The following is a 40,711-nucleotide window of genomic DNA, read 5'->3' as shown; positions in this document are numbered from 1 at the left end:
GCATTTTTTGTTTGCATATGCTAAAATAAGATAAACAGGACTTTTGCCCTTATTTTCAGCCGCACTGCGGCGGATTGGAGAATTATATGAAATACATCGTTTTACTTTGCGACGGCATGGCAGATTACCCTCTGCCCGAGCTTGACGGCGGCACTCCCATGAGTCGCTCCGTTACACCCAATACCGATATGCTTGCTGCAAAATCTACTGTGGGTCTTGTACGCACCGTTGCCGACGGTCTTAAGCCCGGCTCAGATGTTGCAAACCTTTCCGTTCTGGGCTATGACCCTGCTGTTTGCTACACAGGCCGTTCCCCTCTGGAGGCAGGTTCCATCGGCATTGATATGTCCGCTGATGACGTTTCCTTCCGCTGCAATCTTGTTACCGTTTCCGATGAGCCTAACTTCGAGGACAAGACCCTCGTTGACTACTGCGCAGGCGATATCTCAACAGCAGAAGCAAAGGTTCTCGTTGACTATCTTGCAGAGCATTTCAACAACGAGGAATTTGACCTTTACAGCGGCGTAAGCTACCGTCACTGCCTTATCTGGCACGGCGGAACTACCGACCTTGCTCCTCTCACACCTCCTCACGACATCACAGGCAGAGTTGTAAGAGACTATGTTCCCAAGCACCCCAATGCCGCAAAGCTCTATGATATGATGAAGAAGAGCGTTGAGCTTCTCAAAGACCACCCCATCAACAAGGACAGAATCGCAAGAGGTCTTAACCCCGCAAACTGCGTATGGTTCTGGGGCGAGGGCAGACGTGCCGAGCTGGAGAACTTCACCAAGAAGACAGGTCTCAAGGGCACAATGATCTCCGCAGTTGACCTTTTAAAGGGCATTGCAAAGTTCGGCGGCATGGATATTGCCGAGGTCGAGGGCGCAACAGGCTACATAGACACCAACTTCAAGGGCAAGGCTCAGGCAGCTCTTGACGCTCTTGCAAACGGCAGTGATTTTGTTTATGTTCACATGGAAGCTCCCGATGAGTGCGGTCACAGACACGAGATCGAGAACAAGGTAAAGTCCCTTGAAATAATCGACAAGGACGTTCTGGGCTATATGCTCCCCGAGCTTGATAAGAAGTATGACGATTACAAGATAATGATACTTCCCGACCACCCCACACCTCTTGCTCTGAGAACTCACGTTTCCGACCCCGTTCCTTTCCTCATCTACAAGAAGAGCGCACCTGTAAAGGGCGTAGCCTCTTTCAACGAGGAGTCTGCAAAGGAAACAGGACTTTTCATCGAAAAGGGTCCCTCTCTTATTGATTACTTCATCAATCTTTGATTTAAAAACATCAAAAGGTCATCTCCGAGCATAGTGAGATGACCTTTTTTATACGGTGATGATATGAGATATTTTATAAGTGAAGCTGAACGCAGAAGCTCCCGAAGCACCCTTTATTTTGAGCTTCAGAAAGGGCATTATCACAACAAATGCTGGCTTGATGATTCTGTCTGTATCCATGCGGATATATGGGACAGCCTCAGCCTGACAGAGCTTTTTACAAAAGCCCTGCCGAATTTCTCTTATTACGGTCTTACAGAGGTCAGCCCCGACGAGTTTAAAAAGCTTAAAGAGCTGTCGAAAGGCTCGGTGCAGTGGGAGAATGTCATTTCTCAGCTGTCCCCATGGGCAGAGGAGTGCTTTGAAAATAACACGGTTTTCACAATATGCGGAATATAAAACAACCCCGAAAGTTTCGTGCTTTCGGGGGCGTTTTTGTTATGCTTTTCTGACAGGTCTTACATATTTCCAGAAGCGCTTGCAGTCGTGATAGAAGTAGAATATCCTGCCGGGAGCCGTGTCAAGGCAGTAGCCCGTGGACCGGTAGTCAAACTCTTTCATAGCTTTTTCGATGTGCTGCTCCACAATGGCATTTTCCGTCTCAAAATCAAAGGGACCGTGCTCGAAAACTATGTACTCTCCCTCAGGAATATCCGAAAGTATCATCTGCTCGGGCACAGGGCCGTTATAATCCGCAGGCAGACGCACGCCGTAGCATTCCGCAAGGGGAATGCCCCAGCTGCATATCCTGCCCTCAGGGGTGTTCAGGAATGCCATGAGCTGACCGCTTCCGCTGTTGTCTTCGTCGCCGCCCACATCGTCAAGCTTGCCCTTTATGCTGTTCAGCAGGCCACATATCGTATCGAAGTCCTGACCCTTGATAAGGCTCTGCTTCTGCCAGAAATCCCAGTAGCCGATGCTTTCGTAGTTCCTGATATGCAGGAATTTGTGTGCGGGGATAGTTACAAAATAGGTCTTTACCGTTCCGTCTGAATATGGCATATCATTTTCTCCGTTTTCTGTAAGATAGCAGTCAAATGGGCGTATAATTGTACGCAGCACAACGGGAACAGGCTTTCTGCGGTACTGGCTGGGCGTGATGCCGTAGGCTTCCCTAAAAGCACGGGTGAACGCTTCATGAGAGGAAAAGCCGTAGTTCAGCGCAATTTCAAGTATGCCGCAGTCAGTGTTACGCAGGTCGATGAGCGAAAAAGCAAGCTTCCTGTACCGCAGATAATCCTTGAACTTCATGCCCGATATTTCACTGAATTTCCTTGAAAAGTAAAATTCCGAATACCCAAGCCTGTCTGCCAGATGTTTCAGTGTCAGGGCTTCATCGTCCTTGTTTTTTATGCAGATGTCTATTTCATCAACAATGGTCTGCATATTTTTATGCCACTCGTACATTTTACCGTCCTTCATTCCTGTGACTTTTTTACAGCTGCTGTAATCTTATTATATCGGAGAAAGCTGTATTTTGCTTGATTTCAGTTGCTCAGTTTATGGATTTGGGCGCTCTGTCGGGGCGCATGGTCAGGGAGAGACGCTTTCTTTTCAGGTCAACGTCCAGTACCCATACCTTTACCACATCGCCGACCTTTACCGCTTCAAGAGGGTGCTTGATAAATCTGTTGCATATCTGGGAGATGTGAACGAGACCGTCCTCATGAACGCCGCAGTCAACAAAGCAGCCGAAGTCGATAACGTTTCGCACCGTGCCCATAAGCTCCATGCCTGGTTTCAGGTCTTTAAGCTCCATAACATCGCCGCTTCTCAGCAGGGGAGGGGGAAGCTCGTCACGGGGGTCACGTCCCGGCTTTGCCAGCTCCTTGATGATGTCACGGAGAGTGGGCACGCCTATGCCTATTTTCTCGGATATCTTGTCAAGACCCTGCTTCCGGGCAGCCTCGGCAACGGTATTCATTTTCTCGCTGCCGATGTCAGCCAGAGTAAAGCCGCATATTTCAAGCAGCTTCTTTGCCGCACCGTAGCTTTCGGGGTGAACGGAGGTGTTGTCCAGAGGATTTTTGCCGCCCATTACCCGCAGGAAGCCTGCACACTGCTCAAATGCCTTTGCACCGAGTTTGGGGACTTTCATCAGCTGCTTGCGGTCGGTGAACTCGCCGTTTTCCTCACGGTATGTGACTATGTTCTTGGCAACTGTAGCGTTTATGCCCGAAATGTAGGTCATAAGTGAGCGTGAAGCTGTGTTCAGGTCAACGCCTACGGAGTTAACGCAATCCTCCACAACGCCGCCCAGCGCTTCATCAAGCCGTGCCTTGGGCATATCGTGCTGATACTGACCAACGCCGATGGACTTGGGGTCTATCTTTACAAGCTCCGCCAGAGGATCCTGCAAGCGCCTTGCAATGGAGACCGCACTTCTCAGCGATACATCGTAATCTGGAAATTCCTCCGCTGCCAGTTTTGATGCGGAGTAAACGGAAGCTCCCGCCTCGGATACCACCATGTAGGAAACCTTGCGGTCAAGCCCCTTGATTATCTCGGAAACTATCTGCTCGGACTCTCTCGAAGCCGTGCCGTTGCCGATGGCGATAACGGAAACGTTGTACTTGTTTATAAGCTCCGTGATCTTCTTCTTGCCCTGCTCCACTTTGAACTTTTCATTTGTGGTGATATATGCCACGCCTGTGTCAAGCACCTTGCCCGTGCTGTCAACTACAGCCAGCTTGCAGCCTGTCCTGAAACCGGGGTCAACGCCCAGTGCTATCTCGCCCTTTACTGGAGGCTGCATAAGGAGCTGACGGAGGTTTGATGAAAACACCTTTATAGCCGATTCGCTTGCCTTGTCGGTAAGCTCCGCACGTATCTCACGCTCAACGGAGGGGTATATCAGACGTTTCAGGCTGTCAAGGCAGGCAGCCTCCACAAGCTTTCCGCATGGGCTGCCGTTCTTTACATATGTGCCGAGGATAATTTTTTCAGCGTCGCCTTCAGGGAGCACGATGCTGACTTTCAGCTTTTCCTCACGCTCGCCACGGTCAATGGCAAGCACTCTGTGACCTGCTATTTTGCTCACAGGCTCGGAGTATTCGTAGTAATTCCTGTAAGTGCCTTCAGGGTCTTTTTCCTCGCTGCCTGATACGGAAACTGAGCCACGGACGTTGAAAAGTGTTCTCAGGCGCTTTCTCAGGTCAGCGTCATCTGAAAATGTTTCCGCAATAATGTCGCAGGCACCTGCAATAGCATCGTCGGCAGATGATACGCCCTTTTCCTCGCTGATGTATTTCTCAGCTTCGGCAGAGGGTTCGGCCTTTGTGTTCTGAGCCATGATAAGCTCCGCCAAAGGCTCCAGACCCTTTTCCTTTGCAATGGAAGCCCTTGTGCGGCGCTTCTGCTTGTAGGGGCGGTAAATGTCCTCCAGCTCAACCAGAGCCGCCGCATTGGAGATAGCCTCCGCCAGCTCAGGGGTCATCTTGCCCTGCTCGGTGATGGAGTTTGTTATCTCTTCCCTGCGCTTGTCCAGATTTCTCAGATATGTAAGGCGCTCGGAAATAAGCCTGATAGTCTGGTCATCGAGAGTGCCGTGATATTCCTTTCTGTATCGTGCGATAAAGGGAACGGTGCAGCCGCTGTCCAGAAAGTTTATGATGTTGTCTATGTATTCCTGCTTTACGTTAAATTCGTTGTGAAGCTGTACGTTTATCTCCAATTTGTTACCTCCAAATCAAATTCCCGACAGGTCAAAATCGGGAGTGTATTCCTCCTTGGCAGAGGAACGTTCCTGCATAAATCCGTCAAATCCCAGCTCTGCCGCCACCTGAGCCACCTTTTCATATTCATAGGTGGATATGCGCCTGTTTATTTCCTTGTGTTCGCAGCTTTTGTAAAACGGCGTGTACTGGCTCATCAGACTGAGCAGATAGCTGTTCTTCGGGTACATTTCGGCAATGGTGCGCAGTATCTTTTCGGAATCCTTTCTGTGGGAGGGCAGCACCATGTGGCGGATAATAACACCGCTTTTCATCAGTCCGTTTTCGTCATAAACAGGTTTGCCCGCAATTTCTATCATTTTGCCGATGGCCGCCGAAGCATATGAAAAATAATCCTTTGCAGCAGAGTATTTTTCCGATATCTCACTGTCATAATACTTGAAGTCGGGCATGAAGATATCCACATACCCTCTCAGCATTTCTATAGTTTCGGGCAGCTCATAGCCTCCGCTGTTGTATGCCACGGGAATATTCAGCCTGCCCTTGCATAGATCCAGAGCCTCGATGACCTGGGGAACATAATGGGTGGCGCTTACCAGATTTATGTTGTGCGCACCCTTGTCCTGAAGCTCCAGAAATATCTCGGCAAGACGGTTTACCGGAATTTCTTTGCCGAAATTTTCGGCGGATATCCTGTAATTCTGGCAGAAGCAGCATTTAAGGCTGCAGCCCGAAAAGAACACCGTGCCCGAACCTCTTGTGCCCGAAATGCACGGCTCCTCCCACATATGCAGATACGCTTTTGCAAGCCTCGGGAGAACTCCGCCGCCACAGAATCCCACAGTTTTTGTCCTGTCGGCTCCGCAGCGGCGGGGGCAAAGCTCGCAGCTTTTTAAAATATCATTCATAGCGGTGTGCGATAACATCTGTGAGGACGATATCATGAGTGAGATATTCCTCCTTCACCTCAAACTCTTCCGAGTAATCGGTTGACAGATATTTCTTATTGTCGTCCGCAAAAACGGTCACTATAGTGCTGTCCTTTCCAAGCTTCTCCTGCGCAAGGATACAGCCCAGCATATTTGCGCCCGAGGAAATTCCTACGCCAATGCCAAAATTGCGTGAGAGCATCTGAGCCATTATGATAGAGTCTATGTCGTCCACGGAAACAACAGCGTCAGTCTCGTCAAGCTTCAGTATATCGGGGATAAATTCATCGGAAATGCCCTGGATACGGTGCTTGCCGACCCTGTAGCCTGTGGAAAGAGTGGGGGAGTTAAGGGGTTCCAGAGGGAATACCTTGCAGTCGGCATTGTCTTTCCTGAGCCGTCTGCCGATGCCCATTACAGTTCCGCCTGTGCCCACACCTGCCACGATCCCGTCCGCTTTAAGTCCCATAGCCGCCAGCTGACGGGATATTTCCTCACCTGTGTAGAGATAATGGGTTTCGGTGTTGTCCTCATTGGAGAACTGACGGGGGAGAAATACTCCGCCGCCCTCCGCAAGCTTTTCCGTCATGGCGATAGAGCCTAAGAAGCCGCCCTCCTCACGGGATACCAGCCGAACCTCCGCACCGAAGCTCTTCATCAGATTTATGCGCTCGGCGCTCATCCAGTCGGGCATATAAATGACTACCTTGTGACCAAGATAGCTGCCCATAGCGGAAAAGGCAATGCCTGTGTTTCCGCTGGTGGCTTCCGCAATTATGTCGTCAGGGGCGATCTCACCCTTTTCATAAGCTTTCTTCATGATGTGAAAAGCAACTCTGTCCTTGATGCTTCCCGAAAGATTAAAGTATTCGGCTTTGGCAAAAATGCGCCTCGGCTCGCCCTTGTAGGTGAAATGGATCTCCAGCAGGGGAGTCTTGCCGATCATTCCCGATATTTTGTCAAAACGGCTTTCATAGACTGTGTTCATATAGTAAAGACCTCACAAATCACAATACAATTACATTCTGTCAAATGCCTGCTTGATGTCGGCGATGATGTCGTCAACATTTTCAAGGCCTACAGAGAAGCGGATAAGTCCGCCGTCGATGCCTGCTGCCACAAGCTGCTCATCGCTGAGCTGACGGTGTGTTGCAGAAGCGGGGTGAAGAACGCAGGTGCGGATATCGGCAACGTGTACCTCGTTGGAAGCAAGCTCCAGATTATCCATGAACTTTACAGCCTCGCTTCTTCCACCCTTGATGGAGAAGGAGATTACACCGCTGGTTCCGTTGGGGAGATACTTCTTGGCACGGTCGTGGTACTTATCTGTTTCAAGACCGGGGTAGGAAACGGATATCACCTTGTCGCAGCTCTGGAAGAACTTAGCCACCTTCATTGCGTTGGAGCAGTAAACGGGCATACGTACAGCCAGTGTTTCAAGTCCCAGATTGAGCAGGAAAGATGAGTGAGCAGCAGGATAGCAGCCAAAGTCTCTCATGAGCTGCATTCTTGCCTTTGTGATGTAGGGCACAGGGTACTGCTTGGTGTAAACAGTACCGTGATAGCTCTCGTCAGGCTCGGAGAGACAAGGGAATTTGCCGTTGTCCCAGTTGAACTTGCCGCTGTCAACAATAACGCCGCCTACCTGAACAGCGTGGCCGTCCATATATTTTGAGGTGGAGTGAATAACGATATCAGCGCCCCATTCGATAGGTCTGCAAAGAACGGGAGTTGCAAAGGTGTTGTCAACGATAAGGGGAACATTGTGCGCATGAGCGGCCTTTGCCCACAGCTCAATGTCAAATACGGTGAGAGCGGGGTTTGCGATAGTCTCGCCGAAAACACACTTGGTGTTGGGCTTGAAAGCGGCATTCAGCTCTTCTTCGGTGGCATTTACATCTACCCAGATGCACTCAATGCCCATTTTTTTGAGGGTGAAGCCGAAAAGGTTGATAGTTCCGCCGTAAATGGAAGAGGAAGCAATGAAGCTGTCTCCTGCCTCGCAGATGTTCAGGATAGACAGCAGGGAAGCCGCCTGACCGCTGGAGGTGCACATTGCAGCTGCGCCGCCTTCAAGAGCAGCTATCTTCTTTTCAACAGCATCGGTGGTGGGGTTCTCAAAGCGGGAGTAGATAAGGCTCAGTGTGGGATCGTCAAAAACGTCCGCAACAGAGTTGGTGGAATCATATACATATGTAGTGCTCTGAACGATAGGCATAACTCTGGGTTCGCCGTTCTTGGGGGTGTAGCCTGCGTGCAGGCATTTGGTTTCAAGCTTTGCGTCTTTTTTCATTTCTTTCAAGGTAGTGACCTCCTGTATAATATAATGCCGTCCCTGCGGTATTTTGTGATAGACATATCTTTAATAGTATATCATATTTTGGGGGATTAGTCAATGATGAGAGATCTATTATTTTTATATTTGGCTTATCATTATATGCAGTTATGAAGTAAGGCTTTATCAAAAAACAACCTCCATTGATATAATACAACTACGGCATGGAAGCTGTAGAAATAAAATCAATGGAGGTCAATCAAATGAGCGTTAAATGCTCAGGTGTATAATGTGAAAATTGCAGGCGGAATACGGAGTTTTGGCAAAAAATCATTTTATTTGCGTGTCGATTTTGATAAGCACTTCAACAAATCTCTGCATACATTCGATACTGCCTGTGGAAACACGCACCCAGCCTTTTAGTATGCCTTTGGAATAGTCTCTTATAAGTATTCCATGCTCTTTGGCGGCTGAAACAATATCGGTTGATGGCTTGTTGGGCATAAATAAAACATAATTTCCTTCTTTGGAAATAACCTTATATCCGAGTTCGCTCAGCTTTGATGTAAGGTATTCACGCCCTGTTTTTTCAATCTCCTGAAGCTTTTCTATCATGTCCTGACGTTTGATAAGCTCTTCCGCAAAGAGAATAGCAACATTGCTCACATTGAATGTTGATTCTGCGTTTTCTATGTAATGAATAAGCTGTTTATTGCCGGAAACATATCCGATCCTGAGTCCTGCACAGGAAAACAGCTTTGAAAAAGTTCTTAACACCAGAAGATTGTCATATTCATTTATGAGTGGCATAAAAGTATTTGGATAGAAATAATGATAGGCTTCATCAACAACTGTTACAGCGCCGACAGATGCTGCCTTTTCGATTATTGCCCTTGCGTCAGCGTCATTCCAGCAAGCACCTATTGGGCTGTTGGGGTTGAGCAGTATTACCAACCCTGTGTTCTCTGTTATCAGATCTAAAGCCTTGTCAACAGATAAACTGTAATCCTCATTGTATTCAGCCATGACATGACCCATTCCGAACATTTTTGAATATACATCGTACATTTCAAATGTCGGAGTAACGGTAAGCAGTTCTTTTCCCTGTTCACCGAAACACTGGAAAATCAACCGCATAGCTTCATCCGAGCCGCAGGTTATGGAGATACACTCAGCGGGAATATTATTATGTTCTGATAACAGCTTTGCTAATCTGTCCTTTTCAGGGTATGAAGCAATAAATTCAGGTGTGATTTTCTTTTTTATTTCTTCCACAAAGTCTGCGGGAAGTCCCTCAGGATTTTCGTTCATATCAAGGCGAAGATAATCCTTGCGTTCATCGTGGAATTTAACTCTATAAAGATTTTTTATATTTTCATTAACATAGTACATAAATACAACTTACCTTTCCAGAATGGTGTACCATCTGTCCGTCTCACTGAAGCTTGCTTCGTTGTTAAGGTGGGGCAGATAGTCCTGCTTAACGATCCTGAACCCTGCGTTCTTAAAGACCTCATAGTAAGCGTTATATTCTGAAGGGGTGCGGTATATAACGTCATAAGTGGTTTTGAGCGCATCTGAGGGACATTCGTCAAGGGTAAGTCTGGTTTCAACAGCAACGGTTTCTGTCAGATACATTATGCAGTGCTCATCGAGAAGGTCGATAAGTCCCGCTATGCAGTCTTTCAGATCAGCATCATTTATGTACATACAAACTCCGCCGATGACTACACGGTCAAATTTCCTTTGAAGCTTTTCGCTGCTTCGCCTGCACGCTTCCTGAAAAGAAACGTTTATGAAATCATAGTCGGCATTTTCAAAAGAACATCTCTGCTGAGCGATCTTTATCATTTCGCCCGAAAAGTCCGTTCCGAGATAATAGCCTGACTCGGGGATAATGGATTCAGCCCATCTTCCTATTCCGCATCCGATATCCAGTACAGAAGAGCTTTTATTAACTTTGAGCTGAGGAAGGATAAAGGTCTTCTCAAAAGTGTTCCAATCTACTGCGTGCTGCGGGTCCTGATCTCCGAGAAGCACAGCTACATAAGGGCTGGACATATTGCCGATGTTCTTGGCTCTTTGGTCATAAAAGTTTTTGGTGTTGTCCGTGTCGATATCGTGCTTTTCTTCATATATTCTGTGGCTGCTCATTTGGCATAGTTCCTTTCGATTTTATGTAAGACAGTATTCTTTCGTAATCATCAAAATAATCTATCTCTGACCAGAATCTGCCATCTACATCTATAGTGTGAATGTCGGTATTGTCGGTGAAGGAATACAGTACATTTTCCCACCAGAGTGAGTGCTGACCGCTGTCCACAAGTGACCTCATTCTGTCAACGAAATCTGCACAGAAGGATTTTTTTATCTTGCAGATGCCCACGTATTCACAGGTCCTTTTCTCTAAAGGAAGATCCTTTCCGTACTCTATAATGCAGCCATTGCCTGTGGTAGCGAAAAAGTAGTCGCCGACCTCGGTTCTGGTTTTGTCTATTACCATTACAGCGTCGTAATTGCTGCTCAGTACAAGATCAAGAATCTCTCTTGAAAAGTAAACATCGGCATTGAGAATGATCGTGTCATCATTTATTTGCTCAGCGGCAAACCAAAGACTTGCTATGCTGTTTGTTATATCATAAAATGGGTTTACGTAGTATGTAACATCTAAGCCTTCAAGAGCAGCATATATGTGTTCTTTCTGATAACCTACACAAACGACGCATTCTATGCCTACACTTTGCAAAAGAACGACTGTTCTTCTGATAAGAGGTGTTCCGTCAATGGGCAGGGTGGATTTGGGGATGTTTTCGACCATTCTTGATATTCTTGTTCCACGGCCGGCAGCCAGTAAGATTGCTTTCAAGATCTATCACTCCAATTTTTTATTATGTGTGCTTTAAGCTGTCATTTTAAGCAGAAGCATTATGTTATATTTTATTATACTACATCTATACATAAATAGTCAATATATAAGGAAGCAGATTTGTTATGACACACTAAAAAATTTTTTTATCCAAGAAAGTGGCTTCAATACGTGATTTTTCGTCCCTCAGAAAAATAATTTGAGAAAATTCGAAAAAAATTGCAAAAAACGCTTGACAAACCTGAAAGCATCTGCTATAATATAAAAGTCGCTGAGAGATACGACAGAAAACAACAAGAAAACCAGTATGGAGAAGTCGCCTAGCCCGGTTTATGGCGCACGACTGGAACTCGTGTATGCGTTAATAGCGCATCGAGGGTTCGAATCCCTCCTTCTCCGCCAATGGCTCCTGCAAGATTATTGCAGGAGCTTTTGTTTTGTATGATATCCGCAGAACTGTTATGATAATAGTCCTGCGGATTTTTTTGCCTTTGCAAATTTTAAAAAGAAATGTAATGTTTTGAAATTTATTGCCAAAAACGCTTGCAATCAAAACTACACCGTGTTATAATATGAATAAAAACACAACTGTTGCTTTGATAAATGTGTATATTATGACGTAATAAACTGCGTAACTACAGCTTTTGCCTGATATATGCGTTGACAAACAACTAAAAATTATCAAGAGGCGATGTTATTGGAGTACATAGCACATAAGGCAGATGACGGCAGGGAGCAGTCAGTAAAAAATCATCTTGAAGATGTTGCGAAGCTGGCCGAAAAATATGCCGCAGGATTTCTCGGTTCAGCCGCTTATACAGGAGGGCTTACGCACGACATCGGAAAATATACGTTGGCTTTCCAGAAGCGGATAAACGGCGGCGCAAGAACTGAGCACGCCGTGCAGGGCGCAGTGGAATGCGGAAAGTTATTCGGCGGCAATATTCTCATCGCACTTCTGCAATACTGCATTGTGGGTCATCATTCGGGGCTTCCGGACGGCGGTGCAAGTGCGGACGGACCTGATTCACCCACTTTGCAAGGACGGCTCAGCCGTGCAAAAAAGCTTGAAAGCGGTGAGGCGTATAAAAATGAGATAACAATTTCCGCCCCTGATGATTCACAGATCATCGCCTGCATGAATGAGATTATGCACAGTTCCCTGAGTGACAAAGAGAAAAATCGTGAGTACATGGAGTTATATGCTTTTATGACCAGATATGTTTTCTCGTGCCTTACCGATGCGGATTTCATTGATACCGAGACTTTCTGCGATATGCAGGCAGAACGAGGCATGACAGGCGATTTTGAGAAGGCTCTCAGACGCCTTGACGCTCATATGTCAGGCTTTAAGGCGGATACCAAGGTCAGGACCGCCAGAAGAGAGCTGCAGCATCAGGCGTATGAGCTGGCGCAAAACGGTTCATCTGTCGAGCTGCTGAATATGCCCACAGGCAGCGGAAAAACACTGTGCAGTCTTAAAATTGCCCTTGAAAAGGCTGTTAAAGACGGCAAAAAGCGCATTATATATGTAATACCTTACACAAGCATAATCGAGCAGACGGCAGAAGAATTTGAGAAAATTCTGGGTGACAGCGTTGAGATACTCCAGCACCATTCCAACTTTTCCTTTGACGTTGATAAGGACAACAAAAACGATAAATATGATGAAAATGATCTCACTGTCTTGAAAATGAAGCATACCGCCGAAAATTGGGACGCCAAGCTTATAATCACTACCAGCGTCCAGTTTTTTCAGTCATTGTATCATTATAAGGGCAGCAGACTGAGAAAGCTCCATAACCTGGCAGACAGCGTGATAATATTCGATGAGATCCATCTGCTGCCGATAAAATATCTTCAGCCATGTATCCGTGCAGTGGGGTACATCACAAAGTATCTGAGAAGCACGGCTATATTTCTGTCAGCGACAATGCCCGATTATACGGTGCTTTTCGGCAGATACCTTGGAAACGATTTTACTCAGCTTATTACAGACAAGACCCATTTTGCGGATTTTAAAAAGTGTCAATATATAGACCTTGGCAAAACATCTTTTGAAAATGTGGTAATGAAGGCCTCCGAAAGTATGAGCAGCCTTATAATAGTAAACACAAGGGCAGAGGCTCAGCAGCTGTATAAAATGCTGAGCGGCGTAAAGTACCATCTTTCGACATATATGATACCCGAGCACCGTTCTGCGGTCATTAAAAAGATACGTCAGCACCTTAAAGATATTGCGGATAACGTGACCGATGAGAAGCTGACGGTAGTTTCCACATCGCTTGTTGAAGCAGGCGTTGACTTCGATTTTCAGACAGTTTTCCGTGAGCTTGCAGGGCTTGACAGCATTTTGCAGGCAGGCGGACGATGCAACCGTGAGGGCAGCCGCTCCGATGGCTGCGTTTATATTTTTGATGCAGATGACACACCCCATAAAAATGATGGCGATTTTGACACACGCAGGAATATAACTAAAAAACTGCTTGAAAAATTTAACGACATTACAGCACCTGAGTGTATAGAAACTTATTTTTCAAGGCTTTTTGAAGATTATGATGAGCTTATCCAAAAGAACAGCATTTATGAATGCAGCACCGGTAAGAGCCTTATGTCAATACCTTTCCGAAAATATGCCGAAAGTTTTCAGCTGATAAATGATGATGACAGCATTGCGGTAGTGGTCGAGTATGACGAAAATGCTTCCAAGCTTATCGCCAGACTGAGAGCGGGCGATATGAAAGTCAAGCGTAAGCTGCAGCATTACAGTGTTCCTGTGAAAAAATTTTATTTTAATGAGCTGATGAAAAGCGGACTTATAAGCGAGTGCAATGGCGTGTGCCTGCTTACAAACAAAAATTATTATACTGATGAAATGGGTCTTGACATAAATACTGATCTGGATGCACAGAACATTGTATGATAATAAACAGAGACCCTGCGGACTACGCAGCAGCCCGCAGGGTCTCCTCTCTACCGTTTGTGTGATAGAATGCTTATACATTTCTACTCACTGCACAAAGTACAGACTATGTTTATTATAATATAAATGTCCAAAAAAAACAATGTAAATTTACTATTGGTTTTTACATATTGACGTTATATAATTTAATCAAGGTCATCAATATAATAAAATGCTTATACGAGACTAACACGAAAAGGAGCAATCTAAATTGAGTTTCGGAATCAAAATAATAGTTGAAGGCGATTATGCCTGCTTTACCGATCCTGCTTCAAAGGTGGAGAGAGTGAGCTACAAAGTTCCCACGCCCGGAGCGGTGGAGGCTATTCTTAAATGCGTTTATTGGAAACCTGCAATACGCTATGTGGTTGATGAATTGGTCGTGTTCAACCCCATAACATACGTAAATATCCGCAGGAATGAGCTGAAAGAGAAGGTATCCTATCAGGCGGTAAAGCAGCAGATGAACGGCAGGGGAGACCCGATAATGTATGCCTCCGAACAGAGGACGCAAAGGTCGGCAATGGTGCTGAGAAACGTGAAATACGGCATATCGGCGCATTTTGAGCTGACAGGGCTTAAATCCGACCATGCGGACGAGGGCGAGGAGAAGCATTACAACATTCTTCTGCGCAGGCTGAGGAACGGTCAGTGCTTCAGGCAGCCGGTGCTTGGCAACAGGGAGTTTTCTGTCAGAAGGATAGAGCTTGTTGACAGCTTCGACTATTCTCAGGTATCGGACGAGCTTATGGGTGATGAGGATCTGGGCATCATGCTCTATAAGATGAATTTCAGGGACGGCGGCAAGCCGCTGAACGGTAACTGGGACAAGCCTGTTTTCAGTGATGCGGCTGATGCGGTTTACTATCACCCTCATATTGTGAACGGTGTTATTGATGTGAAGAAGTACAGGGAGGAGGGACTTAAATGCTGATAAGGTCACTGTGCGATTATTATGATATTCAATCTGCACGTGGCGAAGCTGCCTCGGACATTATGTCCGAGCAGCCCGTCCATTGGATGGTAATGCTTACTTCCGACGGCAGGGTGGCCGACATTATAGATAAGCGTATTGAAGAATCTGTTCCTCAGAAGAACGGCAAGGTCAAAATTGTTAAAAAGCCTATTGTGGTTTCTCTGCCCAAAAGGACACAGAAAACGGGAATTGACGCAAATATTATCGAGCACAGACCGCTGTATATTTTCGGACTTAATTATGATGCAAAAATCGGTCTTACGCCCGATGACAAGACCGGTAAGGCAAGAAAATCCCATGAAGCATTTGTAAAGAAAAATCTTGAGTTTTTTGACGGCATTGACTCGGAGATCGCAAGAGCATATGTTAATTTTATAAAGAACTGGGTCCCCGAGAATGAAACGGAAAATGAGCAGCTGAAAAAGCTGGGCAAGGAATATCAGGGAAGCTACTATATTTTTGCTCTTGACGGCAGTCCTGAATGTAAGCTCCATAAAGATAAAGCTGTGCTTGCCAAGTATGAAAAGCTTATGGCAAAGGCTGCGGCAGAGACTGCCGAAAGCAATGACGGCATTATGATGTGCCCCATAGAAGGTGAGAGGCTTCGTGCCGCAAGAATACACGACAAAATAAAGGGCATAAAGGGAGGCAACTCCGTAGGTGCAGTGCTTGTAAATTTCAACAGCTCAGCGTTTGAGTCATACGGCAAGAGCCAGTCAATGAACAGCGGCATTTCCGAAAAGGCAATGAAAAAATACACATCGTCTCTCAATAAGCTGCTTGCCGACCCCATGCACCATATATATTCCGATGATATGACAGTCGTTTTCTTTGCGATGAAGCATGATGATAAGGCTGAATGCGATTTGTTTAACGGCTACTTGAACAGCAGTAATGGAGTTACCGAAGATTCGACAAAAGCCGATGTCAAGGCAGTGTCGGAAAATATTTATTATAAGGGACAGTCGGGAAATGCTCAGGCACTTGACAAAGATGTTGATAACGGAGTTGATTTTTTTGTTGCAGGCTTTACGCCAAACAGCTCACGCATCTGCCAGAAATTTATGGTAAGGAACAAATTCGGAAAAATAATCGACAACGTAAAGCAGCATCAGCAGGATATGGCTATTTGCGGTTCAAACGGCGAGATACCTTTGTGGAGAATAAACAATGAGCTGGTTTCGCCCAAGGCGTCAGCACGTAAGAAAAAGGATAACGATGAATCCGGAGCAGCTAAAGGGTCTGATCTTCCGATATCGCCCACGTTGCAGTCAGATATGTTTCAGGCAATTCTCAACGGAACAAATTACCCATATACTCTGCTTGAAACTGTTGTGCGCAGGGTTTGCACCGACAGTGATACCGATAGCAATAATAAAATTAAAATAAATGAAGTCCGTGCAGGGCTTATCAAGGCATTTATAAACAGAAAAGCAAGAATTAACGGAGATAAGGAGGAGATCACCGTGGCACTTAATCCAGAAAACAAAAATCCGGCATATCTTTGCGGCAGGCTTTTTGCCGTGCTTGAAAAGATACAGCTGGAAGCTGCAGATGTAAAGCTCAACCGTACTATTAAGGACGCATATTTTTCATCGGCATCGTCAAGGCCTGCGCTTATTTTTCCAAGGCTTATTGACCTTTCAAAATTTCATTTGAGTAAGCTCAGCGAGGGAAGAGCAATATATTTTTCAAAACTTATCGACGAGATAATGGATAATATCGAAGATAATTTGCCGGCAAATCTTTCGCTTATTGATAAGGGCAATTTTCAGGTAGGTTATTTTCATCAGAATTCTTATTTTTTTACCAAAAAGGATAAAAATGAAGAACCCGAAACAGTAAATGAATAATAAAGGAGAACGAAAACTATGGAAGCTATCAAGAACCGCTATGAATTTGTAATGTATTTTGACGTAGAAAACGGCAACCCCAACGGCGACCCCGATGCGGGCAATACACCCAGGATCGACCCCGAAACCAATTTAGGCATCGTCACCGATGTTTGCATCAAGAGAAAGATAAGAAACTTTGTGGAGCTTACCATGAACGGTAAGGAAGGCTACAACATTCTTATCAAGGGTGACCGTTCCCTCAACTCCAAATTCACCGAAGCTTATGAAAAGCTTGGAATGCCTACAGGCAAGAACGCCGATAAGCCTGCCGATGCCGAAAAGAGGGCGCAGGAATATATCTGCAAGAATTACTATGATGTCAGAACATTCGGCGCAGTAATGAGCACAGGCGATGATCCCTGCGGAATAGTAAGGGGACCTGTTCAGATAAACTTTGCCCGCAGTATAGATCCCGTGCTTATTCAGGATATCACTATTACAAGACAGGCAAAGACGACTGAAGAGCGCCAGAACAAGTCAGGCAATTCTGAGATCGGCAGGAAGAGCATAATCCCATATGCTCTCTACCGTGCCGAAGGTTATGTTTCCGCAATGCTGGCGCAGAATGTGACACAGTTCAGCGAGGAGGATCTGGAGCTGCTCTGGACTGCCATTATCAATATGTTTGAAAACGACAGAAGCTCCGCAAGAGGAAAAATGTGCCTGAGAAAGCTTTATGTTTTCAAGCATGAAAGCGCTCTCGGCAATGCCCCTGCAGCTGTCCTTTTTGATAAGATAACCGCAGAAAGCAAGTGCGACGGAGCACCCAGAAAGTTTTCCGACTATGAGATAAGTGTTGACAGAACAATGCCCTCAGGCGTTGAGCTTATCGAGAAGATATGAGCGAAGAGCAGACCATAAACATCAGGGCAATACAGCATTATATGTATTGCCCGAGAAGGTTTGCTCTGCTTGAGCTTAACTGCGACTGGGCTGAAAATGCCTTTGTGGTAAAAGTAAACCTTATGCACGAGAACGTTCACGGCGGAGACCATAAGTTTTCCAATGACAGAATGCTTGTAAGAAGCTCTGTTGCGGTGTATAACGATGAGTACGATATTTTCGGCGTTACGGACTGCATGGAGTTTGTGAAAAGCAGGAACGGAGTGAGCATTGACGGAAGTGATGACAAGTACAAGGTGCGCATAGTGGAATACAAGCCGAAGCCGCCTAAGGGAGCGGATTTTCATGACAGTGATGCCATACAGGTATTTGCTCAGAAGATATGCGCCGACAGTATGTGGAAATGCGACAGCGAAGCATATATCTATTACTCCGAAACAAGACGGCGTGTAAAGCTTCCATTTGATACGGAGTATGAAAAGTGGGATAAAATGCTTAAAGAATATCTTTTGGGAATGAAAAAGATACTTGCTGACGGCGTTATTCCCCAAAAGGCAAGAGGCGTAAAATGTTCGGGCTGTTCGCTGTACGATGTGTGCTTCCCGAAAACGGTGCACTATAATGTCCGAGATGAAATAATGAGCGGGATAAAGGGGGAGATGTCATAAGAAAGCTGCTTAATTCACTGTACGTGCTTGATGAAACGGCATATCTTTCACTTGATGGCGAGAATATCGTCTGCCGTACAGATGAAAGTGAAAAATTCAGGATACCGTTTTCAAATGTTGAGGATATCTATTGCTTCAGCTACCGTGGCTGTTCTCCTGCACTTATGGGCAAGTGTGTGGAATATAAGATACCGCTGAATTTCATCTCTCCGCAGGGCGAGTTCCTTGCAAGAGTAGAGGGCGAGGTCAAGGGCAATGTCTATCTGCGCAAGGCCCAGTTTGATATGTTTGCCGACCCGCCTGCACTGCTTATGCAGAACACAGTGGCAGCAAAGCTTGCAAACACCCGATATGTCATAAAGCGTTCGCTTAGGGATAATCCGCAGATAGACGATGACGGCGCAGTATCCCGCTGTATTGCATATCTTGAAAGCAGTATCGACAGCGCATATGAAACCGATGACAGAGATGCTCTCATGGGCATAGAGGGCAGTGCCGCCAAAGCATATTTTGATATTTTTGACAGGCTGATACTCAGGCAGAAGGAAGATTTTGTCATGACTTCCCGAACAAAGCGTCCGCCTCTTGACAGGGTAAATGCAATGCTGTCGTATCTTTATACCATAGCGACCTGTACATGCGCATCAGCATTGGCAGCGGTGGGACTTGACAGCTATGCGGGATTTTATCATGCTCTTCGTCCCGGACGCAACAGCCTTGCCTGTGATATGGTCGAGGAGATAAGATGTATAATCGAACGCCTGGTGCTGACAATGATAAATCTCAAAATGGTAAATGCAGATGATTTTGAAGTACAGCCCGGGGGAGCGGTCTATCTCAGTAAGGACGGCAAACGCAAGGTCATAACCCAGTGGCAGGAAAAGAAGCGCACCGTGATAGTTCACACATATCTAAAGGAAAAGATACCCGTGGGACTTATTCCCTATGCACAGAGCACTTTGCTCGCAAAGTATATACGAGGCGAGATAGATGAGTATCCGTGCTTTCTGATGAAATGAGGCGGTCATAATGATGACACTTGTGTGCTATGATGTCTGCACCGAGGACAGAGGCGGAAAAACAAGGCTCCGCAAGGTGGCAAAGGAATGCCGGAACTATGGGCAGCGTGTCCAGAATTCAGTTTTTGAGATCGACGTGGACTATGGCACTTTCCTTAAAGTCAAGGATAAACTCTTGAAGATAATCGACGAAAATAAAGACAGCCTGCGGATATATTATCTTGGCAACAACTGGGAGCGCCACATTGAGCATTTCGGCATCAAGGAGACATATAATCCCGAGGGTGTCCTGATAGTTTAGCGAACCCTCAATGTTCTGAAATTTCCGTGCACTTCGCAGAAAAAACACTGTGTAAATGCCAATATATAGCAAATAATTGATTGACATCTTTTGAACAGAGACACAATAGTCCCCCATGTAGTGCGTGTGACCCTTTTTATGTCTATATGTAGGGTCACACCCTCACGGGTGTGTGAGTTGAAATTGAAGAGCTGTAACAAGGGCATTGCCGCCCTCTGGTCACACCCTCACGGGTGTGTGAGTTGAAATTTCCGAATTGTTTGCAAAGTGCTTGAAGTCTATAGTCACACCCTCACGGGTGTGTGAGTTGAAATCATTAACAGTTATTTGTTTTTCGGGTTTTGAAAGTCACACCCTCACGGGTGTGTGAGTTGAAATTTGGACAGTGACAGGCTTGCCAATAATTTTGACGTCACACCCTCACGGGTGTGTGAGTTGAAATTCCTCAACCCAGTCAAAAACAATCTTTTTACCTGTCACACCCTCACGGGTGTGTGAGTTGAAATATTACTGTAATATAATAATATCATTTTTTATATAGTCACACCCTCACGGGTGTGTGAGTTGAAATCTAAAGATGAAAAGGCTAAAAAGTATGATTTGGTCACACCCTCACGGGTGTGTGAGTTGAAATTTACAAGATTTACCTCAGCAATATTTCTGATAGTCACACCCTCACGGGTGTGTGAGTTGAAATTTTTGGAACAGCAGAAGTTAGATCAGAAATTATAGTCACACCCTCACGGGTGTGTGAGTTGAAATGGGTTGCCGATTATAAAACAGCTGCTGAAAATTCCGGTCACACCCTCACGGGTGTGTGAGTTGAAATGTGCAGGTGTTGTTGCAGCAGGTCTTACGATTTTCGTCACACCCTCACGGGTGTGTGAGTTGAAATAACATATTCAAAGTATCATCAAAATAATGAGGAGGTCACACCCTCACGGGTGTGTGAGTTGAAATAGAACGCAATATTTTTAACGTCAGCAGGCGGCGGAAGTCACACCCTCACGGGTGTGTGAGTTGAAATTTGCCCTGCTGAAAAATTCACGGAAGCTCCATAGGGTCACACCCTCACGGGTGTGTGAGTTGAAATACAGGGCGCATTCCGGACAGGGTAGAGTTTGTGGCGTCACACCCTCACGGGTGTGTGAGTTGAAATACGGTATAACCAGCACATTTATTATAACTTATCTGGTCACACCCTCACGGGTGTGTGAGTTGAAATTGTGGAGTTCGGGAACAAGGAGATATTTCATTGAAGTCACACCCTCACGGGTGTGTGAGTTGAAATCCAGATATGCAGGCTTTAAACTTTTAGCTATGGCAAGTCACACCCTCACGGGTGTGTGAGTTGAAATTTGATAGAATAGATGTCAACGGAAATTATTCTCCGTCACACCCTCACGGGTGTGTGAGTTGAAATAGGAAGCTATCCGCAAGGGATATATTCAGAGAAGTCACACCCTCACGGGTGTGTGAGTTGAAATCTGATATCTATGTATCAAATTTTGATTATGACAGGTCACACCCTCACGGGTGTGTGAGTTGAAATGAACAATATAATCAGTTACACCATAACCGTCACTGTCACACCCTCACGGGTGTGTGAGTTGAAATCTAATAACATGATTTAATTCCTCCAAATAATTATTGTCACACCCTCACGGGTGTGTGAGTTGAAATCATTGTTCATTTGACCCTCATAATAATTTGTAAGAAGTCACACCCTCACGGGTGTGTGAGTTGAAATCCTGCAGCGGTGTCCCTTTCCTCCGATATCGTGTGGTCACACCCTCACGGGTGTGTGAGTTGAAATCTTGATAGCACGGACGCATTCGGTCATGCGTTCGTCACACCCTCACGGGTGTGTGAGTTGAAATTTGCATACTTTGGCACGTCTCCCCAGGAGTTCGTCACACCCTCACGGGTGTGTGAGTTGAAATTCCCCAAGTTACGGAATGTGTCCGTAAATAGTCAGGTCACACCCTCACGGGTGTGTGAGTTGAAATTCCTGCCGCTTCTGCTCCTGCCGATATTCTTCAAGTCACACCCTCACGGGTGTGTGAGTTGAAATTGGGAGGATTTCCGTCAGCTCCGCAAAATACCCGTCACACCCTCACGGGTGTGTGAGTTGAAATGGTGTGCGATCTCGCCCCGAGCAGTCTTTAGCATGGTCACACCCTTACGGGTGTGTGAGTTGAAATAAGGTTGACAGGTATTTCGGACTGGAAAAATATGTCACACCCTCACGGGTGTGTGAGTTGAAATTTCATCAGTTCACCCTTTTCCTTCGCAAGTGGATGGTCACACCCTCACGGGTATGTACTGAAAATTATGACAATTTCCAGATAGCTGATTTGCACCCATTACGCCCAAAATACAAAGCTAAAGCCAATCACAATCATATCTTAATAAATAAAAACAGCGCAGAAACCCTCGCTTCTGCGCCGAACATTATTCCCTAAAAATATTAAGCAAAGCCGAAAACAGCAGATAATAAATACAGTCTGAAAGAACCGTGCAGATAATACCCGCAGCTATCATTTTAGCCGTGCCGAACAGCGGCTCCTTGATGTGACTTACCTGCGGAGCCTTGCTCTTGGCGAACAACAGGGCAGTCGCCGCAATATGCGCCGCAATGCCGATAATCAGCAGCCAAACAGCGTCGTATCTGAAAATAGAATACAGAAAAATGCAGCCTACCATAAACACAATGTTGATGATAAGATGTATGCCTGCGGAAATGTCACGCCTTGTTATTTTGCTGCAAAGAAGATTCGATGGAAAGGTTATGACCGCCGCCAAGACCGCCAGCAGCAGATTGCTTCCTACAAGTGATGCAAAGAAAAGCGAGTAGAATTCCATTGGAAAGATATTCCACAGTATCAGCCACAGCACTACAGCGGCTGCGGAGCATATTGCGGCGATTTTTTTGCGCTTAGGCGTGAAAAATGGCTCTCGGATTGTTTTGGCTTTTTCGGACATGGCTTTATGTGCGGTCAGACAGACTGACCCACGCTCCTTTCAAATAAAATAAACAGCTTTTCATGCGTTTCCCATAAAGATGTATTACAATGATTATACGATTTTCACGCTCTTTTGTCAAGCGGATAAAATGGCCCTGTACCGTATGAGAACCGCCCCTGCCTTGACATTCGCAGATAAAAGTGGTAAGATATATCCATATTATATATGTATGAAAGGGTGTTCATATGGATTTTTCAAAGCTGAATTTCGGCGTGGACGGCGACAGCATCACAGCAGGGGAGCAGTGGTCGTATCACGTATATAAAGAGCTGGGAATGGCTTCACATCACAATGTTGCCGTAGGCAGCTCCGTTTGGTACAAGCGCACTATCGCGTACAGCGGCGGAAGCGTTACCACTCAGGATTATACTTCTCCCGATTTTGCTGGCATCAGCGACGGCTGGGAGGAAACTGACGACCCTGTTGAGCTTCAGAAGAGAGCCAACAACTGCGCTGTCGTTCATACCCAGCGCTTTATTGAAGAGGTAAAGAGCGGAAAGGCTCCCGTGCCCGATGTGTTCGCTTTTGCAATGGGCACAAATGACGCTGAGGACTGCCTTGGCTGCCCCGATAAGGCTCTGGAGGGCAAGACCCTTGAAGGCAATGAAAGCGTTGACCTTTTCACCGAGGCAGGCGCAGCAAGATGGTGCATACAGCGCATTATGGAGGAGTTCCCACTCTGCCGTGTGTTCGTGCTCACACCTATCCAGACTGCAACACCCGAGCATAACAAAAAGATCGAAAAGACTATCGAGGTGCTCCGCAAGGTAGCGGGCGGAATGAGCGCACAGGTCATCGACTGCTTCCACAACAGCGGTATCTGCGAGAAGTTCGAGGTGATCGGCGGCACAGGAAAATATCTCCGTGACGGACTTCACCCCGATGTTCCCGGCCAGACCCTCGAGGGAATGTATGCCGCCAAGGAGATACGCAACAATATGTTCAACTGATGTGAATGTCAGGGGTTTGTTCTGATGTTGTAGAACTCTCTTTCACGCATGGCGTAAATGGCGTTTCTGCGGCGTTCTCTGCGCTTCTGTGCAGCTTTTTCCTCAGCCTTTGCGGAAGCTCTTGCAAGTCCTGCGGAGAAGATGAGCACGCCCATGAAAGCACCGTAAAGCGCAATAAAATATGTCATTGCAGTGGGGTCGCTGGCGGCTGACAGTCTGGTGAACCTTATTGTCACAAGAGCGTCGGCGGCAACGCAGAGGGCTGCGGCAGCGGGATATTCTCTGATTATTGACATTATTTTTTTCATATTATCATATCCTCTCTTTGATTTGAATAAGCTTTTCTGCTGTTCATCATATTTACATTATAGCACACGATCTGGTCGGAAAATCGGACAGCAAATCAGACATTTTGACATCGGATATATAGAATGTACTATGAAAACGTTTGAGAAAGTTAGCTTTGCTGTTCAAATGTTAAAAATATGATAAATCGCAAAAATCCTATTGGCAATACCGAAAAAATGTGGTATAATGAGTTGAATGTGAAAATTGAGGCGGGCATTCAGCCACGCCGTTTTCAGACAAAATAAATTATGAGGTGATCACAATGAACGAAATGGAACTTTACTCACTCTGGTGCGAAAAGGCTGTTGATGACCCTGACCTTCAGACTGAACTTAAGTCTATCGCAGGTGACAGCGACGCTATCAAGGACAGATTTTACCGTGATCTGGAATTCGGTACAGGCGGTCTCCGTGGTGTTATCGGTGCAGGTTCATACAGAATGAACGTTTATACAGTAAGAAGAGCAACTCAGGGTCTTGCAGACTATGTTAACAAGGCTTTCACATCTCCCTCTGTTGCAATTTCCTACGACAGCCGTATCAAGTCCGGCGTTTTCGCTAAGGAAGCAGCATCAGTTCTGGCTGCAAACGGCATCAAGGTACATATCTATACCGAGCTTATGCCCACTCCCATGCTTTCCTACGCAGTAAGAAACCTGAAGTGCAGCGCAGGTATCATGATCACAGCTTCCCATAACCCTGCCAAGTACAACGGCTACAAGGTTTACGGTTCCGACGGCTGCCAGCTCACACTTGATGCAGCTGAGATCGTGCTCAAGAATATCGAAAGCGTTCCCATGTTTGACGGCGCAAAGACCATCTCCTATGATGACGGCGTTGCAGACGGCAGAATAAACTACATTCCTCAGTCCGTTATCGACAGCTATCTTGACGAGGTATCCAAGCAGGGTATCCACACCGATCTGGTTAAGTCCAGCGGACTCAAGGTAGTTTACACTCCTCTTAACGGCACAGGAAACAAGCCTGTAAGAGCTATCCTCAAGAAGATAGGCGTTGAGGACGTTACCGTAGTTCCCGAGCAGGAATATCCCGACGGAAACTTCCCCACCTGCCCCTTCCCCAACCCCGAGATCAAGGAAGCACTTGCAAAGGGTCTGGAGCTTTGCAACGTTGTAAAGCCTGACCTTCTCCTCGCTACCGACCCCGACTGCGACAGAGTTGGTATCGCAGTTCCTTCCGATAACGGCTATGAGCTGTTCACCGGTAACGAAGTAGGCGCAATGCTTCTCGAATACATCTGCTCAGAGAGAACAAAGATGGGCACAATGCCTGCCGATCCCGTTGCAGTAAAGACCATCGTTACAACCGATATCGCAGCTAAGATCGCTAAGGAATACGGCGTTAAGCTTATCGAAGTTCTTACAGGCTTCAAGTTCATCGGCGAGCAGATCGGCTTCCTGGAGGATAAGGGTCAGGAAGACAGATACATCTTCGGCTTCGAGGAGAGCTACGGCTATCTGGCAGGCTCCTATGTAAGAGACAAGGACGCTGTTGTTGCTTCCATGCTCATCTGCGAAATGGCTGCATTCTACCGCACCAAGGGCATTTCCCTCATTCAGGCAAGAGAGAATATGTACAAGAAGTACGGAGTATATATTCACAGCCAGTCCTCTTTCGTTTGCGAGGGTGTGACCGGTATGGAGAGAATGAAGGAGATCATGTCCGACCTCAGAACCAACACTCCCAAGACTATCGGCGGTCTTACCGTAACACGCTTCGAGGATTACCTTGCAAGCACCTCTGTTGATACCGCAACAGGCGCAAAGACAATGCTTACACTTCCCAAGTCCGATGTGCTCACATTCAAGCTCACCGACGGCGCAAGCGTTATCATTCGTCCCTCCGGCACAGAGCCTAAGATCAAGGCTTACTACACCACCACAGGCACTACCAAGGCAGAAGCTGCTGCTCTTGAAAAGACCATTTCCGATGATTTTGCAAAGATCCTCGGTTTCTGATTGACACAATAACTGACAGATATACAAACACCGTCGGCAGGCAATGTCGGCGGTGTTATTTTTTATGTTCGGAGATGATCTATTGAATAAAGATCCGGCAAAAAGAGCAGTTATCTATGTTATGGGACTGTTTATAATGACATTGGGTGTATCCATATCCGTAAAATCCAATCTTGGCGTATCTCCCGTAAGCTCAATACCATACACAATGACCTGCGTGTGGGGGACAGAGATGGGCAGAGCCACCATAATATTTCACATTGCACTGGTGCTGTTGCAGATAGCAGTGCTGCGCAGAAAATTTAAGCCTATAAATCTTCTTCAGGTATCGGTGGGAGTAATGTTCGGCGCATTCACCACGTTCTGCAATCACCTGATGACCTTTCTTCCCACCCCTGAGAATATCGTGATCCGTCTGAGCATGATGCTGGTCAGCACCCTGCTCATAGCGATAGGAATTTTCTTCTATGTTCCTGCAAATATAATGCCGTTGGCAGGCGAGGGCGCAATGCTCGCCATATCCCGGGCATCGGGCATAGAATTTTCCACCGTAAAGGTGATATTTGATATATCAATGGTCATCATATCCTTTGCGGTCTGCATGATATTTATTGGCAGCCTGGGAAGCGTAGGCGCAGGAACCATAATCGCCGCAGTGCTTGTGGGACTTGAACTGAAGCTTATAACAAAGCTTTTCGGCAGGTACCGTGACAAGCTTCTGCCGCAGAGCTGATAATACATATGCGCAAAAAAAAGCTCCCCCGAGAAATTTTCTCGGGGGAGCTTTGGATTATTATGTCATCAGCTGTCCTTTTCAGGTGCGATAGTCGTAAGCGAAAGCTTCTCGCCGTCACTGTCAACCTTGATAGTAGTAAAGGGGTCAAGGTCGTTTGCGATCATAGTGCGGGCGATAAGAGTTTCAAGCTTGCTCTGGATATATCTCTTAAGGGGACGTGCGCCGTAAATGGGGTCATAGCCCTCCTTAGCGATAAATTCCTTAGCTTCGTCAGTGACTTCAAGCTCAAGCTGCTTGTCCTCCAGACGCTTTCTCAGACCGTCCAGCATAAGGTCGATGATAGGATATATCTCCTTCTTGGAAAGGGGCTTGTAGAATACTATCTCGTCCAGACGGTTCAGGAACTCGGGACGGAAGTGAGTTTTCAGAAGCTTATCAACCTGAGCTCTTGCCTCGGGAGTTATCTCGTTGTTCTCGTCAATACCTTCAAGGATATACTCGGAGCCAAGGTTGGAGGTCAGTATGATTATGGTGTTCTTGAAATCTACCGTTCTGCCCTGAGAGTCGGTGATACGGCCGTCATCAAGTACCTGGAGCAGAATGTTGAATACATCGGGGTGAGCCTTCTCGACCTCATCGAAGAGGACTACGGAGTAAGGCTTGCGGCGAACAGCCTCAGTCAGCTGACCGCCCTCCTCATAACCAACATATCCCGGAGGCGCTCCGATAAGACGGCTCACGGAGTGTTTCTCCATGTACTCGGTCATGTCGATACGGACAATGTTCTTTTCATCGTCAAACAGTGCCTGTGCCAGAGCCTTTGCAAGCTCGGTCTTACCAACACCTGTAGGACCCATGAAGAGGAAGGAACCGATAGGACGGTTGGGGTCCTGTATTCCCGCTCTTGAACGGAGTATTGCCTCGCTGACCTTTTGAACAGCCTCGTCCTGACCGATAACTCTCTTGTGGAGAACCTCGTCCAGATGCAGCAGCTTCTCACGCTCGCCCTCCATAAGCTTGGATACGGGTATGCCTGTCCATCTGCCAACGATCTTGGCGATCTCTTCATCTGTTACCTTGTCACGGAGCAGAGTATGCTTCTCATAGTCATCAGCAGCAGCCTCAGCCTCTTCCAGCTCTTTTTTCAGAGCAGGGAGCTTGCCGTACTTCAGCTCAGCAGCCTTGTTAAGGTCGTAGCTGCGCTCAGCTTTGGCAATGTCGGCGTTGGTGTGCTCAATGTCCTCACGGAGCTTCTGGAGACGGGAGATAGAGTTTTTCTCGTTTTCCCAGCGTGTTTTCATGGAGTTAAACTCGTCACGCAGCTCGGAAAGCTCTTTTCTTACCTCTGCCAGCTTCTCCTGAGATATCTTGTCCTCTTCCTTTTTGAGGGCAGTCTCGGCGATCTCCTTCTGCATGATCTTTCTTGCGATATCATCAAGCTCGGTAGGCATGGAGTTCATTTCCGTGCGGATGGTAGCGCAGGCTTCATCAACAAGGTCGATAGCCTTATCGGGGAGAAATCTGTCGGTAATGTAACGGTTTGAAAGAACAGCGGCGGTGATAAGTGCGCTGTCCTGAATTTTTACGCCGTGGAACACCTCGTAACGCTCTTTAAGTCCACGGAGGATAGAAATGGTATCCTCAACGGTAGGCTCATCAACACGCACGGGCTGGAAACGTCTTTCAAGCGCAGGATCCTTTTCGATGTACTGACGGTACTCGTTAAGAGTGGTCGCACCGATGCAGTGAAGCTCGCCTCTTGCAAGCATAGGCTTTAAGAGGTTGCCTGCGTCCATAGCGCCGTCGGTCTTGCCGGCGCCGACAATGGTGTGCAGCTCATCAATGAAGAGGATTATCTTGCCTTCGGACTTTTTAACTTCGTTCAGAACGGCTTTCAGACGCTCCTCAAATTCGCCCCTGAACTTAGCGCCCGAAATAAGAGCACCCATATCAAGGGAGAAGAGCTTTCTGTCCTTTAAGTTGTCGGGAACATCTCCACGGACGATACGCTGTGCCAGACCCTCTGCAATGGCAGTTTTACCGACACCGGGTTCACCGATAAGAACGGGGTTGTTCTTGGACTTACGGGACAGGATACGGATAGTGTTTCTTATCTCGCTGTCACGGCCGATAACAGGGTCAAGCTTGTTCTGACGGGCAAGCTCCACAAGGTCCTGACCGTACTTTTTAAGCACATCATAGGTGTCCTCGGGAGTATCGGTGGTAACACGCTGGTTGCCTCTTACCTCCTGAAGAGCCTTCAGGAAGCTGTCCTTGTCAATGGCAAAGTCTTTGAATATCTGTTTGATGTCCTTGTCAGCGTTGTCAAAGTAGGAGAGCATAACGTGCTCTACGGATACAAATTCATCGCCCATGTTCTTGGCAATGGTTTCGGAGGCATTGAGCAGTCTGTCAAGGGACTGGGAGATATAAACGGTGTTCATATCACGTCCGCTGCCCGTTACCTTGGGTATATTTGCCATAACACGCTCAAGGCTGCCTGCAATAACGGTTGCGTCCTTGCCCAGCTTTTTCATCAGCTGAGGGATAAGACCGTTTTCCTGAGTCATCAGCGCATAAAGCAGATGAGGCTGGTCAACGTTGGTGTTCTGGTACTCAATAGCGGTATCCTGTGCAGCCTGAATGGCTTCTATAGTCTTTTTGGTAAGTTTCTGCATATTCATAAAATTCATCTTCCTTTCAGACGGTGAGTTATATTTTCAAGTGGGGGAGTGCTTCGGTCAGCTACCTGTTGCGGCTCATGACCTCATAAAGAATATTCATATGTGACCGCTCCTTTGTACGGATATTTTGCGGGAAATTTGTATTTTAACGCCGAAAATTTCGGCACCAAAATGCTTGACAATCAAATGAAAATGTGCTATAGTTTATTTTGTAGCTTTTTTGATGAAAGGATGTGTCGTGATGCCCGCCGATAAAAACGGATTTAAAACTATTGCCGAAAACCGAAAGGCAAGGCACGATTACTTTGTCATCGAAAGCTATGAAGCCGGTATCGAGCTTGTGGGAACTGAGGTCAAGGCCATCCGCCAGGGCGGCGTTAATCTCAAGGACTCATGGTGTACTATTGAAGACGGCGAGCTGTGGGTGAAGGGAATGCACATATCTCCCTACGAACACGGCAACATTTTCAATCGTGACCCCATGCGTGTCAGAAGGCTGCTGCTCCATAAGAAGGAGATCAACAAGCTTTTCGGTACTATCAAGCAGGAGGGGCTTACTCTCATTCCTATCTCTCTTTACTTCAAGGGTTCAAGGGTCAAGATGCAGGTCGGTCTTTGCAAGGGCAAGAAGCTTCACGATAAGCGTGATGCAATGGCTGCCGAGGCTGCCAAGCGTGATATTGACAGAGCCATCAAGGAGAGAAACAGGTAAAACGTCCGCTTCATAACCTGGGGATGTAAAGGTTTCGACGGGGATCATGAAGCATGATAAGCGAGCAGAGGACTGTGCTGATCTCTATAACCCGCACACGTTTTAAAATTAGACGACAACGATAATTTTGCTTTAGCAGCTGCGTAAGCGCTGCTCGTCTGCCCGGAAAGTACCGTGGTTCCGGCTCAGGCGTCGATTAACGGTGAACGTCATTCGGGAGTGCCTGCGCCCGTCTGATGTATCGCAGGCTACTGAGTTCAGCTGTGTGTCTGTTCACGGCTGACCGAGGGAATGTAAATAACAGACTACGCTCGTAGAAAGTCGTGTGGATCGGTTTTCGGACACGGGTTCGATTCCCGTCATCTCCACCAGATATCCGTCTGTAAGGATTTCCTTGCAGGCGGTTTTCTTTTTTCTGACTTTTTACAAGTATCAGTATAACTGCTTATTGTGACAATATAATGTTAGATTTGTGACAAATAAGTAAATTTTAGCACTCCGTGTGCGAGAGTGCTAATTTCCTGCTTTTCCTCTTTTATGAGTTTATTTTACCATATTATATGTGCAGATGTCTATAGATTTCGGAAGTTTTAATTTGATTTTAATGAAATAAAATTCCCCTTACTGATATGGTTGATACATAGATCAGTAAGGGGGATATGTATGTGTTTATTGTGGATAGGGGAGACGGCTGTGGAAAGCTACCATTTATATTTACAGTCATCACACTCATAGCTTTTGCCGAAGCTGCTGCTGAAAACGCCGGCTAACAAGAAGTACAACCGAAGCAAAAGACACTATGGACGCTTATCTTGCAACATGCGTTGCCGGCAACAAGGCAGTTTCCGAAGAAGGATATCAAAAATATATTAGTTCTACCTATATTGACTATGCTCACAACAATACCAACGTTCAAAAGATATTTGACCGCTATATTGAGCTTAAGGGTAAAATAGACGATGCGCAGGCAGTTCTGGAAGAATCAAAAAATAATCTGGGACTGTTTAAGCCGTCTCTCGATAACAATGCTTACGAACAGGCTAAGAAGGCTGTAGAAGATAATAAAAAAACCGTTGAGAGTGCCCAGAAAGCATATCGTGAGTTCGATAATTCTATACGGACCGTAAATACCGGCATAGCAGATTTTGCGCAAAAACAAACACTCGGTGCCAAGTCCGGTAAAATCTATGAACATCAGGCTCGTGCTACCGCTGCCGCCAAAACAGTAGAAGCAGCAGCTATGACAGCTGCAAATATTGCTCTATCGTTTGGAATCAGCTTGATTGTTCAGGCGGCTGTCCTTTCACCAATCTCCACCCGCCGCATAATATAAAAAAGCGGAAAATCACAGGAGCAGCGGCCCTGTGATACTCCGCCGAATACATTACCGAAAGGAGAGGGAAGATGAACGAAAACGACAAATGCAGCACCGACGGACTGACCATACCCCGGGGACGTTTTCCTCAGGATACACCTCTTGCCATGGCATATGTGCCCTATCAGGAGTGGGAGGACACCTACGCCGAGAATGTAGCTCTGGCAAAGGGCACCATATTCCCGTCGCTTGATATGCCTTTTCTTGGAAAGGAGGGCGTAGCACAGTATGGAAAATAAACGCCGTCAGCTTATGTACGCCATTCAGATGTACGACTTTTATCTGTATGAGCTCCAGCTGTACCTCGACACTCACCCCACCTGCCGCAACGGACTTTTTGCGTTCAGACGATACAAGGAACTGCGTGAAAAGGCAGTACGGTCATATAATGAGCTGTTCGGACCTCTGACACCTATCCAGTCAGGCTGCGAAAATGTCTTTGAATGGGCAAAGGGCCCCTGGCCGTGGGAAAAGGAGGCTAACTGATATGTGGATATATGAAAAAAAGCTCCAGTATCCCGTTAACATCAAAAATCCGAATCCTGCTCTGGCTAAAATGATAATTTCACAGCTTGGCGGTCCCGACGGTGAGCTTGCTGCATCACTAAGATACCTGAGCCAGAGATATACCGCACCCTATGCTCAGGTAAAGGGCATTCTGACCGATGTCGGCACCGAGGAGCTTGCTCATGTTGAGATGATCTCATCTATAGTATATCAGCTGACCAAGAACCTTACTCCCGAGCAGATAAAGCAGGGCGGCCTGGACGCATACTATGTTGACCATACGCTGGGCATCTATCCGTCATCGGCAGCAGGCGTTCCGTTCACCGCAGCGTACTTCCAGTCAAAGGGAGATATTCTCACCGATCTCCATGAAAACATGGCTGCGGAACAGAAAGCGAGAACCACATACGATAATATCCTGCGTTTTGCAGATGATCCCGATGTCCGTGACCCCATAAAGTTCCTGAGACAGCGTGAGATCGTACATTTCCAGAGGTTTGGTGAAGCTCTTCGCATAAGTCAGGATAACCTCAACTCCAGAAACTTCTACGCATTCAACCCTGAATTTGATGTCCGCTGAGAAGCGGACGAAAAAAACGTCGGATACACATTTGTGTGTCCGACGTTTTGCATTATCAAACTATAAGCAGTATCGCAGCCATTACAGCGTATGTGGAAAGAAAGTACAGAACGATAAATGTAACCAGCAGCGCCGCTGAGGTTCCGCCTGCGCTTTTGAGAGCTTCCGATACGTTTATGCCGCTTGCTGCTGCGCTTTTCTTTATCTTGCTTCCCTTGGAGATAACGTTTTTGTAGTAGAAGTAATTTGAAAGCGTTGCAAAGATGAATATGACTACCCAGCTCACCAGCGAAGATATGTTGTACAGCATATTGAAGCTTCCGCCGGTGACACTGAACTCGGCAACTTTGGTAAGCGCCGCTTCAAACGAGGGATACATATTAACAAGTGCGTCCTTGAAGCCGTATTCCGTGAGCATTATCTTCATGCCCATAAGCGATGAGGGAATGGATATGATGGACTTTATCAGCAGCACCAGAAACGCCAGCAAAGGCATCTTTCTGTAAGCAAAGTAAAATTCGGGGAATAGCATTGCGGGGATATTGAAGCTCAGCTTGAATTTTGTGGCTTTCATCACCCTGAACTTGGGAAGATAGAACCTTGTGTTGCTGCCTATAAAATCCGCAATGTCCTTGGTGGTCATGTCCTCGTCGTACTTTTCATCGGGACTGAATCCGCAGAGAGGATCGCTGTAGTTGAGCATATACGGATACATGGTCTCCATAGCGTTCTGCTCGGCGTTGTTGAAAAAGGTATCGCCGTTTGAAAAGCTTTCCTGTTCTTCACCGTCCGCTTTGTCTTTCTGTGAAAGGTAATAGGGAGTGGGAGTGCCGCACTTGTCACAGAAAAGCTGGTCATTTCGCAGAGTATTGCCACAGACTGAGCATTTAAGCCCCTCCGCCTGCTCTTTTTCCTCGACCTCTGCTTTCCAGCTCATGTGCTTGCTGTGCAGCTCGTCATTTATACATCTGCCCTCTTTTTTGTAGCAGTCCCTGTGATAGGGAGTGCCGCATTCGGGGCATACCACGATATCGTCATCATCGGTAAATTTTTTACCGCAGGACTTGCATTCATATCCTGTATAGTTAAACAAACTATACTCCTCCGATCTGCCATTGGCTAGGTTTGTTCCTTATAGTATATCACATTTTTTTCCAAAAAACAAGACGATTTCATACTTTCATCTTTTTAACACAAAGATATCATTTTTTGTGAGAAAAAATTACACATTGCAGGTGTAATATAAAATGCGGAGGATTATATAATCTCTATGGAAAGAATGATGAAAAATGAGATCAGGAAAGATCATTAAAAGAATTATTCAGCTGGCGCCTGTGCTTATGATCGTTCTTATGGCTGTGATATATTTTGCCGCCCTTAAAGACCTTACCTTTGAGCAGGTGCTGAACTATACGCCCACAGCTCCCTTGGCTGCTGCGGCTGTGTTACTGCTTATGTATGCACTGAAATCCCTGTCCTATTTCTTCCCCATGCTGCTCATTGCCGCAGTTGCGGGAGCGGTACTGCCCATATATGCGGCTATCCCCGTTAATCTGCTGGGAATAGTTATAATGGCGTCCATTCCCTATGCAGTGGGAAAATATGCCGAGGGAGAAGTGGTGGACAAGCTTGCCGCAAAGCACGAGAAAATAAGCATCGTCCGTGAATACAGCACCAAGCACCAGCGGTTCGGAGCATTTTTCCTCCGTATCGTCAGCTGCCTGCCATATGATATCGTAAGCCTTGTTATGGGAAGCCTGCGCTTTGATTACAAGGACTACATCATCGGCTCGTTTCTGGGCACAGCTCCGGGAATAATACTTACTACTTTTATGGGCTCAGCCATAACCGAGCCGCTTTCGCCCGAGTTCATCATCTGTGCTGTCATTGAGGTCATCATTGCCGTTTCGTCTGCGGTGGCTTACAGGATACACAGGAAAAAGCAGGGTAAGATCAGTGGTGAGGGTCAGGAGTAAATGCGGAGCTTTCTCCGTTCAGATAATTGTGAGCTTCTGTCAGGAAGGCTTCACGCTGCTCTGCCAGAACCTCTGAATGTTCGTTTTCCTCGATATATGCCGTTACCTGACTGAGAGCCTCGGCAACAGTTTCGGGGTCGGTGTCGCTAAAGAACTTGAACAGGCTCATATAGCAGTATCTCTGCTTGCCCTCGCATATGCGCTTTGCTATATCCATGCAGAGCTGTATGATGTCCTCGTCATTTTCAATAAGACCGCACACCCGCAGTCCCGCAAAATCCACTTGATTTGCAGCTATTACCGCTGACTTTTTGAAATAGTCGGAGCATATCTTCATTGCCTGCTCGTTTTCAGGATTTATCATGCCGAAAAGCTGTGCGGAGAACTTGCGGCAGAACAGAGGAATGAAGAACGGGTCGCTTACGGTGAAGCTTTCTGTATCTGAAAGGGTCTTGTATGCAAGGAACTCATACCACCTTATATCCAGATCGTCGATATCAATGGTAAAGTGTACCTTTTCATTGTCGGGAGCGAAAAAGGCGGTGGGGGAGCCTTGGGCATACTTGCCGTCCGCATAGTCCAGACCGTCCAGCACCCACATCAGCTTGGGATAATCCACAGGGTCTTTCATAAGATAGCTGAACTTGTCATACGCCGCATAGTTATCCTTGATGAAATAGGCGAAAAATCCTGCCGAGGCAAACACATCGGGATAATCTTCATACAGGCGCTTTACCTTATCGGTTACGGTCTCGCTGTCCTTGTCGAGCATTATGGCATAGCTCATGGTGAGGATAAGCGTGTCGGTGAGAAAGCTGAAAAACGAGCTTTCCGCATCAATATCACGTTCAAGGAGATACCTTGCATAAAGAAAATCGGGCTGGCTCTTTTCGGATATTATATCGTCCGAAGCCCAGCCTATGCCCATATCGGTTATGAGCTTATATTTTGAAGCAAGCCTGCCGTATGCGGCAAAAAGCTTGTCCGATTCTTTGAACAAACAGGTGTGGAGCAGGAAATATGCCTCGTTTACTGCATCGGAGGGATTCATACCGCTGATCAGCCTTTCCAGAAGGTCGTTCAGGCGGTTTGCAAGATAATCGGAAAACTCGTTGCTGCGGCACATCATAATGTAAGGCAGGTAGCTTTCGTCACGTATTTTCTCTCTCCAGAATTCATCTGCTGCGGCAGTCTTGAACTTGCACAGCTCCTTGAGCAGCTTTTTGCGCTTGCTGCCGAAAGAAAGCTTTACGTCCGTTACATACTGCGAGCAGAGGTTTTCATCCTCATAATAACTGACCATTCCCGTTGCCTCCGTAATATTTGTTTGTATAATTATATAATAATTTGCCGCCTGCGTCAACCGTTTCACGGCAATATATGGAAAAATTGATAAAAACCGAAAAAACACTTTAAAATAATTCGGTTATGTGATATAATGTAAGATAACGTGTTTGTGCCCAAGCATATCCCTTATAAGGAGGAAAATATTTTGAGCAACGAAAAGAAATTCTCCAAAAAAGCCGCTGACGAAGCAGCTCCCAAGCATATGGCTGAGGCGGCTCCCGCTCCAAAAAAGAAGAAAAGAAAAAAGAAGAAGGCAGGCCCCGTTAAAAAGACCTTTACCGTTATCGGGACCGTGCTTCTTACGCTTATACTTATAGTTGTCATCTCGGTGTCTATCATTGCGGCAGCTCTTACCGTGTATGTAATGCAGTTCAGAGAGAATACGCCCATAGATATCGACCTGGACAGCCTTAACCTTGCCTATACGACCTTTATTTATGGCGATGACAAGGACGGCAATCAGGTAGAGCTTGCAAAGATAAGCCGTGGTGCCAACCGTATCCCCGTATCCATCGACCGTATCCCTCAGCATGTCCGTGACGCTTTCGTATATATCGAGGACGAGCGTTTCTACGAGCACGCAGGCGTTGACTGGAAGCGTACCTTCGGTGCTTTCCTCAACGAGCTTACCCATGGTATGCTTTACGGAAGCAAGCAGGGTGGTTCCACTATTACCCAGCAGCTCGTAAAGAACGTTACCGGTGATAAAGAGCAGAACATGGACAGAAAGATGCGTGAGATATTCCGTGCGGCTGACCTTGAAAAATACCGTACCAAGGACGAGATCCTTGATGCATATCTTAACTGCGTAGGTATGGGCGGAAGCTGCTCAGGCGTTCAGGCTGCTGCTCTCAAATACTTCGGCAAGGACGTGTCCGAGCTTGATCTTGCAGAGGCTGCCTGCCTTGCGGCTATCCCTAAAAGCCCCGAAAGCCTTAATCCCTTTGCAAACAAGGAAGCAAACCGTGAGCGTCAGCTCCTGGTGCTCAAGGCAATGTACAATAATGCGGCTATCTCCAAACAGCAGTATGACGATGCTGTTAACGAGGAGCTTCAGTTCAGAGACCCCAACAGCGAGACCAATTCCAGCGAGATACAGAACTGGTACATTGATATGGTCATTCGTGACGTTACCCTTGACCTTATGAACCTTTACGGCGTTGAGTTCGATGAAGCCAGCGATATGCTCTACAACGGCGGCTACACCATCTACACTCCCATTGATATCGAGATGCAGGAGGCAATAGAAGCCAAGTACAGAGACTACAGCACATTCTCCAACAACGTCCTGAGCGACCCGCCCCAGTCCGCATTCATCTGTATGGACTACACAGGAAATATCCTTGCGGTAGCAGGCGGAATAGGCGATAAGGCAGGCTCCAACATCTTCAACCGTGCCACCATGGCAAAGAGACAGGCTGGTTCAAGCTTCAAGCCCATTGCAGGTTATGCTTATTCCATTGAAAATAACCTTGCCACATGGTCATCAATCTACCCCGACCTGCCCATTGAGATACCCGATGAAAACAACCCCGGTCAGACAAGAAAATGGCCTACAAACTACAGCTCCACAGGTGCAAACAACGTATGGAGCGGAAGATCGTACTTTACATTCCAGGCTCTCCAGCGTTCGCTGAATACCGTTTCCGCACGTCTCGTGCAGGCGGCAGGCCCCTCAAACGTGTTCGAGTTTGTAATGAACAGGTTCCAGATATCCACACTTACCGCTTACGATGCCGACCTTTCGCCTATGTCCGTTGGTGCGCTCACTCAGGGCGTTTACCTCAGAGAGCTTGTTGCGTCATATCAGCCTTTCGGAAACGGCGGAAAGTATTTCGCTCCCACCTCATATACTTATGTTCTTGACCCCTCGGGTGAGACTATCCTTCAGCACAGTTACACACCTATCCAGTCCATCAGCGAGGAATCCGCTTATGTTATGAACAAGCTGATGCAGCAGGTAATCGAAGGCCCCAACGGTACAGGTAAGGCTGCAAAGCTCAACAACGTTCCCGTTGTAGGTAAGACAGGTACATCGCAGGAGTGGAGAGATAACCTCTTCATCGGCTGCACTCCCGATTACGTCAGCGGCGTATGGTATGGCTATGATGATAACAGAACTGTAAAGTCAGGCACATACTACAACACCGCACAGCTCTGGAAGAACATCTTCGGCGACATTGCGGATGCTGGGGAGAGAACTGAGTTCCCCGAGTGCGAGACCATAAAGGAGCTTTACTACTGCTCCAACACAGGCCTTATCGCCAGCGGAAGCTGCCCCACAGGCAACAAGGGCTACTACAAGTCCACCAACGTTCCCCCTATCTGCACAAAGTGCGGAGGCTCGTCCGCAAGTGCCGCTAATGATGAAAGCACATCGAATTAAAGGAAGTTTTATATGGATAATAAGATAACACTCAGCTGCCCCTGCCATTTTGGTCTGGAAAGCGTACTTAACTTTGAGATAAAGAAGATCGGCGGCGAAAATATCACCGTCACCGACGGACGTATCTCATTCGAGGGCGGATATGATATCCTTGCCCGTGCAAATATCTGCCTTGCCACAGCTGAAAGAGTGCAGATAAAGCTTGCTGAATTTCACGCCGATACCTTTGACGCTCTCTTTGAGGGTGTTAAGGCTATCCCTCTGGAAAGATTTATTGGCAAAAGCGACGCATTTCCCGTCAAGGGTCACAGCCTGAACTCAAAGCTTTCCAGTGTTCCCGCCTGCCAGTCCATTATCAAAAAGGCAGCGGTTGACAGGCTGGCTTCCGTTTATCATCTGAATTATTTCGAGGAAACAGGCTCTGTTCATCAGATACAGTTCAATATCCTCAAGGACACCGTTACCGTTTATCTTGATACATCGGGTGCGGGACTGCACAAGAGAGGCTACCGTCGCAATTCCAACGCTGCTCCTATCAAGGAGACCCTTGCGGCAGGCATAGTTGACCTTGCAATGGTCAAGAGAAATACAATCTTCTGCGACCCTTTCTGCGGAAGCGGAACCTTCCTTATCGAAGCCGCATACAAGGCGCTGAACATTGCTCCGGGACTTAAAAGGACATTTGCAGCCGAAAAGTGGGACGTTATCCCCCAGGATATCTGGCGTGAGGAGCGTGTCCGTGCAATGGACAGCATTATCCGTGACAGCGATTTCTTCGCATACGGCTATGATATCGACCCCGAGTGCGTTCAGCTTTCCATCGACAACTGCGCAAAAGCAGGGGTGAAGAAGCGCATAAGGATAGAGCGTGCCGATATCAGGGATTATGACAATAAGGACGGCGAGATAACAGTCTGCAACCCTCCCTACGGCGAAAGAATGCTGGAAATAAAGGAAGCCGAGAAGCTTTATACCGAAATGGGCAAGGTGTTCAAGGCAGATAAGGAGCACCCCTGTGCAATAATCTCGCCCCATGAGGACTTTGAAAAGTTCTTCGGCAAGACTGCCAACAAGCGCAGAAAGCTTTACAACGGCATGATAAAGTGCAATCTTTACTCATATTACAAATAATTTCAAAAATCGCTTGACAAAATAAGTTTAATATGTTAAACTTACAATATTGTGAATATGTACCTGCGTGGGGGAGTAATCTTCTTAGACTGATACAAGGTTTAAGCGGCAAATCGACATACCGACCGAAAAGGTCCGGTTTGCCTTAATTGATAAGACTCATGTACAGATGTAGCCGATGTTTCGGTTCTGTCTGTATATGAGTCTTTTTGTTTTGTACGGAACCAAAGACCGCAAGGTCATACAAACAGCGGCATATTCATAGAATGTATTATTATTCTTGAAAGGATTTGAAAAATGGATCTTCTGTCATTATTTCTTATTGCTGTGGGTCTCTCAATGGACGCATTTGCGGTCTCAGTCTGTAAGGGGCTTGCCACACCTAAGTACAAGCTGAAATATTCCATGATATGCGGCGCATGGTTCGGCGGATTTCAGGCGCTTATGCCTGCGGTGGGCTATCTTCTCGGCGTAAATTTCAAAAAGTATATCACAGCCATTGACCACTGGATCGCATTTGTGCTGCTTGCTCTCATAGGCTTCAATATGATCAGAGAGGCGCTCAAAAATGATGACGAGGGCGCAGACCCGTCATTCACTGCAAAGTCAATGTCACTGCTTGCCGTTGCTACCAGTATCGACGCACTTGCTATCGGCATAACCTTTGCATTCCTTGATGTTAATATCGTTGCTGCCGTACTTTTCATCGGAGTCTGTACATTTGTTATCTCAGCCGCAGGCGTTAAGATCGGCTCTGCTTTCGGAACCAGATTCAAGTCCAAGGCGGAGATCGCAGGCGGTGCGATACTTATCATTCTCGGTTTAAGGATACTTGTTGAACATCTGATGAATTCCTGAGTGACATTAAAATCCCATTAGAATTGCGACAGAATGAAAAGAATAATGTGATAAACAGCTGAAAATTATGATTATCAGTTGACGGTGGATTTTCTGTGTGTTAAAATAAAAGTATAGCAGAATGCTCTATTTACACGATAAAAAGGAAGACTTGATATGAGTGAAAATCCCTATGCAGTTCTCGGTCTTGAGCCGGGAGCTACCGATGATGAAATAAAGAAAAAGTATCGTACACTGGTAAAGCAGTACCACCCCGACCTTCACCCCGATGACCCCGAGGCTGCCCGCAAAATGAGCGAGATAAACGATGCTTACGAGCGCATAAAGTCAGGGGATACGGGTCAGAGCCCATACGGCAGTGCGGCATACAGCAGCTCCGCCCCCAGCGGAACCTATACCAGAAACGGAAC

At 46.6% G+C, this 40,711-nt stretch carries 36 protein-coding genes, 1 tRNA gene, 1 other RNA gene and 1 CRISPR repeat array (1 of these 39 only partly in view); of the genes, 24 read left to right on the top strand and 14 right to left on the bottom strand.

Annotation, left to right across the window (positions count from 1 at the left end):
• The first annotated feature begins 86 nt into the window (after positions 1 to 86).
• Positions 87 to 1,298 carry a cofactor-independent phosphoglycerate mutase gene (locus OCV68_RS02945; protein WP_022475438.1) on the top strand — a complete coding sequence of 404 codons (1,212 nt, stop codon included), beginning with the start codon at positions 87 to 89 and terminating at the stop codon, positions 1,296 to 1,298.
• A gap of 63 nt (positions 1,299 to 1,361) precedes the next feature.
• On the top strand, positions 1,362 to 1,697 hold the full coding sequence (locus OCV68_RS02940) for a hypothetical protein (RefSeq protein WP_262570583.1): 336 nt from the start codon (positions 1,362 to 1,364) through the stop codon (positions 1,695 to 1,697).
• 39 nt (positions 1,698 to 1,736) lie between these two features.
• Here the strand turns inward: OCV68_RS02940 and OCV68_RS02935 are convergent, their stop codons facing one another.
• The 9 genes from OCV68_RS02935 to OCV68_RS02895 form a co-directional block, all read right to left on the bottom strand.
• The gene (locus tag OCV68_RS02935; protein ID WP_262570951.1) at positions 1,737 to 2,705 is read right to left on the bottom strand and encodes a helix-turn-helix transcriptional regulator; all 969 of its coding nucleotides are present in this window, start codon (positions 2,703 to 2,705) and stop codon (positions 1,737 to 1,739) included.
• An 88-nt stretch (positions 2,706 to 2,793) separates the two neighbouring features.
• Positions 2,794 to 4,971, bottom strand: a complete 2,178-nt coding sequence (locus OCV68_RS02930; RefSeq protein ID WP_262570581.1) for a Tex family protein — start codon at positions 4,969 to 4,971, stop codon at positions 2,794 to 2,796.
• Between the two features lie 15 nt (positions 4,972 to 4,986).
• Positions 4,987 to 5,916 carry a radical SAM protein gene (locus OCV68_RS02925; protein ID WP_262570578.1) on the bottom strand — a complete coding sequence of 310 codons (930 nt, stop codon included), beginning with the start codon at positions 5,914 to 5,916 and terminating at the stop codon, positions 4,987 to 4,989.
• The gene (locus OCV68_RS02920; RefSeq protein ID WP_262570576.1) at positions 5,873 to 6,889 is read right to left on the bottom strand and encodes a PLP-dependent cysteine synthase family protein; all 1,017 of its coding nucleotides are present in this window, start codon (positions 6,887 to 6,889) and stop codon (positions 5,873 to 5,875) included. Before OCV68_RS02920 ends, OCV68_RS02925 begins: the two co-directional genes overlap by 44 nt.
• A 30-nt stretch (positions 6,890 to 6,919) precedes the next feature.
• The gene (locus OCV68_RS02915) at positions 6,920 to 8,194 is read right to left on the bottom strand and encodes an O-acetylhomoserine aminocarboxypropyltransferase/cysteine synthase family protein (protein ID WP_262570949.1); all 1,275 of its coding nucleotides are present in this window, start codon (positions 8,192 to 8,194) and stop codon (positions 6,920 to 6,922) included.
• Entirely contained in the window at positions 8,172 to 8,366 is a 195-nt protein-coding gene (locus OCV68_RS02910; protein WP_262570574.1) for a hypothetical protein, read from the bottom strand. The genes OCV68_RS02915 and OCV68_RS02910 overlap by 23 nt, the downstream gene beginning before the upstream one ends.
• Positions 8,367 to 8,506: 140 nt before the next feature.
• Positions 8,507 to 9,568, bottom strand: a complete 1,062-nt coding sequence (locus OCV68_RS02905) for a pyridoxal phosphate-dependent aminotransferase (RefSeq protein WP_262570573.1) — start codon at positions 9,566 to 9,568, stop codon at positions 8,507 to 8,509.
• Between the two features lie 9 nt (positions 9,569 to 9,577).
• Positions 9,578 to 10,330 carry a class I SAM-dependent methyltransferase gene (locus OCV68_RS02900; RefSeq protein WP_262570571.1) on the bottom strand — a complete coding sequence of 251 codons (753 nt, stop codon included), beginning with the start codon at positions 10,328 to 10,330 and terminating at the stop codon, positions 9,578 to 9,580.
• Positions 10,308 to 11,042: a phosphocholine cytidylyltransferase family protein gene (locus OCV68_RS02895; RefSeq protein WP_147621246.1), complete on the bottom strand. Its 735-nt coding sequence runs from the start codon at positions 11,040 to 11,042 to the stop codon at positions 10,308 to 10,310. Before OCV68_RS02895 ends, OCV68_RS02900 begins: the two co-directional genes overlap by 23 nt.
• Before the next feature lie 309 nt (positions 11,043 to 11,351).
• Between OCV68_RS02895 and OCV68_RS02890 the strand changes: the two genes are divergently transcribed.
• The 8 genes from OCV68_RS02890 to cas2 all read left to right on the top strand — a co-directional run bounded on the left by OCV68_RS02890 (position 11,352) and on the right by cas2 (position 19,706).
• Positions 11,352 to 11,444, top strand: a tRNA-Ser gene (locus OCV68_RS02890).
• A gap of 295 nt (positions 11,445 to 11,739) precedes the next feature.
• Positions 11,740 to 13,965, top strand: a complete 2,226-nt coding sequence (gene cas3, locus OCV68_RS02885; RefSeq protein WP_262570567.1) for a CRISPR-associated helicase Cas3' — start codon at positions 11,740 to 11,742, stop codon at positions 13,963 to 13,965.
• A gap of 250 nt (positions 13,966 to 14,215) precedes the next feature.
• Positions 14,216 to 14,938 (top strand): type I-C CRISPR-associated protein Cas5c, encoded by a 723-nt coding sequence (cas5c, locus tag OCV68_RS02880; RefSeq protein ID WP_262570565.1) that lies wholly within the window; start codon positions 14,216 to 14,218, stop codon positions 14,936 to 14,938.
• Positions 14,932 to 16,833: a type I-C CRISPR-associated protein Cas8c/Csd1 gene (gene cas8c, locus OCV68_RS02875; RefSeq protein ID WP_262570562.1), complete on the top strand. Its 1,902-nt coding sequence runs from the start codon at positions 14,932 to 14,934 to the stop codon at positions 16,831 to 16,833. The genes cas5c and cas8c overlap by 7 nt, the downstream gene beginning before the upstream one ends.
• An 18-nt stretch (positions 16,834 to 16,851) precedes the next feature.
• A complete protein-coding gene (gene cas7c / locus OCV68_RS02870) occupies positions 16,852 to 17,718 on the top strand; it encodes a type I-C CRISPR-associated protein Cas7/Csd2 (protein ID WP_262570560.1) in 867 nt (288 codons plus the stop codon).
• Entirely contained in the window at positions 17,715 to 18,386 is a 672-nt protein-coding gene (cas4, locus tag OCV68_RS02865; RefSeq protein ID WP_262570559.1) for a CRISPR-associated protein Cas4, read from the top strand. Before cas7c ends, cas4 begins: the two co-directional genes overlap by 4 nt.
• A 23-nt stretch (positions 18,387 to 18,409) precedes the next feature.
• On the top strand, positions 18,410 to 19,405 hold the full coding sequence (cas1, locus tag OCV68_RS02860) for a CRISPR-associated endonuclease Cas1 (protein WP_394803489.1): 996 nt from the start codon (positions 18,410 to 18,412) through the stop codon (positions 19,403 to 19,405).
• Positions 19,406 to 19,415: 10 nt separating this feature from the next.
• Positions 19,416 to 19,706 (top strand): CRISPR-associated endonuclease Cas2, encoded by a 291-nt coding sequence (gene cas2 / locus OCV68_RS02855; protein ID WP_262570557.1) that lies wholly within the window; start codon positions 19,416 to 19,418, stop codon positions 19,704 to 19,706.
• 153 nt (positions 19,707 to 19,859) lie between these two features.
• A CRISPR array of direct repeats spans positions 19,860 to 21,974; the repeat unit is 31 nt; unit sequence GTCACACCCTCACGGGTGTGTGAGTTGAAAT.
• Between the two features lie 186 nt (positions 21,975 to 22,160).
• Here cas2 and OCV68_RS02850 read toward each other — a convergent pair.
• The gene (locus OCV68_RS02850; protein WP_022475424.1) at positions 22,161 to 22,691 is read right to left on the bottom strand and encodes a hypothetical protein; all 531 of its coding nucleotides are present in this window, start codon (positions 22,689 to 22,691) and stop codon (positions 22,161 to 22,163) included.
• Between the two features lie 227 nt (positions 22,692 to 22,918).
• On the opposite strand from OCV68_RS02850, the gene OCV68_RS02845 reads away from it, so the two are divergent.
• Entirely contained in the window at positions 22,919 to 23,683 is a 765-nt protein-coding gene (locus OCV68_RS02845) for an SGNH/GDSL hydrolase family protein (RefSeq protein ID WP_022475423.1), read from the top strand.
• 8 nt (positions 23,684 to 23,691) lie between these two features.
• On the opposite strand, the gene OCV68_RS02840 is transcribed toward OCV68_RS02845, so the two are convergent.
• Positions 23,692 to 23,991: a hypothetical protein gene (locus OCV68_RS02840; protein WP_022475422.1), complete on the bottom strand. Its 300-nt coding sequence runs from the start codon at positions 23,989 to 23,991 to the stop codon at positions 23,692 to 23,694.
• A gap of 302 nt (positions 23,992 to 24,293) precedes the next feature.
• Between OCV68_RS02840 and OCV68_RS02835 the strand changes: the two genes are divergently transcribed.
• Both OCV68_RS02835 and OCV68_RS02830 read left to right on the top strand, forming a co-directional pair.
• Complete coding sequence (locus OCV68_RS02835; RefSeq protein ID WP_147621432.1) at positions 24,294 to 26,009, top strand: phospho-sugar mutase; 1,716 nt, start codon at positions 24,294 to 24,296, stop codon at positions 26,007 to 26,009.
• Between the two features lie 82 nt (positions 26,010 to 26,091).
• Positions 26,092 to 26,742: a YczE/YyaS/YitT family protein gene (locus OCV68_RS02830; protein ID WP_317259196.1), complete on the top strand. Its 651-nt coding sequence runs from the start codon at positions 26,092 to 26,094 to the stop codon at positions 26,740 to 26,742.
• Between the two features lie 68 nt (positions 26,743 to 26,810).
• Here the strand turns inward: OCV68_RS02830 and clpB are convergent, their stop codons facing one another.
• Positions 26,811 to 29,429, bottom strand: coding sequence for an ATP-dependent chaperone ClpB (gene clpB / locus OCV68_RS02825; RefSeq protein WP_262570549.1), 2,619 nt, complete (start codon positions 29,427 to 29,429; stop codon positions 26,811 to 26,813).
• Between the two features lie 241 nt (positions 29,430 to 29,670).
• Between clpB and smpB the strand changes: the two genes are divergently transcribed.
• The 6 genes from smpB (at position 29,671) to OCV68_RS02795 (ending at position 32,603) form a co-directional block, all read left to right on the top strand.
• Entirely contained in the window at positions 29,671 to 30,141 is a 471-nt protein-coding gene (smpB, locus tag OCV68_RS02820) for an SsrA-binding protein SmpB (protein WP_022475418.1), read from the top strand.
• 19 nt (positions 30,142 to 30,160) lie between these two features.
• Positions 30,161 to 30,512: a transfer-messenger RNA gene (ssrA, locus tag OCV68_RS02815) on the top strand.
• Positions 30,513 to 30,940: 428 nt separating this feature from the next.
• A complete protein-coding gene (locus tag OCV68_RS02810) occupies positions 30,941 to 31,474 on the top strand; it encodes a hypothetical protein (protein WP_262570547.1) in 534 nt (177 codons plus the stop codon).
• 71 nt (positions 31,475 to 31,545) lie between these two features.
• The gene (locus OCV68_RS02805; protein ID WP_022475416.1) at positions 31,546 to 31,755 is read left to right on the top strand and encodes a spore coat associated protein CotJA; all 210 of its coding nucleotides are present in this window, start codon (positions 31,546 to 31,548) and stop codon (positions 31,753 to 31,755) included.
• Positions 31,745 to 32,002, top strand: coding sequence for a spore coat protein CotJB (locus OCV68_RS02800; protein WP_022475415.1), 258 nt, complete (start codon positions 31,745 to 31,747; stop codon positions 32,000 to 32,002). The genes OCV68_RS02805 and OCV68_RS02800 overlap by 11 nt, the downstream gene beginning before the upstream one ends.
• A gap of 1 nt (position 32,003) precedes the next feature.
• Entirely contained in the window at positions 32,004 to 32,603 is a 600-nt protein-coding gene (locus tag OCV68_RS02795) for a manganese catalase family protein (protein ID WP_262570543.1), read from the top strand.
• A gap of 55 nt (positions 32,604 to 32,658) precedes the next feature.
• Here the strand turns inward: OCV68_RS02795 and OCV68_RS02790 are convergent, their stop codons facing one another.
• Entirely contained in the window at positions 32,659 to 33,696 is a 1,038-nt protein-coding gene (locus OCV68_RS02790; protein WP_022475792.1) for an RING finger protein, read from the bottom strand.
• Positions 33,697 to 33,892: 196 nt separating this feature from the next.
• Between OCV68_RS02790 and OCV68_RS02785 the strand changes: the two genes are divergently transcribed.
• Positions 33,893 to 34,579 carry a TVP38/TMEM64 family protein gene (locus tag OCV68_RS02785; protein ID WP_262570539.1) on the top strand — a complete coding sequence of 229 codons (687 nt, stop codon included), beginning with the start codon at positions 33,893 to 33,895 and terminating at the stop codon, positions 34,577 to 34,579.
• Here OCV68_RS02785 and OCV68_RS02780 read toward each other — a convergent pair.
• Positions 34,557 to 35,882: a hypothetical protein gene (locus OCV68_RS02780; protein ID WP_262570537.1), complete on the bottom strand. Its 1,326-nt coding sequence runs from the start codon at positions 35,880 to 35,882 to the stop codon at positions 34,557 to 34,559. The two genes, OCV68_RS02785 and OCV68_RS02780, sit on opposite strands and share 23 nt — an antisense overlap.
• Before the next feature lie 189 nt (positions 35,883 to 36,071).
• Here OCV68_RS02780 and OCV68_RS02775 point away from each other — a divergent pair, with 189 nt between their 5' ends.
• The 4 genes from OCV68_RS02775 to OCV68_RS02760 all read left to right on the top strand — a co-directional run.
• Complete coding sequence (locus OCV68_RS02775) at positions 36,072 to 38,312, top strand: transglycosylase domain-containing protein (RefSeq protein ID WP_147621440.1); 2,241 nt, start codon at positions 36,072 to 36,074, stop codon at positions 38,310 to 38,312.
• A 12-nt stretch (positions 38,313 to 38,324) separates the two neighbouring features.
• Positions 38,325 to 39,443, top strand: coding sequence for a THUMP domain-containing class I SAM-dependent RNA methyltransferase (locus OCV68_RS02770; protein ID WP_262570534.1), 1,119 nt, complete (start codon positions 38,325 to 38,327; stop codon positions 39,441 to 39,443).
• Between the two features lie 297 nt (positions 39,444 to 39,740).
• Positions 39,741 to 40,301 carry a manganese efflux pump MntP gene (locus OCV68_RS02765; RefSeq protein ID WP_022475787.1) on the top strand — a complete coding sequence of 187 codons (561 nt, stop codon included), beginning with the start codon at positions 39,741 to 39,743 and terminating at the stop codon, positions 40,299 to 40,301.
• A gap of 156 nt (positions 40,302 to 40,457) precedes the next feature.
• On the top strand, positions 40,458 to 40,711 hold the beginning of the coding sequence (locus OCV68_RS02760; RefSeq protein WP_262570532.1) for a DnaJ domain-containing protein. Its footprint extends 469 nt past the window's final position; the window shows 254 of its 723 coding nt (coding positions 1-254); the start codon lies at positions 40,458 to 40,460; the stop codon falls past the right edge of the window.

The organism is Huintestinicola butyrica, assembly GCF_025567215.1.
Classification (GTDB): domain Bacteria; phylum Bacillota; class Clostridia; order Oscillospirales; family Ruminococcaceae; genus Huintestinicola; species Huintestinicola butyrica.
This window is presented reverse-complemented; position numbering and strand designations above follow the sequence as displayed.

What these genes read in the sequence shown, in the direction of transcription:
- clpB (WP_262570549.1), bottom strand. Translation starts at nt 29,429, where the DNA reads ATGAATATGCAGAAACTTACCAAAAAGACTATAGAAGCCATTCAGGCT.
- cas4 (WP_262570559.1), top strand. Translation starts at nt 17,715, where the DNA reads ATGAGCGAAGAGCAGACCATAAACATCAGGGCAATACAGCATTATATG.
- OCV68_RS02905 (WP_262570573.1), bottom strand. Translation starts at nt 9,568, where the DNA reads ATGTACTATGTTAATGAAAATATAAAAAATCTTTATAGAGTTAAATTC.
- OCV68_RS02900 (WP_262570571.1), bottom strand. Translation starts at nt 10,330, where the DNA reads ATGAGCAGCCACAGAATATATGAAGAAAAGCACGATATCGACACGGAC.
- cas8c (WP_262570562.1), top strand. Translation starts at nt 14,932, where the DNA reads ATGCTGATAAGGTCACTGTGCGATTATTATGATATTCAATCTGCACGT.
- OCV68_RS02850 (WP_022475424.1), bottom strand. Translation starts at nt 22,691, where the DNA reads ATGTCCGAAAAAGCCAAAACAATCCGAGAGCCATTTTTCACGCCTAAG.
- cas7c (WP_262570560.1), top strand. Translation starts at nt 16,852, where the DNA reads ATGGAAGCTATCAAGAACCGCTATGAATTTGTAATGTATTTTGACGTA.
- OCV68_RS02810 (WP_262570547.1), top strand. Translation starts at nt 30,941, where the DNA reads ATGGACGCTTATCTTGCAACATGCGTTGCCGGCAACAAGGCAGTTTCC.
- OCV68_RS02835 (WP_147621432.1), top strand. Translation starts at nt 24,294, where the DNA reads ATGAACGAAATGGAACTTTACTCACTCTGGTGCGAAAAGGCTGTTGAT.
- OCV68_RS02840 (WP_022475422.1), bottom strand. Translation starts at nt 23,991, where the DNA reads ATGAAAAAAATAATGTCAATAATCAGAGAATATCCCGCTGCCGCAGCC.
- OCV68_RS02805 (WP_022475416.1), top strand. Translation starts at nt 31,546, where the DNA reads ATGAACGAAAACGACAAATGCAGCACCGACGGACTGACCATACCCCGG.
- OCV68_RS02925 (WP_262570578.1), bottom strand. Translation starts at nt 5,916, where the DNA reads ATGATATCGTCCTCACAGATGTTATCGCACACCGCTATGAATGATATT.
- OCV68_RS02940 (WP_262570583.1), top strand. Translation starts at nt 1,362, where the DNA reads ATGAGATATTTTATAAGTGAAGCTGAACGCAGAAGCTCCCGAAGCACC.
- OCV68_RS02935 (WP_262570951.1), bottom strand. Translation starts at nt 2,705, where the DNA reads ATGTACGAGTGGCATAAAAATATGCAGACCATTGTTGATGAAATAGAC.
- cas2 (WP_262570557.1), top strand. Translation starts at nt 19,416, where the DNA reads ATGATGACACTTGTGTGCTATGATGTCTGCACCGAGGACAGAGGCGGA.
- OCV68_RS02915 (WP_262570949.1), bottom strand. Translation starts at nt 8,194, where the DNA reads ATGAAAAAAGACGCAAAGCTTGAAACCAAATGCCTGCACGCAGGCTAC.
- OCV68_RS02785 (WP_262570539.1), top strand. Translation starts at nt 33,893, where the DNA reads ATGAGATCAGGAAAGATCATTAAAAGAATTATTCAGCTGGCGCCTGTG.
- OCV68_RS02945 (WP_022475438.1), top strand. Translation starts at nt 87, where the DNA reads ATGAAATACATCGTTTTACTTTGCGACGGCATGGCAGATTACCCTCTG.
- OCV68_RS02770 (WP_262570534.1), top strand. Translation starts at nt 38,325, where the DNA reads ATGGATAATAAGATAACACTCAGCTGCCCCTGCCATTTTGGTCTGGAA.
- OCV68_RS02800 (WP_022475415.1), top strand. Translation starts at nt 31,745, where the DNA reads ATGGAAAATAAACGCCGTCAGCTTATGTACGCCATTCAGATGTACGAC.
- OCV68_RS02780 (WP_262570537.1), bottom strand. Translation starts at nt 35,882, where the DNA reads ATGGTCAGTTATTATGAGGATGAAAACCTCTGCTCGCAGTATGTAACG.
- smpB (WP_022475418.1), top strand. Translation starts at nt 29,671, where the DNA reads ATGCCCGCCGATAAAAACGGATTTAAAACTATTGCCGAAAACCGAAAG.
- OCV68_RS02765 (WP_022475787.1), top strand. Translation starts at nt 39,741, where the DNA reads ATGGATCTTCTGTCATTATTTCTTATTGCTGTGGGTCTCTCAATGGAC.
- OCV68_RS02920 (WP_262570576.1), bottom strand. Translation starts at nt 6,889, where the DNA reads ATGAACACAGTCTATGAAAGCCGTTTTGACAAAATATCGGGAATGATC.
- OCV68_RS02845 (WP_022475423.1), top strand. Translation starts at nt 22,919, where the DNA reads ATGGATTTTTCAAAGCTGAATTTCGGCGTGGACGGCGACAGCATCACA.
- OCV68_RS02795 (WP_262570543.1), top strand. Translation starts at nt 32,004, where the DNA reads ATGTGGATATATGAAAAAAAGCTCCAGTATCCCGTTAACATCAAAAAT.